Source organism: Ruegeria sp. ANG-S4 (assembly GCF_000814005.1).
Classification (GTDB): Bacteria; Pseudomonadota; Alphaproteobacteria; order Rhodobacterales; family Rhodobacteraceae; genus Ruegeria.
In genome coordinates this window covers 391958-449474 of the sequence record NZ_JWLK01000004.1, presented here as the reverse complement: position 1 = coordinate 449474, position 57517 = coordinate 391958, and the positions used below count along the sequence as shown (strand labels likewise).

At 56.9% G+C, this 57517-nt stretch carries 55 protein-coding genes and 1 tRNA gene (2 of these 56 cut by a window edge); 22 read left to right on the top strand and 34 right to left on the bottom strand.

The annotated features are described in order from the left end of the window. Positions 1 to 909, bottom strand: partial view of a D-alanyl-D-alanine carboxypeptidase family protein gene (locus tag RA28_RS13010; protein ID WP_052261457.1) — the 5' portion only. The gene continues 468 nt to the left of window position 1, outside the view; 909 of the gene's 1377 nt are visible here — the first part of the coding sequence; its start codon is at positions 907 to 909; its stop codon lies beyond the left edge, outside the window. A gap of 279 nt (positions 910 to 1188) precedes the next feature. Beyond that, entirely contained in the window at positions 1189 to 1890 is a 702-nt protein-coding gene (locus RA28_RS13005) for an HAD family hydrolase (protein ID WP_039529304.1), read from the bottom strand. Between the two features lie 92 nt (positions 1891 to 1982). On the opposite strand from RA28_RS13005, the gene clpS reads away from it, so the two are divergent. From clpS to hemF, 4 genes are read left to right on the top strand one after another with little or no spacing between them, the layout of a single operon-like run. Next, entirely contained in the window at positions 1983 to 2324 is a 342-nt protein-coding gene (gene clpS / locus RA28_RS13000) for an ATP-dependent Clp protease adapter ClpS (protein ID WP_039529299.1), read from the top strand. A gap of 48 nt (positions 2325 to 2372) precedes the next feature. Beyond that, positions 2373 to 3338, top strand: a complete 966-nt coding sequence (locus RA28_RS12995) for a class I SAM-dependent methyltransferase (RefSeq protein WP_039529295.1) — start codon at positions 2373 to 2375, stop codon at positions 3336 to 3338. Positions 3339 to 3375: 37 nt separating this feature from the next. Then, positions 3376 to 4176, top strand: a complete 801-nt coding sequence (locus tag RA28_RS12990; protein WP_039529292.1) for an SDR family NAD(P)-dependent oxidoreductase — start codon at positions 3376 to 3378, stop codon at positions 4174 to 4176. 5 nt (positions 4177 to 4181) lie between these two features. Then, complete coding sequence (gene hemF, locus RA28_RS12985) at positions 4182 to 5066, top strand: oxygen-dependent coproporphyrinogen oxidase (protein WP_039529512.1); 885 nt, start codon at positions 4182 to 4184, stop codon at positions 5064 to 5066. A 3-nt stretch (positions 5067 to 5069) separates the two neighbouring features. Here the strand turns inward: hemF and RA28_RS12980 are convergent, their stop codons facing one another. Continuing rightward, entirely contained in the window at positions 5070 to 5465 is a 396-nt protein-coding gene (locus RA28_RS12980; RefSeq protein ID WP_241481130.1) for a hypothetical protein, read from the bottom strand. Positions 5466 to 5674: 209 nt separating this feature from the next. On the opposite strand from RA28_RS12980, the gene RA28_RS12975 reads away from it, so the two are divergent. Both RA28_RS12975 and RA28_RS12970 read left to right on the top strand, forming a co-directional pair. After that, positions 5675 to 6187 (top strand): toxin-activating lysine-acyltransferase, encoded by a 513-nt coding sequence (locus tag RA28_RS12975; protein WP_039529286.1) that lies wholly within the window; start codon positions 5675 to 5677, stop codon positions 6185 to 6187. After that, positions 6188 to 7099, top strand: a complete 912-nt coding sequence (locus RA28_RS12970; protein WP_039529282.1) for a Hint domain-containing protein — start codon at positions 6188 to 6190, stop codon at positions 7097 to 7099. On the opposite strand, the gene modC is transcribed toward RA28_RS12970, so the two are convergent. Genes modC through modA form a run of 3 tightly spaced genes read right to left on the bottom strand, consistent with a single transcriptional unit; the run spans position 7096 to position 9654 of the window. After that, positions 7096 to 8190: a molybdenum ABC transporter ATP-binding protein gene (gene modC / locus RA28_RS12965; protein ID WP_039529278.1), complete on the bottom strand. Its 1095-nt coding sequence runs from the start codon at positions 8188 to 8190 to the stop codon at positions 7096 to 7098. The two genes, RA28_RS12970 and modC, sit on opposite strands and share 4 nt — an antisense overlap. Continuing rightward, positions 8187 to 8879 carry a molybdate ABC transporter permease subunit gene (modB, locus tag RA28_RS12960; RefSeq protein ID WP_039529274.1) on the bottom strand — a complete coding sequence of 231 codons (693 nt, stop codon included), beginning with the start codon at positions 8877 to 8879 and terminating at the stop codon, positions 8187 to 8189. Before modB ends, modC begins: the two co-directional genes overlap by 4 nt. Positions 8880 to 8883: 4 nt before the next feature. Next, on the bottom strand, positions 8884 to 9654 hold the full coding sequence (modA, locus tag RA28_RS12955; protein WP_039529510.1) for a molybdate ABC transporter substrate-binding protein: 771 nt from the start codon (positions 9652 to 9654) through the stop codon (positions 8884 to 8886). A 191-nt stretch (positions 9655 to 9845) separates the two neighbouring features. On the opposite strand from modA, the gene RA28_RS12950 reads away from it, so the two are divergent. From RA28_RS12950 to RA28_RS12930, 5 genes are all read left to right on the top strand, one after another. Then, positions 9846 to 11099: an aminotransferase class V-fold PLP-dependent enzyme gene (locus RA28_RS12950; protein WP_039529271.1), complete on the top strand. Its 1254-nt coding sequence runs from the start codon at positions 9846 to 9848 to the stop codon at positions 11097 to 11099. Positions 11100 to 11182: 83 nt separating this feature from the next. Continuing rightward, positions 11183 to 11258: transfer RNA gene (locus RA28_RS12945), tRNA-Val, on the top strand. A gap of 338 nt (positions 11259 to 11596) precedes the next feature. Beyond that, on the top strand, positions 11597 to 12151 hold the full coding sequence (locus RA28_RS12940; RefSeq protein WP_152612084.1) for a hypothetical protein: 555 nt from the start codon (positions 11597 to 11599) through the stop codon (positions 12149 to 12151). Then, complete coding sequence (locus RA28_RS12935; protein ID WP_039529266.1) at positions 12141 to 12548, top strand: hypothetical protein; 408 nt, start codon at positions 12141 to 12143, stop codon at positions 12546 to 12548. The genes RA28_RS12940 and RA28_RS12935 overlap by 11 nt, the downstream gene beginning before the upstream one ends. A gap of 257 nt (positions 12549 to 12805) precedes the next feature. Beyond that, positions 12806 to 13222, top strand: coding sequence for a hypothetical protein (locus RA28_RS12930; RefSeq protein WP_039529263.1), 417 nt, complete (start codon positions 12806 to 12808; stop codon positions 13220 to 13222). 228 nt (positions 13223 to 13450) lie between these two features. Here the strand turns inward: RA28_RS12930 and RA28_RS22515 are convergent, their stop codons facing one another. The 3 genes from RA28_RS22515 to dcm are packed head-to-tail and all read right to left on the bottom strand — an operon-like array spanning position 13451 to position 16390. Continuing rightward, on the bottom strand, positions 13451 to 14662 hold the full coding sequence (locus RA28_RS22515; RefSeq protein WP_082029820.1) for a type II restriction endonuclease: 1212 nt from the start codon (positions 14660 to 14662) through the stop codon (positions 13451 to 13453). A 10-nt stretch (positions 14663 to 14672) separates the two neighbouring features. Then, positions 14673 to 15131 carry a very short patch repair endonuclease gene (locus tag RA28_RS12920; RefSeq protein WP_039529260.1) on the bottom strand — a complete coding sequence of 153 codons (459 nt, stop codon included), beginning with the start codon at positions 15129 to 15131 and terminating at the stop codon, positions 14673 to 14675. Between the two features lie 5 nt (positions 15132 to 15136). Beyond that, positions 15137 to 16390, bottom strand: a complete 1254-nt coding sequence (gene dcm, locus RA28_RS12915; protein ID WP_039529258.1) for a DNA (cytosine-5-)-methyltransferase — start codon at positions 16388 to 16390, stop codon at positions 15137 to 15139. 307 nt (positions 16391 to 16697) lie between these two features. Here dcm and RA28_RS12910 point away from each other — a divergent pair, with 307 nt between their 5' ends. Beyond that, on the top strand, positions 16698 to 17333 hold the full coding sequence (locus tag RA28_RS12910) for a recombinase family protein (RefSeq protein ID WP_039529255.1): 636 nt from the start codon (positions 16698 to 16700) through the stop codon (positions 17331 to 17333). Positions 17334 to 18146: 813 nt separating this feature from the next. On the opposite strand, the gene tuf is transcribed toward RA28_RS12910, so the two are convergent. The 4 genes from tuf to rpsL form a co-directional block, all read right to left on the bottom strand. Next, a complete protein-coding gene (tuf, locus tag RA28_RS12900) occupies positions 18147 to 19322 on the bottom strand; it encodes an elongation factor Tu (protein WP_039529249.1) in 1176 nt (391 codons plus the stop codon). An 84-nt stretch (positions 19323 to 19406) separates the two neighbouring features. Next, entirely contained in the window at positions 19407 to 21524 is a 2118-nt protein-coding gene (fusA, locus tag RA28_RS12895; protein ID WP_039529245.1) for an elongation factor G, read from the bottom strand. Between the two features lie 18 nt (positions 21525 to 21542). Beyond that, positions 21543 to 22013, bottom strand: coding sequence for a 30S ribosomal protein S7 (gene rpsG, locus RA28_RS12890; RefSeq protein WP_039529242.1), 471 nt, complete (start codon positions 22011 to 22013; stop codon positions 21543 to 21545). Between the two features lie 15 nt (positions 22014 to 22028). Beyond that, the gene (gene rpsL / locus RA28_RS12885) at positions 22029 to 22400 is read right to left on the bottom strand and encodes a 30S ribosomal protein S12 (protein WP_005621086.1); all 372 of its coding nucleotides are present in this window, start codon (positions 22398 to 22400) and stop codon (positions 22029 to 22031) included. A 396-nt stretch (positions 22401 to 22796) separates the two neighbouring features. Between rpsL and RA28_RS12880 the strand changes: the two genes are divergently transcribed. Beyond that, positions 22797 to 23603, top strand: coding sequence for a putative rhamnosyl transferase (locus tag RA28_RS12880; RefSeq protein WP_039529239.1), 807 nt, complete (start codon positions 22797 to 22799; stop codon positions 23601 to 23603). Here RA28_RS12880 and RA28_RS12875 read toward each other — a convergent pair. Beyond that, the gene (locus RA28_RS12875; RefSeq protein ID WP_039529236.1) at positions 23588 to 24457 is read right to left on the bottom strand and encodes a DMT family transporter; all 870 of its coding nucleotides are present in this window, start codon (positions 24455 to 24457) and stop codon (positions 23588 to 23590) included. The two genes, RA28_RS12880 and RA28_RS12875, sit on opposite strands and share 16 nt — an antisense overlap. A 243-nt stretch (positions 24458 to 24700) precedes the next feature. Here RA28_RS12875 and RA28_RS12870 point away from each other — a divergent pair, with 243 nt between their 5' ends. From RA28_RS12870 to RA28_RS12860, 3 genes are all read left to right on the top strand, one after another. Continuing rightward, a complete protein-coding gene (locus tag RA28_RS12870; RefSeq protein WP_039529234.1) occupies positions 24701 to 25303 on the top strand; it encodes a GntR family transcriptional regulator in 603 nt (200 codons plus the stop codon). Between the two features lie 90 nt (positions 25304 to 25393). Next, complete coding sequence (locus RA28_RS12865; RefSeq protein WP_039529230.1) at positions 25394 to 25984, top strand: biotin transporter BioY; 591 nt, start codon at positions 25394 to 25396, stop codon at positions 25982 to 25984. Beyond that, positions 25981 to 26397, top strand: a complete 417-nt coding sequence (locus RA28_RS12860; protein ID WP_039529227.1) for a DUF1284 domain-containing protein — start codon at positions 25981 to 25983, stop codon at positions 26395 to 26397. Before RA28_RS12865 ends, RA28_RS12860 begins: the two co-directional genes overlap by 4 nt. Before the next feature lie 384 nt (positions 26398 to 26781). On the opposite strand, the gene RA28_RS12855 is transcribed toward RA28_RS12860, so the two are convergent. From RA28_RS12855 to rplJ, 5 genes are all read right to left on the bottom strand, one after another. Then, the gene (locus RA28_RS12855) at positions 26782 to 28038 is read right to left on the bottom strand and encodes a tetratricopeptide repeat protein (protein ID WP_039529223.1); all 1257 of its coding nucleotides are present in this window, start codon (positions 28036 to 28038) and stop codon (positions 26782 to 26784) included. A gap of 61 nt (positions 28039 to 28099) precedes the next feature. Further along, a complete protein-coding gene (gene rpoC, locus RA28_RS12850) occupies positions 28100 to 32341 on the bottom strand; it encodes a DNA-directed RNA polymerase subunit beta' (protein WP_039529219.1) in 4242 nt (1413 codons plus the stop codon). 106 nt (positions 32342 to 32447) lie between these two features. Continuing rightward, on the bottom strand, positions 32448 to 36584 hold the full coding sequence (gene rpoB / locus RA28_RS12845) for a DNA-directed RNA polymerase subunit beta (RefSeq protein WP_039529217.1): 4137 nt from the start codon (positions 36582 to 36584) through the stop codon (positions 32448 to 32450). Between the two features lie 250 nt (positions 36585 to 36834). Then, positions 36835 to 37212, bottom strand: a complete 378-nt coding sequence (gene rplL, locus RA28_RS12840) for a 50S ribosomal protein L7/L12 (protein ID WP_039529214.1) — start codon at positions 37210 to 37212, stop codon at positions 36835 to 36837. Between the two features lie 79 nt (positions 37213 to 37291). Continuing rightward, the gene (gene rplJ / locus RA28_RS12835; RefSeq protein ID WP_039529212.1) at positions 37292 to 37810 is read right to left on the bottom strand and encodes a 50S ribosomal protein L10; all 519 of its coding nucleotides are present in this window, start codon (positions 37808 to 37810) and stop codon (positions 37292 to 37294) included. A 438-nt stretch (positions 37811 to 38248) separates the two neighbouring features. Between rplJ and RA28_RS12830 the strand changes: the two genes are divergently transcribed. After that, entirely contained in the window at positions 38249 to 38713 is a 465-nt protein-coding gene (locus tag RA28_RS12830; RefSeq protein ID WP_039529209.1) for an NUDIX hydrolase, read from the top strand. Positions 38714 to 38977: 264 nt separating this feature from the next. Then, positions 38978 to 39445, top strand: coding sequence for a YegP family protein (locus tag RA28_RS12825; RefSeq protein WP_082029819.1), 468 nt, complete (start codon positions 38978 to 38980; stop codon positions 39443 to 39445). A gap of 560 nt (positions 39446 to 40005) precedes the next feature. On the opposite strand, the gene rplA is transcribed toward RA28_RS12825, so the two are convergent. Both rplA and rplK read right to left on the bottom strand, forming a co-directional pair. Next, positions 40006 to 40704 (bottom strand): 50S ribosomal protein L1, encoded by a 699-nt coding sequence (gene rplA / locus RA28_RS12820; protein WP_039529204.1) that lies wholly within the window; start codon positions 40702 to 40704, stop codon positions 40006 to 40008. Position 40705: 1 nt separating this feature from the next. After that, complete coding sequence (gene rplK / locus RA28_RS12815) at positions 40706 to 41155, bottom strand: 50S ribosomal protein L11 (RefSeq protein WP_010440985.1); 450 nt, start codon at positions 41153 to 41155, stop codon at positions 40706 to 40708. A 215-nt stretch (positions 41156 to 41370) separates the two neighbouring features. Between rplK and RA28_RS12810 the strand changes: the two genes are divergently transcribed. Further along, positions 41371 to 42303 (top strand): hypothetical protein, encoded by a 933-nt coding sequence (locus tag RA28_RS12810; protein WP_039529200.1) that lies wholly within the window; start codon positions 41371 to 41373, stop codon positions 42301 to 42303. Between the two features lie 96 nt (positions 42304 to 42399). Here the strand turns inward: RA28_RS12810 and nusG are convergent, their stop codons facing one another. The 10 genes from nusG to ccoN form a co-directional block, all read right to left on the bottom strand. Further along, entirely contained in the window at positions 42400 to 42933 is a 534-nt protein-coding gene (nusG, locus tag RA28_RS12805) for a transcription termination/antitermination protein NusG (protein ID WP_039529500.1), read from the bottom strand. Positions 42934 to 43133: 200 nt separating this feature from the next. Continuing rightward, entirely contained in the window at positions 43134 to 43331 is a 198-nt protein-coding gene (gene secE / locus RA28_RS12800; protein ID WP_010440974.1) for a preprotein translocase subunit SecE, read from the bottom strand. Positions 43332 to 43399: 68 nt separating this feature from the next. After that, positions 43400 to 43558 carry a cbb3-type cytochrome oxidase assembly protein CcoS gene (ccoS, locus tag RA28_RS12795; protein WP_039529197.1) on the bottom strand — a complete coding sequence of 53 codons (159 nt, stop codon included), beginning with the start codon at positions 43556 to 43558 and terminating at the stop codon, positions 43400 to 43402. 5 nt (positions 43559 to 43563) lie between these two features. Further along, a complete protein-coding gene (locus RA28_RS12790) occupies positions 43564 to 45675 on the bottom strand; it encodes a heavy metal translocating P-type ATPase (RefSeq protein ID WP_446737316.1) in 2112 nt (703 codons plus the stop codon). A 67-nt stretch (positions 45676 to 45742) separates the two neighbouring features. After that, on the bottom strand, positions 45743 to 46201 hold the full coding sequence (locus RA28_RS12785) for a FixH family protein (RefSeq protein WP_039529193.1): 459 nt from the start codon (positions 46199 to 46201) through the stop codon (positions 45743 to 45745). A 2-nt stretch (positions 46202 to 46203) separates the two neighbouring features. Continuing rightward, positions 46204 to 47631, bottom strand: a complete 1428-nt coding sequence (gene ccoG / locus RA28_RS12780) for a cytochrome c oxidase accessory protein CcoG (RefSeq protein WP_039529191.1) — start codon at positions 47629 to 47631, stop codon at positions 46204 to 46206. A 342-nt stretch (positions 47632 to 47973) separates the two neighbouring features. Then, entirely contained in the window at positions 47974 to 48837 is an 864-nt protein-coding gene (ccoP, locus tag RA28_RS12775) for a cytochrome-c oxidase, cbb3-type subunit III (protein ID WP_039529187.1), read from the bottom strand. Further along, complete coding sequence (locus RA28_RS12770; protein WP_039529184.1) at positions 48834 to 49070, bottom strand: CcoQ/FixQ family Cbb3-type cytochrome c oxidase assembly chaperone; 237 nt, start codon at positions 49068 to 49070, stop codon at positions 48834 to 48836. Before RA28_RS12770 ends, ccoP begins: the two co-directional genes overlap by 4 nt. 10 nt (positions 49071 to 49080) lie before the next feature. Continuing rightward, on the bottom strand, positions 49081 to 49809 hold the full coding sequence (gene ccoO, locus RA28_RS12765; RefSeq protein WP_039529180.1) for a cytochrome-c oxidase, cbb3-type subunit II: 729 nt from the start codon (positions 49807 to 49809) through the stop codon (positions 49081 to 49083). 16 nt (positions 49810 to 49825) lie between these two features. Then, on the bottom strand, positions 49826 to 51433 hold the full coding sequence (gene ccoN / locus RA28_RS12760) for a cytochrome-c oxidase, cbb3-type subunit I (protein WP_039529496.1): 1608 nt from the start codon (positions 51431 to 51433) through the stop codon (positions 49826 to 49828). Positions 51434 to 51629: 196 nt separating this feature from the next. On the opposite strand from ccoN, the gene RA28_RS12755 reads away from it, so the two are divergent. Next, entirely contained in the window at positions 51630 to 52469 is an 840-nt protein-coding gene (locus tag RA28_RS12755) for a universal stress protein (protein WP_039529493.1), read from the top strand. Between the two features lie 68 nt (positions 52470 to 52537). Here RA28_RS12755 and RA28_RS12750 read toward each other — a convergent pair whose 3' ends face one another. From RA28_RS12750 to fnrL, 3 genes are all read right to left on the bottom strand, one after another. Beyond that, on the bottom strand, positions 52538 to 52954 hold the full coding sequence (locus RA28_RS12750; RefSeq protein WP_039529177.1) for a VOC family protein: 417 nt from the start codon (positions 52952 to 52954) through the stop codon (positions 52538 to 52540). Positions 52955 to 53200: 246 nt separating this feature from the next. Further along, positions 53201 to 53455 (bottom strand): GlsB/YeaQ/YmgE family stress response membrane protein, encoded by a 255-nt coding sequence (locus tag RA28_RS12745; RefSeq protein ID WP_039529174.1) that lies wholly within the window; start codon positions 53453 to 53455, stop codon positions 53201 to 53203. A gap of 31 nt (positions 53456 to 53486) precedes the next feature. After that, positions 53487 to 54230: a transcriptional regulator FnrL gene (gene fnrL / locus RA28_RS12740; protein WP_039529490.1), complete on the bottom strand. Its 744-nt coding sequence runs from the start codon at positions 54228 to 54230 to the stop codon at positions 53487 to 53489. Between the two features lie 61 nt (positions 54231 to 54291). Between fnrL and hemN the strand changes: the two genes are divergently transcribed. Together hemN and RA28_RS12730 are read left to right on the top strand one after the other, a co-directional pair. Beyond that, positions 54292 to 55647, top strand: coding sequence for an oxygen-independent coproporphyrinogen III oxidase (gene hemN / locus RA28_RS12735; protein ID WP_039529171.1), 1356 nt, complete (start codon positions 54292 to 54294; stop codon positions 55645 to 55647). Between the two features lie 189 nt (positions 55648 to 55836). Beyond that, on the top strand, positions 55837 to 57517 hold the 5' portion of the coding sequence (locus RA28_RS12730; protein ID WP_039529169.1) for an elongation factor G. 248 nt of this gene lie beyond the right edge of the window; only the first 1681 of its 1929 coding nucleotides appear in the window; its start codon is at positions 55837 to 55839; its stop codon lies beyond the right edge, outside the window.

Genomic DNA, 57517 nt, shown 5'->3' with positions numbered 1-57517 from the left:
CACGGGGCGCAGGCTGGACTTCGGCGCAGCGGTCAGGCGGGCGACCTTCACGGCCCCTTCCAAACCGGCGTTGCCAGCGTAAGCCGGGCGCGAGGGCTTGCGGATCGGCGCACGCGACGGTGCCCGACGGAACCCCATATCCAACAGCTCAGCAACCCGCGCGTTGCGTGACGCGCCGGACTTGCCGCCGAAGACGGTTGCGATAATCCGTTCGTCCTTGCGCTTGGCAGACGCAACAAGGTTGAAGCCTGCAGCGCGGGTGTACCCCGTCTTGATACCGTCCGCGCCCTTGTAAGCCGCCAACAATCTACGATTGGTGTTGGGCACGGTCTTGATGCCGGCATCGGTCGATTTCCGCGAAAACAGATTGTAGTACTGTGGATAATCATAAAGCAGATGCCGCCCCAACGTGGTCATGTCGCGGGCCGTCGACATATGCCCGGACTCCGTCAATCCGTGAGCGTTCTTGAAGGTTGTCCGGCTCATCCCCATGGCCTTTGCGGTACGGGTCATACGGCGGGCAAATGCTGCCTCGGACCCGCTCAGCGCAATACCGATTGCCGTTGCCGCGTCATTTGCCGACTTCACCGCGGCGGCGCGAATCAAATAACGAAACGCAATCGTCTGCCCCGACCGAAGCCCCAGTTTCGACGGCGGTTCGGACGCAGCCTTCTTGGTGATGCGAACGGGCGTATCCAGCGTAATCTCGCCGTTCCGCACCGCTTCGAAAGCGATGTACAGCGTCATCATTTTTGTCAGAGAAGCCGGGTGCAACCGCGTGTCTGCGTTTCGCGAATGCAAAACCTCGCCGGTGCGCGCGTCGATAACCATAGCCGCATATGGCGCGGCGGTGACCTGCATGGGTGCGAATGAAAGCACCCACATCAACACAATGAGAAGGAAGCCCATCCGGGCCGGAACTGTCCGCCGAACCTGCACGATCTTTGCCTCTGTCTGCCTCGGGCCGCCGGGTTTTCCCGGTCAGCGTTTTTTATTTTATTGAAGATCAGGCTATCACAGTGTCGCCGTCAGATAAACCTAAAGGTGGCCAATGCGCTAATTCTCTGCGACTGCAAAATGTGCCCATATGTTGTTGCCACAGGCGCGCCGCATACAAGACCGGCTATCGCGGTCCGAATTCGGCCACATTTCGCGCGAAAAGTTGCGAACTGGGACTTAATGGCAACATTACGACAAGGTCTGGATCAGCCCGGCCAGTTCTCCAAGATCATTCAAGGCACGGTACCTTGGATTGTCGTCCGGCACCTCGGCTCGTTCGACTTCCCAAACCAGGCCGTGCGGTACGTAGACACCCCAACATCCGGCCTGAATCGGGGCGACAACGTCTGATCGCATCGAGTTGCCGACCATCATAGCAGACTGCGGCCCATCGCCGTGCTGTGCAAAGACCGAGTGGTAGGTCGCGGCCGTCTTTTCCGAAACGATTTCGACCGCGTCAAACAGCTCTCCCAAGCCCGACTGCGCCAGCTTCCGCTCCTGATCGATCAGGTCGCCTTTGGTTATCAGTACCACGCGATGGGTTGCTGCAACGGTTTCGATCGCCGACCGCGCATGGGGCAGCAACTCGATCGGATGGGCCAGCATTTCTTGACCGGCGTCGATCAACTGACGGATCACCGAAGCCGGAACCCGGTCTTCCGTCACTTCGATCGCTGTCTCGATCATCGACAGCGTAAACCCTTTGATCCCATACCCATAGTGTCGGATATTGCGTTTCTCTGCAGCCAACAGACGGTCCATCAGATGGCCCCGTTCCGCGTGATCGGCCAAAAGTTCCGCAAAATAATCCTGCGTCAGTTGAAAGAACCGTTCGTTGTGCCAAAGCGTATCATCGGCGTCAAAACCGATTGTCGTCAACTGACTGTGCATCCTGATTCCACCCAGTTCCTCTTTTCTCCGACGGTTCTGACGTTATATAAGCGCAGAAATAAACCGAAGCTTGAATCGGATTCTCACAAGACATGCTCGAAACCCCATGGATGATGTCTGACAAATCGGACGAGGACGACGACACGTCAGTCCTGGTACAAACGCGTCCGAAGACCAAGCGCCCGCCCCTGTATAAGGTGCTGCTGCTGAACGACGATTACACGCCCATGGAATTCGTTGTCCACGTGCTGGAACGTTTCTTTGGCATGACCCATGCGCAGGCGTTCGAAATCATGTTGACCGTGCACAAGAAGGGCGTCGCAGTTGTTGGCGTATTCAGCCATGAAATCGCTGAAACCAAGGTTGGACAGGTGATGGACTTTGCCCGCCGCCATCAACATCCCCTGCAATGCACAATGGAACGCGAAGAGTGAGGTGAAGCCGGGTCCGCCCGCCGCCCACTGTATTCGCAGGACGCAGTCATGTCCCCTCGCCTTAGCCTAGCCCTCGAAAATGGTCTGACCCTTGCGCCGCCGGTCTCGGTGATCGGCGCGACACCGGCGCACGATCTGTCCGCTGTTCCCGCCGGTTCACAAGTTGTGCAGCCGTTCAAACCCTTCCATGACCATTTCGCCTCTATGGGCTTTGAAGCGGTGCCGGAGGCGGACGACAAGTGCCACGATATCATAGTGTTTCTGCCACGCGCCAAGGCGCAGGCACGAGCTTTGATTCAATTGGCGTGCCAACGCGCAAGCGGAACAGTCGTAATTGACGGGGCCAAGACCGACGGCGTTGACAGCGTGCTGAAGGACATTCGCAAGAAAGTTGCCGTTCAAGGGCCGATTTCCAAGGCACATGGCAAAATTTTCTGGTTTCAGGCGGACCCCACTGCTTTCGACGATTGGGCCGCGCCCGTTACCCAGATCGCAGGCGGTTTCCGCACTGCGCCCGGTGTTTTTTCCGCTGATGGCATTGATCCCGCCTCGGACCTTTTGCGGAAGGCCCTGCCAGCAAAACTGGGCTCTCACGTGGCCGATCTGGGGGCTGGGTGGGGCTATCTGTCCGCGGGTTTGATTGCGGATGAAACGTTGACCAGCCTGCATTTGGTTGAGGCCGACCACACCGCCCTGACATGCGCCCGCGCCAATGTGCAGGACCCGCGTGCGCAGTTTCATTGGGCCGATGCAACTACTTGGCGCGTTGACGAACCCCTTGACGCCGTGGTTATGAACCCGCCTTTTCATACGTCGCGCAGCGCGGACCCAGCGTTAGGTCAGGGCTTTATAAGGTCCGCTGCACGCAATCTCGGCCGGTCGGGTGACTTGTGGATGGTCGCCAACCGGCATCTTCCTTACGAGGCAACCCTGGCCGAAAACTTTGCCCGCGTCGAAGAGGTTGCGGGCGATAATCGGTTCAAGGTGTTTCATGCCTCTCGCCCCCGCCGGTGATCCCGGCTAACCTGCGCCGCAATTCAGGAGGAAATACATGTCCTTTTCCATAGCTGGCAAAACCGCGATCGTCACCGGCGGCGCCAACGGCATAGGTCTTGCGATTGGCCGGCACTTCGCGGATGCCGGTGCGAACGTCATGTTTGCCGACATGGATGAGAAACGCCTGACCGAAGAATTGGGCGACGATCTGGACGACAGCAACATTCGATTTTTTGCGGGCGATCTGCGCGAAAGGCTGACGCTTGCCAATCTGCTGTCAGCGACGCTGGATGCCTTCGATCAGGTCGACATTCTGGTCAACGGAGCCCGCCAGGTCATCCCGTCTGATCCGTTGGACATGGAAGACGACTCGGTGCGCACCCTACTGAACCAGAACTTGATGCCCGCGCTGCGCCTCAGCCAATTGATCGCAAAGCGCATGATCAAACAGGCTGACGAAGACAGCGACAATCCGGCCGGATCCATCATAAATCTGTCTTCTATTGCGGCGCGGCGGACACACCCGGACCTGATGGCTTATTCTGTGGCTTCCGCGGCGCTGGATCAGATGACCCGGTCGCTGGCCGTCGCACTGGCCCCGAGCCGCATTCGCGTGAACTCTATCGCGCTTGGATCGGTGATGAGCGCATCTTTGCAATCAACTCTCAAGGAAAACCGCGATTTTCGCGACGATATCGAAAAGCATACACCTCTGTCCCGAATAGCCGCGCCGAACGAATTGGCGGAAACAGCGCAATTTCTGGCCTCGGATGCAGCTGGCTTCATGACTGGTCAGATCCTTACAATTGATGGAGGCCGCACCCTTTTGGATCCGGTCGCAGCACCCGCCCATTAATGCCCATGTTTGATACCGAAAAAGCAACCGCTTCCGCCTGGTTCCGACAGCTTCGCGACGAGATTGTCGCTGCGTTTGAGCGCCTTGAGGACAGTCACGACATCGGTCCACTTTCGGACGCCGCGCCGGGTCACTTCGAAGTCAGAGAGACCAAGCGCCATTCGGATGACGGATCGGATGCCGGTGGCGGACTGATGTCGGTGATGCGCGGCGGTCGGGTCTTCGAGAAGGTCGGCGTCAACGTCTCGACCGTATATGGAACGCTGGGCGAACGTGCGCAGCACGCCATGGCAGCGCGCAAGGGCATTCCCGGAATGACGGACGACCCGAGGTTCTGGGCTTCGGGGATCAGCCTTGTGGCGCATATGCAGAACCCGCATGTCCCGGCGGTTCATATGAACACGCGCATGTTCTGGACACCGCATGCCTGGTGGTTCGGAGGCGGGTCAGACCTGAACCCCTGCATAGAATATGACGATGACACCGCCCATTTTCATGCCACGCAAAAGGCGCATCTGGACCCGCACGGCCCGGCGCACTATCCGCGTCTGAAAGACTGGGCGGACGAGTATTTTCATATTCCCCATCGCAAAAGGGCCCGTGGCGTCGGCGGCATTTTCATGGACGACTATTGCAGCGGCGATTGGCAAGCCGACTTCAATCTGACGCAGGACATAGGCCGCGCATTCCTGCCTGCCTTTGTGCCGCTCGTCGAAAAACGGCGTATCCAGCGTTTTTCAGAAGCTGACAAGGACACGCAACTGATCCATCGCGGGCTTTATGCGGAGTACAACCTCGTCTACGACCGTGGCACGAAATTCGGACTGGAAACGGGCCACGATCCGGATGCCGTGCTCATGAGCTTGCCGCCGGTCGCCAAATGGGTCTGAGTATCAGATACCCATGTCGATAAAGTTGTCGAAACAGTAGTTCTGGGCCGACGCGGCAGACATGTTCGCGCCCACCTTGCGGACGGTGATGGAATAGCCCGAACTGGTCTCACCGCCGGGCGGCGGTGAAAACGAGAATTGCACCGTTCTGACCCCGGGCTCATAAGCACGATAGATGTAAATGCGCTGCGAATTGGAAAGGCCCAGCGTTCGGATCGCGTAATCGCCAATTCCGCACCAGTAATTCACGGGTGCAGACGACCCAAGTGCCTTGACCTCATATATGCCGTCGTTCAGCGGGGTGATCTGAGTTCTGAAACTGGGCCTCAGCTTGTAACCAAAACCAACGCCCTGGGCCCACGCGGACGTTGTAACGAAGGCTAACAAAGTGAAAATCATGCAAAACCGCATTGCCGCTCATCCCGCCATTTCAATTGTCGATTCAAATAGGTTTGCCCAAAGGCCCGTCAAACCTACGACATTCAAACCCTTGGGGAAACACCTGCCTTTTTCACCTTTGCTTCAGGATTGCGTCGCGCCGGACAAAAAGCTTTATTTGAATATGATACGGGGTATTATTTTGAAATGTCAGCCCAATCAGGTGTGATTTGAAAAAGCCCTTTCCAAAAGACTGGTTCGATTTGCCGCCGGATAAATATGCGGACTTTGGGGTTCTTTTTTACCTTGCATCACTAACGAAAACACACCGCAACCGGACTTTGGGGCAAGTGCTTTACGCTTTTGAAACGCCATTGCGGCTGGGCCAGTACCACATCTTTCGGCAAAACGGGTTCCCACGCGGATTCGTGACCTTCGCCGGGCTGAGTCCCGAGGCAGAACACCGCTACGCCGTGCAGGAGAAACCCCTGAAAGAGGCCGACTTCACATGCGGATCATCTTTTTGGATCATTGATCTGGTCGCCCCGTTTGGCCAGACCAACCAGATTGTTGAAATCCTGAAAACCGAAATCCCACATCCCAGAGTGCGCACCAACAGAATGGACAGCGACTTGACACGCAACCGAATTGTCGAGTGGACTCGGGACGACGCGGGCGAGGTTCATATGCGCCTTTATCGAAAAAAGGAATTCGCGCAGGCGTTGAAAGAAGGGAACACATAGTTGGTTTCAGTTACTGGCGATACCACGGGACTTGTCACAGGCGACCCGCCGAACCAGGCAATGGGCGATCTTGATGCCACCAGTATTGCGCCAATTCTGGATGAGTTCTGGCAGATCACCACTCCGCCAACGTTTGGCACAGCTTCCATCGACCCCGATACCGGCGAGTGGACATACACCGTGGACCCCACGGTTTTTGACAGTCTGGACAACGGGGAGATCCTGAACGACACGTTCGAGGTTCAGGTCACCGCGACAGTTGCCACCTTCCTGGGCCCGATCCCCGTAACACCCGACCCCATAACGATAAATATAACCCTCGAAGGCGTTTGTTTCACAGCCGGCACCCTGATCGACACCGACAGGGGGCCGCGTTTGATCGAAACCCTGTGCGCCGGGGATTTCGTACAGACGGCCGACCACGGGTTGCAGCCGATCCGTTGGATTGAAAGCAATCTGCTGGATGCGGCGCGATTACGTGAGAACGCCGCGTTGCGACCTGTTCGTATCTCAGCCGGAAGTCTCGGGCCCGGCGTACCTCGTCGCGATCTGCTGGTGTCCCAGCAGCACCGCATTCTGATCCGTGGGCCAAAAGTGGAAATTCTGTTCGGCGCACAGGACGTGCTGGTTGCCGCCAAATACCTGTGTTCCTGGCCCGGCATCCGGATCGACACATCCGACACGCCCATCGAATACCTTCATATCCTGATGGAACGGCATGAGATTCTGCTTGCCGAAGGTGCCTTTGCCGAAAGCCTGTTCTTGGGCGACGAGGCACTACACGCTCTCTCATCTGATGCATTGCAAGAACTGGCGGCAGTCTTTCCGGATCGCCCCAACGCCTCAAACCCAGGATTTGGGCGCGCTGCCCGTCTCATCCTGCGAGAGCACGAGGCGCTGGCGCTCGCCTAACCACTTAGCGCGCCGCCGACATCCTCGGGCGCCAGCGCGACGGTTTTTATGACGGCATAGCAATGACTGCCCGGTTGAAAACCCAAGGACGTAAGCGACCGCCGCGTGACCCGTGCCAGCACCACACCCGCCTGCGTCTTGACCGACACGATCGCCCCGGGCCCTTCGCCGGCCCGGATTGCCTCAATATGACCGTTCAGAACGTTCAAGGCCGACAGACCTTCGGGCTTTTTACTCGACAGGATGACCTCTTGCGCCGGAATGCGAATGCGAAGGTCCTGACCTATACGGTGCGCCACGCGCGGTAAGAACAACCGCGCCCCACCGGCATCCAGTTCGGACAAGCCATCCTCATGATGCTTGGCGACGCGCACCCGCAGAACCGCACCGACAGCCCGAATGCCCGCGGGCGCCACGGACGGGTCTGAAAGAACCTCGGACGCGGGGCCGTGACGCACGACCTTGCCATCCTGCAAAGCCACCACCGACGTGGCCAGACGCGCAACTTCTGCCGCCGAATGCGTGACGTACAGGATCGGAACCGAAATCTCATCCCGCAAGCGCTCAAAGTACGGCAGAATCTCGGTTTTTCGCGCCTCATCCAACGCGGCAAGCGGCTCGTCCGCAAGGATCAATCGCGGCGCGGCCAAAAGGGCGCGACCGATTGCGACGCGCTGTTTTTCTCCACCCGACAGCTTTGCAGGACGCCGGTTCAGCAGATGACCGATCCCCAACATCTCGATCACGCGATCCGGTTTCTCACGTTTCGCATCTCTTGGCGCAAACCAACGGCCATACGCCAGATTTTGGCGAACGGTCAGGTGCGGGAACAAGCGGCCTTCCTGAAAGATGTATCCCAGACGTCTGCGATGTGGTGGCAGCCAGATGCCTTTTGTCGTGTCGAACAGGACCCAATCATCAACCGACACACACCCGGCGCTTGGGCGCAACAACCCGGCCACGGCGTTCACCACGGTCGTTTTCCCAGAACCCGAACGCCCGAACAACACTGTCACGCCCGGCGGGGCGTCGAAATCCATGTCCAATGCCATCTCCGGCAACTGGTGTTGCAATCGCACGGACAAGCTCATGTTCCAGCCACCCGTTGCGCAACGCGCCGAGCAACAAATTCCGACAACAGCAACGCCAGCATGGCAACTGCGATGGAGATGATGACAAGGCGCGTCGCCGCTGCTTCACCGCCCGGAACCTGAAGGAAAGCGTACACCGCAGATGGCAGGGTTTGCGTTTGGCCCGGAATGTTCGAGACGAACGTAATCGTTGCCCCAAACTCTCCCATCGCTTTGGCAAAGGCCAGTATTGCACCGGCGATAACCCCCGGCAGGATCATCGGCAACGTGACCGTGGCAAAAACCAGCAGGCGCGATGCGCCGAGCGTCGCGCCCGCTTCCTCAAGCTTGGGGTCGACCGCTTCGATCGACAGTCGAATGGCCCGGACCATCAGGGGGAAGGCCATGATACCAGCCGCAAGCGCTGCACCCGTCCAGCGGAAAGCAACGACAATTCCAACTTCAGCCAACAGCCTGCCCAACGGGCCCTGCACCCCAAAAGTCAGCAAAAGAAGATAACCTGTCACGACCGGCGGCAGGATCAGTGGCAAATGGACCAGCCCGTTCAGAACCTGCCGACCCGGAAATCGCCAGCGTGCCAGCGCGTAGGCCACAAATATCCCGAACGGCAAAGCCACCAAAGTCGCCCAAAAGGACACGCGCAAGGAAAGGCGCAAGGCCTCCAACTCTGCTGGTCCCAACCATCCCATCCGGTTACCGGCCCGGCAGGGTGAACCCCTGCCTCAGAAATTCGGCGGTGGCGGCCTCCGATTGCAGATATGCAAGAAATGCCTCCGCCTCGGGCTTGGAGTCGAGGATCAAAGACGCAGGATAAACGATCGGAGCATGCGCCTCTGCCGGAAAAACGCCGACAAGGCTTACCCTGTCCTCGGCCAACGCGTCAGACCGATAGACAACACCCAAAGGAGCCGCCCCTGCGGCGACCAAAGCCAAGGCCGCGCGCACGTTATCTGCTTGCGCAATCTGTCCCTGGACCCCGTCCCAAAGGCCTAAAGACTGCAAGGCCGATTTGCCGTAAATCCCTGCGGGAACCGCGTCCACCAGGGCCATCGACAGATACCCGCCATGCAACCGCTCAGGCAAGTTAAAGTCCGGGCCGATCTCGGCACGCTCACTGCCCGCAGCCCCGATCAACGCAAGCTGGTTTCCAACAAGATCAACGCGAGAGACAGGGTCCAGCAAACCGTCCTGTTCCAAAACATCCATCCACTCCACATTGGCCGAGATAAATATGTCCGCAGGCGCACCCAGCTGGATCTGCCGGGCCAGAACCGACGATGCCGCATAAGACACCGTTACCGAATGACCACCCTGAGCCTCGAACGCCTCGGCGATTGAATCCAGGGCTGTTTTCAAGCTGGCGGCAGCAAAGACCAAAACGCCCTCGGCCCCGACCCGGGAGGGCGTCGCCAACGCGGCACAGATCGCAAGAGCAGCGATAAGGCAGCGAAACACGTTGGTCATCTTGTGCCTCCGGTTCAATGGGTTGCGGTCCCCTTCGGCATATCGGAGGCGGCATAGGGCAGGCAAGGCCCCATTGCCCGTACCGCAATTGCGTGACCCCGGTTGTTTTTGCCCGGGTTTTTGTCGCGAACGGGATTGATCGGTCCCTGAATTCAGGTTGATCTGCAAAAGCATACGATAGGAAGAATAGCATGCTCCAACAGTCCCCCGACCTGATCACGGAAATCCGCACCCGGTTCGCGCATGTAGACGAATGCCCGTTCCAGGGCCCGCGCATCTTCTTTGAGAACGCCGGCGGAGCATTGACGTTGAATTCAGTGATCGAGACCTCGGCAAAATTCGCAGCCATCCCGGACAATCAGGGGCGCGACAACGTGGCCAGTCACGCGCTGGTCAATATTATCAACAAAGCAAAAGCGGATATGTCCGTCTTCATGAATGCCCGCGGCGGGCAGTTCTTTGTCGGCGAAAGCGGCACCGAACTGCTGTTCCGAATGATCCGAACCGCCTGCGTCAACGCGCCCGCTGGCAGCAAAGTGATCGGCAGTTCCATCGAACACCCGGCCAGCCGCAGTGCCGCACGCCGCTGGGCCGGGATTGCCGGATTGGAATACGTCAACGTTCTGCATGACGACACTCGTGGCCTGGTGACCGCCGATGCCTATCGCGCGCATATGACCCCGGACGTGTCCGTTGCGACGATCCTGCATGCCTCGCCCGTAACGGGCATGGGCATGGACGTGGCCGCGATTGCCCGGGCGATACGCGAGGTCGCGCCCGCCTGTTTCATTATTGTGGATGGCATTCAACATGCAGCGCACGGGCAGATGGATCTGAACAGCTATGGGGTCGATGGCTATGCGATTTCGCCTTACAAGGTGTTCTCGCGCCACGGGTTCGGTGTGGCGTGGATATCCGACCGGCTGACCGCGCTGCCCCACGACCAGTTGATCAATGCGCCAGCCGAAGGATGGGAGTTCGGAACCCGCGACACAGGCGCTTATGCCACCATGTCTGATGTCGTCGGGTACTTTGATTGGCTGGGCTCGCAAATCTCGGACGCGACAGACCCGCGCGCCCGAATTGAGGCTGCAGGCCAAGCCATCCATGCCTACGAGACTCATCTGACGCAAGCGATGATCAACGGGACGGGTAACCTGCCGGGACTGCGGGACATGGACCACATCTCGATTCTTGCCGGGGCGGACAACCCGGCCCGCGAAGGGTTGGTTTCCATTGTGGTGCGCGACATGCCCTCCGCCGAGGTGGTCACAAAGCTGAACACGCAAGGCATCAGAACCCACACACGCAAGGCGGACCACTACAGCGGTAATGTCCTTGATCCGCTGGGTTTGAGCGATTGCATCCGGATTTCTCTGTGCCACTACAATACCGAACAGGAGGTAGCGCAGTTACTGGCCGCCCTGAAGGAATTGCAGGCCTAAAAGTCCTTGCGCGTCAGGGCACGAAAGAAATTCCTCAGAACCCTCTTGCAACCGCCCGCGCGCTTGGATAAATCCCCCCTCACGGGTGATTAGCTCAGTTGGTAGAGCGCTTCGTTTACACCGAAGATGTCGGGAGTTCGAGTCTCTCATCACCCACCATATCCATCCATTGAAATCAAACAATATTTTTGGCCTCACCGCGGATACTGTATGTGATTCATTGGCGACCTGTATGTGACTCGGCTTGGTGCCACCGCTTCCTTTGAAGGCCGATTCCGTACATCTTCTGTGGCTAGACACCCTATGTTACTCCGACAAGCAAGGTGTTCCGAACTGCCCAAGACCCGCTGTCAGATACCAGACCGTGACCCGTCTGATTTTTGACATTTGAACGATTTTGTGGTAGTTATATTCCATAAGACCGAGACACCGGGGGTGTCTCAAATGCGCCGGGGGCGCTGTCTGTTCATCTGAAAATTCAACTACTTGGAGGGCCAATGAGCTACGGACTCCATTCTATCAGCTCGGCTGCAATATGCCAATTGTATGCGGTAACGCCTCGTACGGTTCACCGCTGGCTGAATGAACCCAATCCTGCACCACGCCTCCGCGATGGTACTGAGCATTTCTACGCACTTGGCGACCTAATCTCGCGCGTATCTGATCCGATGCCCCTGCTTTTTTATCAGCGTCAGACGCATCTTACCACTCCACCCGACGTCGATCTGGGGTTGGAAGTAGCGGGGCGCGCAAGGCAATTGTGGGAGGCACTGGATGACGCCCAGCGCAACCGTGCGGCTAAGATACAGGTTAGCTTTCGCGAGACCATTGCGCGCGCTTTTTGGGAGAAGTTACAGTACCTTGATGGTCAACAGCTCGCCAATGCGTTGCTTCTCCATCCAGCAATCATCCAAGCAGTATTTGGTGATGATCTCCCTGAAAACTGGGAAGATTTCTGTATCTCGTTCACGATCAAGAACACTCCGACCAAGGCAATTTGGCGCTTGGCGATGACGCACACTTATCAAGAAGGAAAAAGAAATGTCGCATGAACCTAAATTTTCGATCACCGAAGAGATGATCTCATTTCACGAAGAGTCCTCCGGAGCGACCGAGGCGCTTCTGGAAAACTTGAATAGCGCAATTGCTGGTGCTCGACTGTCGTCAATTGTTGCGAAAGTCACTGCCATTGTCGCACGCGAATTCGGAGTAGAAATTGAGCCTGATCAGGCGTTGACGCTGCCCGGAGTAAAGGCGGCTGTAATTGGGGGTGGTTCTTTGGATCGCGATACGATCATTGCAAGTGCACGCAACAAGGTTCCTTCCGTGGCTTACGCTGCAGGAAATTGGGCCCAAGAAACGGATGATGACCACCAGAAGCCCGCAAACTGGAATGAACTCCCGCCCGCTGAAAGGATTAACTGGGCGCGCCGTCGCGGGCTTGCATGATGAACGCTAGTAGACGAGCTTTTGCACGTTATCAGCGTCGCTGTCAGCTTTGGCATGCACATCGATTGCTTTGTCGGGACTACGCAGAGTTCCGCCAACACCTTTCCAGAATTGAACTGGCGGTCGCCGCTCAATTGCGTACCGAATTCCCCGAGCTTGCGCAGGGTCGCTCCTAGCCCTGCGCAGCACCGCCCCCGGCGTGGTTGTTGCCAGACCACGCCGGGGCGCACCAAACATCCCAACAAGAAAGATAAGTAATGAGTATCGAGCTAACCCCCGTCGAAAAGCCACGTGTATATCTCGCGCAGATCGATGCACTCGGCATCGAGAATGACCCCAAGACTATCCGTGACCGCATGCTTGAGCGCCGCGCGTGGCTGTCTACGCACCTTGACCCGCAGGACTACGCTGACGCGCTCCTGCTGGCTGAGGCCATCGATACCAAGTTGGTCGAACTGGGCCACGGTCTTAACTTTGCAGTTTCTTTGCGCGCGGTCCGGGAGGCGGCAGAGACCGACCTGACGGAATGCGTGTGGGCGCTGGAATTGCTAGGCGCTCACGAGGTCCGCCCCGGCGTCTACGGCAATACTGATTCGCTTCCGGTTGTAGAAATCGGCAGTCTCGAGGACTGGCGTCTGTCCGGCCACCAGCGGGTTGCTGAGCAACTTAGTTGATTTGCTAAGAACCACAACCCTCCTACAATGCAACCCGGTTGCAGGGGACCCTGCTGCTTGAACCCACCCCATGTCTCAATTCACAATTCGGTCTCAAAAAATTTCAGATGCCGCCAAAAAGAGTTGCAATCGGCTTACCCTCTCACCGGCCTACTGGCATGGATTTCAACGGGAATTGAGGCCCAAAGACAATTTAACTCGGCGACCTAGTCCTAGTGCAAACTACCTTCAGACAGCACGTAGCTCAGCCATAAACGCTTCGACTGTCAGTATGTGTGGGCGAATGTCTTTTGCGTATCGCTCGATCCTTTTCTCCGGAACAACCAACCGAATCCCCGCGTCGGTAATCAGCTTGAACTGCGCCTCGGAAACACCTTCCTGCAGCGTCAGCAAATGCCGCGTCGGGAGGTCGGAACATTCCTCTGTGACCTGTCGCCAACGGTCTTTGAAAGTTGTCTTAACAGCAAGCATGTGTACCCGCTCACGCGGGCATGTAGCATCCAAATAAGCAGCTTCGTTTGGAAAAATAAAGTCGGGATTGTTTCCTGATTTCGGTTGATAGGTAAAGTCCTTACCTTCCTGAAATGCTTCCTCTATCAGGATTTCCCGCATGTGCAGTTCCAACGATTTCCCGGAGCGGGCCTTGCGACGTTGAAGAACGGTTTGAGCAGCGGCAAGGAATTCTGCAATCGTGGCAAATCCAGCCTGAGCACGGGGCAATTCCACTGCCTCTTCTAGAGACTGAAACAGTTCGAACTCACAATCGCGCCGCCTAAGCAGTCTTTTGTCGACCATCAGTACGCTGTCTGGCCGTAATTCAATCACTTTTTGGACGATCTCAGCTCCACTGGGAAACTTTTTGAGCCACTGCTGCGGCAGTTCGTGCTTTGCCAACCTGCAATCGGCGCGGACGGCGGTTTGAAGAAGTGCCAACAGCCCCCCGTCAGGGGGCCACGTTGTCCAGCGGCCCGGTTCTATCGGGCCAGTTTCGCGCTCGACCATATCTTCTTCGATTTCGTTCCGACATACCCAAACGTTACAAGCCTTGGCGTCTCCGTTACTACCAAAGGCAAAAGCAAAAACGACGAGTGCACCGGTGCTTTCAGGGTCAAGCAAGGCTGATGAAGCCCCACCAAAATTCGTGAGTCTTGTTTCGTCGCGCGGTCGGTTTGGCTTGGGGACCTTCCAATACTTATTGTTGTACCATGTTGCCGTGACGCGCCTGAAGTCCGGGTGTGAATCAATGGTAAGATCGATTTCAGCCTTAGCGTTAGCGTGTGTGTGTTCCTTTAGTGAAGGGAAGAGCCGAAAGAACACCCCCTTAGGAACGTAAGGTCCTGCCTGATGCGAACCGTTCGCTAGTGTGTCATTGCCAGACAGGCGTTTGACGTACCACAACCACCCTTCTGAATGTTCTTCTAACCAGTCTGACAGGTCCATCCAGCCGTCCTCAATCAAATTTGCCTGAAATCTCGCCCGTAGCTGCGTCGGATATTAGCCACTCGCCAATACTGCCCACAACCTCAGGTGGTTCAAGCCTTCCTCTACCCATAAGAGCACATTCCCACACGACAAATTGCCGCCAACCGGACGCCAGAAGTGCGCTGGTCACCTCGATGTCGCGTTCAGCATTGCGCCTGAGTTTTCTGCGCCAGAATTCCGAGTTTTCGCCGCCCGGCTGTTTGAAGCGGGGGCAGTCATGCATATGCCAGAAACAACCATGGACGAATAAGGCTGCCCTATACTTCTTCATTGCAAGATCAGGCTTTCCGGGAAGCGATGAACTCAACCGGAACCTAAATCCCGCTCGATGCAAGGCAGAGCGCAATAGCTTCTCGGGCTTGGTGTCCCGCCCCCTGATAGCCGCCATATTGCGGCTGCGAGTTTCCCGATCATGAACGTCCGTCAAGCTAACTAGAGCGCCTCCTGAGCGGCCTGTGCCACGCCTGCAACCTCTGCAATGTGCGGCAGCATCAATCGCGCCACATCTGTAGCCACAGGCGCGACAACCGCATTGCCAAATTGTTTATAAGCTTGCGTATCTGAAACTTTGATCTTGAAACTGCTTTCGCCCGGCTTGTCGAAGCCCATCAACCGCGCGCATTCGCGCGGTGTAAGGCGGCGAGGTGAGCCATTGGGACGACGTATCAAGATTTCTGATCCGTCTTTGTAGTAACGTGCGGAAAGGGTTCGGGCCACGTCTTCCGGGCCGTTCAATCCGAACCCGAACCCGTTACCCGCAGCTCGGTGCTTTTCCGCATAGCGTTGTAGATAGTTCCAAAGGTGTTCAGTAAGCACATATTTTTCAGACACTTTGGCCTTAGGGCCAGTGGTGAAATGCCCCTCGGCTTTTTCCGTCCCGTTTTCCGGGTGCAGGATTGTAGAAAGTTTTGGGCCGCTCAGTGGGTCGCGATCTTTTAGCGGTTGGAGGCTAAAGTCAGTGACTTTCCGCTCGCGGGGAAACCCCACTATGAATATGCGCTGCCGGTGCTGCGGCACCCAAGACTTGGCATCAAGGATCATAGGGAAGATGTCATACTCAAGTTCATCTTCAAGCGTTTGACGGATCACACGAAACGTGCGCCCCTTGTCGTGATTGGCAAGGTTGCGAACGTTCTCCAATAAAATGGCCTTCGGGCGGTGATGCTTGACGATGCGGGCTACATCAAAGAATAGGTTACCTTGGTCTTCGCACGCAAAGCCATGTGGTCGCTTCAATGCATTCTTCTTCGAAACACCAGCGATAGAAAACGGCTGGCATGGGAAACCGGCCAGCAATACTTCGTGTTGAGGGATTTCCGTTTCACTGACTTGAGTAATGTCGCCCGCGATTTCGTCGTCAGTTTCGCCGTAGTTCTGCGAATAAGTTATGCGCGCATATTTGTCCCACTCTGACGTGAAAACGCATTGGCCGCCGACGCCTGTCTCCATGTCGAAAGCACGGCGCAAGCCTCCAATCCCCGCAAACAGGTCTATGAATCTAAATGCCGGTTCGCCATTAGATTTCTTTGGTGTGATTTTAGCGGCAAGTAGCTTCTCGACTTCGGCAGGCTTAGGGCCACCTCTGCCTTCTTCCCAATTGTACACCGTGCGGTTTGGACGGCCAAGAAGTCCTGCGACTTCTGGAACACTCAGGCCGGTTTGCTCTCGAATTTCGGTGAAGTTCATGCCCCTGCTCCTTTTTTTGTTCTGGGAATCTCTGTGCCATATTGGCACAAGAACATCAAGAGAACATTAAAGGAACCTACGCAACATATCGGTACAGTGCGCAGCAAGTCCACCACCTATTGAAGCCCGCTGTGCAAGCATGAAGTTACAGTTGAAGAGTGAAACGTACTGTAAATCGTGATTTCTTTGGCCATAAGTCGGCCTATTCAATTGGAGTAAGCATCCAGTTTATTCCCGACGAACTACATTTTCATACGAGCATGAACGCGCCTCCATCTACCGACCGTATAAACGGACAGAAGGCAATATGTGCAAAACCATCCTGTACGCACGAGTTTCGACTGCTGACCAAACACTTGACCATCAGAAAACCCAAGCCGTGGCTGCAGGGTTCGAGATTGACGAGGTAGTGTCAGACCATGGGGTGTCTGGTGTCAGCACGACCCTACAGGAAAGACCAGAGGGCAAGCGATTGTACGACAAGCTGCGCCATGGAGATACGCTGGTCGTCCGCTGGGTGGATCGCTTAGGCCGCAATTACCAAGATGTAACTGACACGATCAGGCATTTCATGAGACAGGGTGTCGTTGTTCGGACAGTGATCAACAACCTCACCTTCGATGGCTCGACGGCAGATCCCATGCAGGAGGCCGTGAGAGACGCGCTAATAGCCTTTATGGCAGCAACGGCACAAGCACAGGCTGAAGCCACCAAGGAGGCTCAACGGGCTGGAATAGAGATAGCCCGTAAAGATGGATCAAAGTACCGGGGCAAAAAACCGAGCTATGACAGAGATAAACTACACGTTGTGTTGGAAATGTTGGACAACGGAAGTGGAGCAACTGAGATCGCCAAAGTCACTCAACTGACTCGTCAAACAGTTCTCCGCATCCGAAAAAGCCCATCAGCAGCGGAGGTGGCTTTAACACGTTGGGGAATGTGAAATGGTTTTAGTTTAACTGTCTGTGGTCATACCCCCCCCAAAAAACTGTCACGTAACAAGCGCAACCAACGCGCCGAAACATGCGACCTCGCAAAAACCAAAACAGACTCCATTGTCGACCGGGAACCAATGAAAGAAACACACACCAAAATAGAAGTTGAGTTGCAGCGCAGCGAAATGGAAGTTGACTATCGCTTGAGGGTCATAGCTGCTAACCTAATCCGCCTCGCCCGAGGTGGTGGCAAGGCATATGAATTGGAGGCCCAAATAAATCAAGCGCAACTTGCTTTCGAACGGTACCGTGAATTGGCTACGCACGGTGTTCCTCCTCATGTTATCGATAGGGCTTTAGCGAGCCCAAATGCCCCACGGAGGAAGCAATTTAAGTTGTGATGAAAATGCTTGAGGAAACTGGCTTCCGTCGATTGACATGTGCTGATGTCAGACTTCCTGCCATCGACAGACTCTTAGCCTTGTCGGGGTTTCTTTTACGGATCAATTCTGAGTGCAGTGAAAGATAACGTCACGCTAATAACTGAAACCATATTGCGCTATCAAAAATCCTGCGCGTTTAAATGGAGGCTTGAGAGTTTGTTTCTCTTGTCATCCTGCATAGCGATCCATCTAAGTTACGGTTCGCCTAATGTTCATCGAACTTTCCTTGGTAGAGCAAGAGAACAATCGGCGTCCACGCCGAAAGCTGTTCACCAAGCCGTATCATGGAAGGCGGCAACCCACCCTCTCACTCATTTCAGGCACAAAAAAGGGCGTCCCTTGGGACGCCCTTTCTGATTGATCATTCGCTTACGCGACTTACTCGATGATCTTCGACACAACGCCCGCGCCGACGGTGCGGCCGCCTTCGCGGATGGCGAAGCGCAGGCCGTCTTCCATCGCGATGGGCGCGATCAGTTCGACGGTGAAGCCGACATTGTCGCCGGGCATAACCATCTCGGTGCCGGCTGCCAGGGTCACGGTGCCGGTCACGTCCGTGGTCCGGAAGTAGAACTGCGGGCGGTAGTTCGCGAAGAACGGGGTGTGACGACCGCCTTCTTCCTTGGTCAGGATGTAGGCTTCGGCTTCAAACTTGGTGTGCGGGGTCACCGAGCCGGGCTTACACAGAACCTGGCCACGCTCAACTCCGTCACGGTCGATACCGCGCAGCAGGGCGCCGATGTTGTCGCCCGCTTCACCGCGGTCCAGCAGCTTGCGGAACATCTCAACACCGGTACAGGTGGTTTTCTGAGTGTCGCGGATGCCGACGATTTCAATCTCGTCGCCCACATTGATCACGCCACGCTCGACACGGCCGGTCACAACGGTACCACGGCCCGAGATCGAGAACACGTCTTCGACCGGCATCAGGAACGGCTTGTCAACTTCACGCTCAGGGGTGTCGATATACTCATCAACAGCCGCCATCAGTTCCTTGATCTTCTCTTCGCCGATTTCCGGGTTGTTGCCTTCCATCGCGGCCAGAGCCGAACCTGCAATGATCGGAACATCGTCGCCGGGGTAGTCGTAGCTGGACAGCAGCTCGCGCACTTCCATCTCAACCAGTTCCAGCAGCTCTTCGTCGTCGACCTGGTCAACCTTGTTCATGAACACGACCATCTTCGGGATGCCAACCTGGCGGCCCAGCAGGATGTGCTCGCGGGTCTGAGGCATCGGGCCGTCAGCGGCGTTCACAACCAGGATCGCGCCGTCCATCTGGGCGGCACCGGTGATCATGTTCTTGACGTAGTCGGCGTGACCGGGGCAGTCGACATGCGCATAGTGGCGGTTGTCGGTCTCGTATTCCACGTGGGCGGTCGAGATGGTGATGCCGCGCGCTTTCTCTTCCGGCGCACCGTCAATCTGATCATACGCTTTGAAGTCACCAAAATACTTGGTGATCGCTGCCGTCAGCGTCGTCTTGCCGTGGTCAACGTGGCCAATCGTGCCAATGTTGACGTGCGGTTTTGTACGCTCAAACTTTTCCTTTGCCATGATGGCCTCCTTGTTTTGCGGATGCCGGGCTGAAGCCCGGCCTACAATTGCCGGGCAGGCCGGGCGTGCGCCCGGCCTACCGTCTTATGCGAATTTCGCCTGAATCTCGTCCGAGATGTTCTGCGGAACCGGATCGTAGTGGTCGAACTGCATGGTGAACTGGGCACGGCCCGACGACATCGAACGCAGGGTGTTGATGTAGCCGAACATGTTCGCCAGCGGCACAAACGCGTCGATCGCGATTGCATTGCCGCGCGGTTCCTGACCAGACACCTGGCCCCGACGCGAGGTCAGGTCGCCGATGATACCGCCGGTGTATTCTTCCGGGGTGATCACTTCGACTTTCATGATCGGTTCCAGCAGTTTCGCGCCAGCTTTGCGCATGCCTTCACGCATACACATACGGGCCGCGATTTCGAACGCCAGAACGCTCGAGTCAACGTCGTGGAACTTACCGTCCAGCAGGGCAACCTTGAAGTCGATCACGGGGAAGCCAGCCAGCGGGCCGCTGTCCATGACCGAGTTGATGCCTTTTTCAACACCCGGAATGTATTCCTTCGGAACGGCACCACCAACGATGCGGCTCTCGAACGAATAGCCTTCGCCCGCTTCGGTCGGCTGAATCTCCAACTTGACTTCCGCGAACTGACCCGAACCACCCGACTGTTTCTTGTGGGTGTAGGTGTGTTCGACCGGCATCGAGATGGTTTCACGGTACGCCACCTGCGGTGCACCGATGTTCGCCTCGACCTTGAACTCGCGCTTCAGACGGTCCACCAGGATGTCCAGGTGAAGTTCGCCCATGCCCTTCATGATGGTCTGACCGGATTCCAGGTCAGTTTCCACACGGAAGGACGGGTCTTCGGCAGCCAGACGGGCCAAGCCTTGCGACATCTTTTCCTGGTCGCCCTTGGTTTTGGGCTCAACCGCGATCTCGATCACCGGATCGGGGAAGGTCATGGTTTCCAGAACCACCGGATCCTTCGCGTCACACAGGGTATCACCGGTGGTGGTGTCTTTCAGACCCGCCAGCGCGATGATGTCGCCTGCAAACGCTTCTTCGATCTCTTCCCGGTTGTTCGAGTGCATCATCATCATACGACCGATGCGCTCTTTCTTACCTTTGGTCGAGTTCAGGATCGAGTCGCCCTTGTTCATGACACCCGAATAGATCCGGGTGAAGGTCAGCGAACCAACAAAGGGGTCGTTCATGATTTTGAACGCCAGACCCGAGAAGGCCATGTTGTCATCGGCACGGCGTGCGATGTCACGAACTTCGTCCTCGTCGCCGGGCTTGAAGCCCATGTAATCGACAACGTCCAGCGGGCTGGGCAGATAGTCGATCACAGCGTTGAGCAGCGGCTGAACGCCCTTGTTCTTGAACGCGGACCCACCCAGAACCGGAACAAACGCGATGCCCAGGGTCCCTTTGCGCAGCAGGGCGCGCAGGGTTGGCACGTCGGGCTCATTGCCTTCCAGGTATTCCATCATTGCGTCGTCGTCCATTTCGACGGCCGCTTCGATCATCTTGCCGCGCCATTCGTCAGCCATGTCTTTCAGGCTGTCGCGGATGGGGGCCTTGACCCAGCTTGCGCCCAGGTCTTCGCCCTGCCACAGCCATTCTTCCATAGTGACGAGGTCGATCAGACCTTCGAGCTCGGACTCGGCGCCGATCGGAATACCAACCGGAACAGCGCGTGCGCCAGTGCGGTCTTCGATCATGCGAACGCAGTTGAAGAAGTCTGCGCCGATCTTGTCCATCTTGTTGACGAAGACCATACGCGGAACCTTGTAGCGGTCAGCCTGACGCCACACGGTTTCGGTCTGGGGTTCAACACCGGCGTTTGCGTCCAGAACGCAGACGGCACCGTCGAGAACCGCCAGCGAACGTTCAACTTCGATGGTGAAGTCAACGTGGCCGGGGGTGTCGATGATGTTCAGGCGGTGCTTGGGGGTATCGGCGGTCTGACCGTCTTCGGTGCGTTCCCAGAAAGTCGTGGTTGCAGCCGAAGTGATGGTGATGCCGCGTTCCTGCTCCTGCTCCATCCAGTCCATGGTGGCTGCACCATCGTGCACCTCACCGATGTTGTGGGATTTACCAGTGTAATACAGGATACGCTCCGAGCAGGTGGTCTTGCCTGCGTCGATGTGCGCCATGATACCGAAGTTACGGTACAGTTCGAGCGGATATTCGCGTGCCATTTTTGATAAGCCTCTGAATTACCAACGGTAGTGGCTGAAGGCTTTGTTCGCCTCGGCCATCTTGTGGGTGTCTTCGCGCTTCTTCACGGCGGTACCGCGGGACTGTACAGCGTCCAGCAGTTCACCGGCGAGGCGTTCTTCCATGGTGTTTTCGTTGCGGCCACGCGCAGCAGTGATCAGCCAGCGGATGGCCAGTGCTTCGCGGCGCTCGGGGCGCACTTCGACCGGAACCTGATAGGTTGCACCACCAACCCGGCGCGAGCGAACCTCGACCGACGGTTTGATGTTGTCGAGCGCTTCGTGGAACACTTCGACCGGTGCGCGCTTGATCTTGTTCTCAACGCGGTCAAAGGCGTTGTAAACGATGCGCTCTGCGACCGACTTCTTGCCGTCGATCATCAGGTTGTTCATGAATTTGGTCAGTACCTTGTCGCCAAATTTGGCGTCAGGCAGGACTTCGCGTTTTTCGGCGGCGTGACGACGTGACATATCAGCCTCTCCTTCTTACTTGGGACGCTTCGCGCCGTATTTCGAACGACGCTGCTTACGGTCTTTGACGCCCTGAGTATCCAGAACACCGCGCAGGATGTGGTAACGCACACCGGGAAGGTCTTTCACACGGCCGCCACGGATCAGAACAACCGAGTGTTCCTGCAGGTTGTGGCTTTCACCGGGGATGTACGAGATGACCTCGAACCCGTTGGTCAGGCGCACCTTGGCAACCTTACGCATAGCCGAGTTCGGCTTCTTCGGTGTGGTGGTGTACACACGGGTGCAAACGCCGCGCTTCTGCGGGCACTGCTCCAGGTGCATGGACTTCGAGCGTTTTACTTTGGGCTGCCGCGGCTTGCGGATCAGCTGTTGAATAGTTGGCATTCCGGTTTCTTCCCCGTTTTGCAACACACATGACATGCACGCGCGCTGCGTGCGGTTAAACTTTGCTGCACTTATGCGTCCACAAGCGCAAAACCCGCGAGCGTTCCCATTCCGAGGTGAACGTCGCGGTTGGTTATCAGAGGGCGCGAACGGCAAAAGTGTCCGGGCCTTGACCAGTTCATTACTGAAATCGGTTATGGGGCGGCCCCCGGTACCGAGATGGGCGCGTATTAAGGGGAGTCGGGCCGCGTGTCAACAGCACACCCGTCCGCTTGCCGCGCCGACCGATTTGTGCCGCGTTATCAAATCGCACGCGTGATATCCACAGGCCATTTGGATTGCCGAGAAACCCCGACGCAGGCATAGTCAGAAAATGCGCTGAACCCCAGGTGGACCATGCAAGTCATCGGCCTTTGCCGCTTTTCATACCCCGCGATCGGCGGCTTTCAGGTCGAACACGCGACGATCGAGGATCGCCGCCGCTATCTGTATGCCTCAAAACGTCTGGAGGAACGGTTCAGGCTGTTTGAAACGATCACGTTGCCCGGCTTGAAGGCCCAGACCGACGACCTGTTCAACTTTGTCGTCGTGGTGGGCGATTGCCTTCCGAAGTCTGCAAGCGACCGGCTTATCGATCTAACGTCGGGAATTAAGCAGGTTCAGATCGTGGCACGGCCGTCTGGTGAGCATCGAAATGTAATGAAGGCCCTTCTGAACCAGGCTCGCACGGATCCCGCCCGCCCGTGCCTGCAGTTCCGGCTGGATGACGATGATGGCGTGGCCATCGATTTTGTTGAACGCCTTCGCGCTGCTGCTGTCGATTGTAGAGGGCTTATCAGTGCCAACCCGACGGTCGCGATTGATTTCACTCATGGCTACATAGCAGAGGTCCGTGCCGGAGAGATAAACGCCATGCCGGTCCATAGATCGTTGGTCACTGCGGGATTAGGCATGTATGTCGGCGGCGGTTGCGATCTGACGATCATGAACTTCGCCCACCAAAGGATGGGCCGCTTCATGCCGGTCGTTTCATACCCGGACGGCCCTATGTGGGTACGCACACTGAACGGGTTCAATGACTCGCCCAAAGCGCGCAAAGGAAAACTGACGCTGGAGAGATTGACGCGCGAACAGGATCAATTGTTCTCGGAACGCTTCGCGATCACAGCCGACGACATCAGACAGTCTTATTCAGCCGCCTGAACCACACGTTCACGGAACAGCGTAAACAAGCCTGCCCCGACAACCAGCGTCGCGCCAATCATCGTGATGGAGTCCGGCCAATCTCCAAACACGAGCCATCCCAACGCCAATGCCCAGATCAGGCTGGAATAGCGGAACGGCGCTACGAATCCGACCTCCCCCACTCGCATGACCATGACGCTGAAAAGATAACCCATGAGAACAAACACCGCGGACGAACCCAGCATCAAGCCAGACGGGATTGGCACGGCGACCCAACCTTCGACCGCAGATGCAAATCCGGCAGTCAGCGTAATCGAAAGTGACGTGGCAAGTGTCACAACCATTGACGGAACTTCGGGCGACATGCGGCGCGTGATCAGATCGCGCAGGGTTACCGAAACTACGGCGATCAGCGCATAGATCGCATAGATGCTAAAACCTTCAGGACCGGGCCGGACAATCAGCAACATTCCGGCAAACCCCATTCCAATAGCCAGGATTCGACGCCAGCCGATATGCTCTCCAAAAAACAGGGCAGCGCCCAGTGTTACGGTGAGCGGCAGCACCTGAAGAACCGCTGTGACATTCGCCAGCGGCATATGCATCAGAGCCGTCAGGAAAAAGAAGGTAGCGGACAACTCTGAAAGGCAGCGCAGGGCGATCAGCCATCTGTCATGGTGAGAAAAATTGAGGTGAAGCGCACCCAGATTTCGGGCGAGAAGGTAGATCAACAGGGTGGCCAACGCCCCCCGCAAAGCAACCAGTTGAAACAGGGGCATATCCTGACCGACAACCTTGACCAGCGCGTCATTGACGGTAAATGCCGCCATGCTGCCCATCATAAGCAACGCGCCTTTTACATTTGGGGTCATTCTGATCCCGTCCGGTTTCTGGTTTTATAGGCATTGGCCTACTAGGTTGATGCAATGTCAACTCATGACAGGCAAATCAGAAGTTTTGGGTGGGTGCTCTACCAGCCAGCTTTAGTAGGCTCCGACGATAGTCGATTTTTGGAATTGGCGCGCAGACGCATCGTCTTTCAATGCTGTGTGTTGGTCGCCGACCTTCCGAAACAAAGACTTTTCCAAGTGATCCGCCAAAGTTAAACCATCATCATGTCTGATTTATCTAAGAAACCTGCAGCAATTGCCGACGTCCTCGCGGAAGAAATCATTAGAGGCGAAATCGCTCAGGGTGCGCGGCTCGCGCAAGAGCAGATCGCCACACGATTCAAGTGCAGTCACGTCCCTGCCCGGGAGGCGCTTCAGCGCCTTGTGCAGATGGAACTCGCCACCTTTATCCCAAAGCGCGGTGTCAGAGCGTTTTCTTTGAATGCAGAAGACCTGGACGACATCCTGGAGATGAGACTTGCCTTGGAACCACTGGCGTTGGCGAAAGCTGTGGCCAATGCGACGCCAGCGGACATGCGGGAAATGGAAGTCTATCGGCTTGCTTGCGATGTTGCCAGAGATCCCATTTCCTGGGAAAAAGCCAACCGCCAGTTTCACTTGGAAATCCTGAAGCCCTGTGGGCGGCCACTTTTGTTGGGACGTATCGAGCAGCTTCAGCGCCTTTCCGCGCAGAAATTTCATGCCAAATGGCGCGAAACATGGCTCAGCACCTCGGACAACGATCATGTCGCAATTCTCCACGCCATGGAACGAAAAGACGCAAAAACCGCATGCACCATCTTACGACGGCACCTCGCGCGCGGATGACTATGGGATTGCCTTTACAAATTATCTATACTTTAAATCTGCGAGGATTCGAATCCCGATTTTAATAGATAAAATGTAAGGTATGTCGAAATGACCCCATCCAAAACCGCACTCGCTGGCAATGTTTTCAAAGCATTCGATGTGCAGGGCTTAACCCTACCATGGAAAATTGCCGCCGTTTTCATAGGCACTCTTTTCCTCACCCTGTCGTCATACATCGAAGTTCCAATGATACCTGTTCCGATCACGATGCAGACATTTGCGGTTACGCTCGTGGGTGCTCTCTACGGATGGCGTTTAGGCGGTATCACAATCGCAACGTGGTTGATGGAGGGTGCCCTTGGGCTGCCTGTTCTGGCCGGAGGAGCTGCAGGAGCTCACCACTTTCTAGGCGCGACCGGCGGTTATCTCTTTGCGTTCCCGGTCGCCGGCATGGTCGTCGGTTGGCTGACAGAGCGTGGCTGGGACGGGTCGCGCGTTTGGCTATCGTTTAGCGCTATGCTTATTGGCAATGCGATCTGCCTGATCCTTGGCGCAGCTTGGCTTGCTGTGCTGATCGGGGTGGAACAAGCGATTATGGTTGGCGTCGTTCCCTTTGTGTTTGGTGGCATCCTGAAATCCGGCCTCGGGGCGATGACGCTCAATCTGCTGACACGTGGCATCAAACGTACCCCGGTATGACAGTCCGCCTGCGTGCCCACCATCTGCTTTGCATTCTTACTTATGTAGGCAAGGGGTACAGCCCCGCATTCACCAACAACATGACGGCGATTGCGGGGCGAATATCTGCGGGAGAGAGTATCGTAATTGTAGAGGGGCCAGATGATATCTGTGCCCCTCTCCTCGCCGAAGATAACGCCCACTGTCGAGACGAACACGTTCACAATCGAGACCTGCAAGCTGCGAAGGATGTCAACAGGGTTCTGCAGGTTCAGACGCATGCCGGCGCAAAGATCAAATTGGATAAAGGTTCGTTGCTTCGGCTTCGGACAACTTTCACACAAAATCAGCTTCGACCCGCCTGTATCGGCTGCAAGTGGGGAGACTTGTGTACCAGCATTTCTTTGAATGATTACAAAGGTACATTCGTTTAACCGCCCTTGCGTTAGCGGTGATAGACGGGCTGCTCTCAGGTTTCGGTCGTGACAGAGGATGAAACGATCGCGCGGAACATTGATCTAAAACTTCGCACCAAAAAACGGTACTTGGTGATCCTGCATTCAGGCTCACGTACAAGAATGAGCTTTCGCGGTCAGGTAAGCAGTATTTTCCCAGTCTAGATTCCGCCGCGAAAACGCGAGCCGGAGAAGTTTCTTGTGATTTGCGATCAAGGACCTCAACGCGGACATTGCCGCCGTCCAGTTTCTCTAAACCGATTCTGGCATTCCGAAGAATACGAAGTGCTTTACACCAAAGTTACGACTCCGACTGCGGCGGGACATCTTAATGCTTTCTCGTCGTTCGAAATTATATTGATCTCATTTCCAGGGCATTTGGGGATAGAGACGCGCCCAGTTGCACTCGGCATCAGCAAGGCAAGACCGAACGGCGGTTTTGGTTTCTTCATCATAGATTTTGGTTTGATCACCTTTGTAGTGACCCCCGATTCCCATCATTTCCTGTGCGTAGCCGATCACACTTTTGTGGGCTACGGAGAGAGATTTGTCCCAAACGACGAGCGCCTCAGCAGATCGGTCCTGCACTTCGTAAATGGATGCTACACGAAATAGGGCCTGTAAAAGCTCTGGCGAGTAGCCTCTTGCGGCATTCCAATTCTCAGGTCTGGCTATGCGGATAGCTTCCAGATAGCTAGCCAAGGCCTCGTCCTCGCGACCGAGCCGGTCGAGAACCTCACCCCGACGGGTCCAAGGCACGTGCGTGTAAGGTTTAACTGTAATAAGCTCGTCCAGAGAAGCCAATGCGTGTGTCCACTTCTCTAGGTCCATTTGCAATTGGATTTTTAGTCGTAAGGCATCGCGATAGACCGAAGAGAATTGAGCATTGCGGGTACTAAACTCATCCGCAGCGCAGGAGTTCCCCGCCGCCCTTAACTCTCGTATCTGCGCTCTGAGTTGTTTTCCGACCCGTTCATAAAGTTCCCGATCCGCTGTCAGTGAGTCCAGGTCGTCAATCGCGTCTTCATGTTGACCCATCTGGGCACTTATCCAAGCGCGTCGCAATATCAGATGTTCAGGTCGATCTGTTGAACTTATCAACTGGTCCAGAACATCTTGCGCCCCGCGATATGGTCCATCCCTGAAGTTCGCCAAATGATTGACAAAGGCGAGGTACTGGTCGTGTTGCGCGGTACATTGTCTGGTCTCAATTATTTCATCCAACGCGGACTGACCATTTTTTCCAATTTTATACGTTACGTGAGTAATATCGCCCAATATGCGATGTGTCCGGCAGTACAGTGGGTCTGCAACCAAAGACATGTGATAGTCGGAAATAGCTGCTTCCACATCCCCGGCAAGCATGTTCAAGCGCCCGCGCCAATACCAGGCCCAGGCAAAATTTGGATCAAGTTTCACCGCCTCGGTGGTGTCGGACAGTGATCCTTCAAGATCATCCAGCACGTATTTCACCCATGCCCTTTTTCTCAAAAGAACTGGTTTCTGATCAGCGTTGTCATAACCCGAAATTACCTTGTCAAGCACGGCAAGCGCTTCGCCGCATACCTCGGTTTTATAAGCCGATTGAACGAATACATCACTCGCCGTCGCACCAGACAATCTCCACAACAAAAAAGGCCCCGCAAAACTGCGGGGCCTTGATTTGTTTATGAGGCGATGATTACTCGCGGCTTTCCGGGGTTTCGACCAGAACGTCCAGCTCGTCACCGACCATATCGTCGTCCATCATCGGCGCTGCCAGGGCAGCGGCGGCTTCGGCCTCTTCCCGGCGGGCTTCGATCACCACGTTGTCGCGCGATTGCGCGACCTGGCGGACTGCCTGAGTGGCCCCACCGGTACCGGCGGGGATCAGGCGACCGACGATGACGTTCTCTTTCAGGCCAACCAGCTTGTCCTTCTTGCCCTGAACCGAGGCCTCGGTCAGAACGCGAGTGGTTTCCTGGAACGAGGCCGCCGAGATGAACGAACGCGTCTGCAGCGAGGCCTTGGTGATCCCCAGGAGGATCGGCTCGCCCTGAGCTGGGCGACCGCCGCGATCGATGGTCTTCTCGTTGGCCGCGTCGAACTCCTGCTTGTCGACATGCTCGCCTTTCAGCAGGGTGGTGTCGCCTGAATCCAGGATCTCCCACTTCTGCAGCATCTGGCGCACGATGACCTCGATGTGCTTGTCGTTGATCTTCACGCCCTGCAGGCGATAGACATCCTGCACCTCGTCGATCATGTAATCCGCCAGCGCTTCGACACCCATGATGGACAGGATGTCATGCGGGGCCGGGTTACCGTCCATGATATAGTCCCCCTTCTGCACGAAGTCGCCTTCCTGCACCGGGATATGCTTGCCCTTGGGCACCATGTACTCGATCGTTTCCATCGACTCGTCAGCCGGTTCGATGCTGATGCGGCGCTTGTTCTTGTAGTCGCGGCCAAAGCGCACGTAACCATCGGCCTCTGCGATGATCGCGTGATCTTTCGGACGGCGCGCTTCGAACAGTTCGGCCACACGCGGCAGACCACCGGTGATGTCCTTGGTCTTGGCACCTTCGCGCGGAATACGCGCGACAACGTCACCGGCTTCGACCGTCTGACCGTCTTCGACCGAGAGGATCGCATCCACCGACATCGGATAGTGAACCGGGTTGCCCGCATCGTTGCGGACCGGTTCGCCATCTTCACCGACCAGAATGATCTCGGGCTTGAGGTCGCTGCCTTTTGGGGCCGCGCGCCAGTCGATCACGATCTTCTGGGTCATGCCGGTTGCGTCGTCGGTCTCGTCACGGACGGCGAGGCCCGAAACCAGATCAACGTATTTTGCAGTACCGGCTTTTTCGGCGATGATCGGCAGGGTGTAGGGATCCCATTCGAACAGCTTGTCGCCACGCGCCACCTTGGTGCCGTCCTTGACGAACAGCTTGGAGCCGTAGCCCAGCTTGAAGCTGGCACGTTCTTCGCCGTGCTCGTCGTTGATCACCAGCTTCATGTTCCGGCCCATGACCAGGCTCTCGCCTGCGGCATTGACCAGGATCTGCGGGTTCTCGAACGCGATGACACCGTCCTGGTTGGCTTCCTGGAACGACTGCTGACCACCTTGGGCAACGCCGCCGATGTGGAAGGTCCGCATCGTCAGCTGCGTACCGGGTTCACCGATGGACTGGGCGGCGATGATGCCGACAGCCTCACCCGTGTTCACCATGGTGCCGCGTGCAAGGTCACGACCGTAGCACATTGCGCAGACGCCTTCCTCGGACTCGCAAGTCAGAGGCGAGCGGATGCGGGCAGACTGAACGCCAGCCTCGTCAATGGTGTCGGCCATACGCTCGTCGATCAGCTGACCGGTTGCCACGATCACCTCGTCCGAACCCGGACGCAGGATGTCGCTGGCGGCGACACGGCCCAGCACACGTTCAGCCAGCGACGCGACAACTTCACCGTCGTTGACCGCTGCTTCGGCGGTGATGCCGCGATCGGTGCCACAGTCGATCTCGCGCACGATACAGTCTTGCGCCACGTCCACCAGACGGCGGGTCAGGTAACCCGAGTTCGCCGTCTTCAGAGCGGTATCAGACAGACCCTTACGGGCACCGTGGGTCGAGTTGAAGTACTCGAGAACGGTCAGACCTTCCTTGAAGTTCGAGATGATCGGCGTTTCGATGATGTCACCGTTCGGCTTGGCCATCAGGCCGCGCATACCGCCCAGCTGTTTCATCTGAGTGACCGAGCCACGCGCACCCGAGTGGGCCATCATGTAGACCGAGTTCGGTTCCTGATCCGACCCGTCGTCGGCTTTGGCGACATCCGAGATGGTGCTCATCATCGCCTCGGTAACGCGGTCGTTACACTTCGACCAGGCATCGACAACCTTGTTGTACTTTTCGCCCTGAGTGATCAGACCGTCCATGTACTGCTGTTCAAAGTCTTTCACCTGATTGCGGGTGTCATCGACGATGCCCCACTTGTCGCCCGGAATGACCATGTCGTCCTTGCCGAACGAGATGCCCGCCTTGAACGCCTCTTTGAAACCCATCGACATGATCTGGTCACAGAAGATGACCGACTCTTTCTGACCACAATAGCGGTAGACAGTATCGATCACCTGCTGCACTTCTTTCTTCCGCAGCAGGCGGTTGACCAGTTCGAACGGCGCTTTGTTGTTCAGCGGCAGCAGCGCTCCAAGGCGCAGACGGCCCGGAGTGGTTTCGTAACGCTTCTGAACCTCGTTGCCTTCGTCGTCGATCTGCGTAATCCGCGCGGTGATTTTCGAGTGCAGATGCACCTCACCCGCGTCCAGCGCGTGCTGAACTTCTTCGATCGATCCAAAGATTTTGCCTTCGCCGGGCATGCCTTCACGTTCCAGGGTCACATAGTAGAGACCCAGGATCATGTCCTGCGACGGAACAATGATCGGCGCGCCGTTTGCAGGCGACAGAACGTTGTTTGTTGACATCATCAGAACACGCGCTTCCAGCTGGGCCTCAAGGCTCAGCGGGACGTGAACGGCCATCTGGTCCCCGTCGAAGTCGGCGTTGAAGGCCGAACAGACCAGCGGGTGCAGCTGGATGGCTTTACCTTCGATCAAGACCGGCTCGAACGCCTGAATGCCCAGACGGTGCAGCGTCGGCGCACGGTTCAGCATGACAGGGTGTTCGCGGATCACCTCGTCGAGGATATCCCACACTTCGGGACGCTCTTTCTCGACCAGTTTCTTCGCCTGTTTCACGGTCGAAGACAGACCCTTGGCTTCAAGGCGCGAATAGATGAACGGCTTGAACAGCTCCAGCGCCATCTTCTTGGGCAGGCCACACTGGTGCAGCTTCAACTCGGGGCCGGTCACAATGACCGAACGGCCCGAGAAGTCGACGCGCTTACCCAGAAGGTTCTGACGGAAGCGGCCCTGCTTACCCTTCAGCATGTCCGACAGCGATTTCAGCGGACGCTTGTTGGCGCCAGTGATCACACGGCCACGACGGCCGTTGTCGAACAGAGCGTCAACGGATTCCTGCAGCATCCGCTTTTCGTTGCGGACGATGATGTCAGGCGCGCGCAGCTCGATCAGACGCTTCAGACGGTTGTTCCGGTTGATGACGCGGCGATACAGATCGTTCAGATCAGACGTCGCGAAACGGCCACCATCCAGCGGAACCAGCGGACGCAGTTCCGGCGGAATGACCGGGATCACGGTCATCACCATCCATTCGGGACGGTTGCCCGACTCGAGGAAGGATTCAACGACCTTCAAACGCTTGATGATCTTCTTGGGCTTCAGTTCGCCAGTTGCTTCGGCCAGATCAGCGCGCAGCTGCTCGGCTTCAGCTTCCAGATCGATCTGGGCCAGCATCTCACGGATGGCTTCGGCACCGATATTGGCGGTGAACGCGTCCATGCCATAGGCATCCTGCGCATCCATGTACTCTTCTTCGGTCAGCATCTGGCCGTAGGTCAGGTCGGTCAGACCGGGCTCGATGACGACGTAGTTTTCAAAGTACAGAACGCGTTCCAGATCGCGCAGAGTCATATCCAGCATCAGACCGATGCGGGACGGCAGCGACTTCAGGAACCAGATATGTGCGACGGGTGCGGCCAGTTCGATGTGGCCCATACGCTCGCGGCGGACTTTCTGCAGGGTGACTTCCACACCGCATTTCTCGCAGACAACGCCGCGATACTTCATCCGCTTATATTTGCCGCACAGACATTCGTAATCTTTGATCGGGCCAAAGATACGCGCGCAGAACAGGCCGTCACGCTCGGGCTTGAACGTCCGGTAGTTGATGGTTTCGGGTTTCTTGATCTCGCCATAGGACCAAGACAGGATCCGCTCGGGCGACGCCAACGAGACCTTGATCTCGTCGAAAACCTTTGGGGGCGTCAGCGGGTTGAACGGGTTGTTGGTGATTTCCTGGTTCATTTTTCTACCTCAGAGTTAGAGGGTGCGGGGGTCACGCAGTGCCGGGCTGAAGCCCGGCCTACGCCGGATCGGATGGTAGGCCGGGCTTCAGCCCGGCATCCCTTCGTCACTCATCGACCTCCGCATCCAGGAGTTCCATATTCAGGCCGAGGCCACGGACTTCTTTCACCAGAACGTTGAACGATTCTGGTACGCCCGCTTCAAAGTTATCCTCGCCCTTGACGATCGACTCATAGACCTTGGTCCGGCCGGCGACGTCATCCGATTTAACGGTGAGCATCTCCTGCAGGGTGTAGGCGGCGCCGTAAGCTTCCAGAGCCCAGACCTCCATCTCACCAAAGCGCTGACCACCGAACTGCGCCTTACCACCCAGCGGCTGCTGGGTCACCAGGCTGTACGGCCCGGTAGACCGCGCGTGGATTTTGTCGTCCACCAGGTGATGCAGTTTCAGCAGGTACTTGATGCCCACGGTCACCGGACGTGCAAATTGCTCACCGGTGCGACCGTCGAACAGAACCGACTGACCGCTTTCCGAGAAGCCTGCACGCACCAGTGCGTCGTTGACGTCAGCCTCTTTGGCACCGTCAAAGACCGGGGTTGCGATCGGAACACCGCGGGTTACGTTGCCCGCGGCTTCGACCAGGCCATCCTCGTCCAGACCGGTGATGCCCTCTTCGTAGACATCCTCGCCATAGGCCAGCTTCATCGCTTCGCGCACCGGGGTCAGATCGCCGGAACGGCGGTATTCACCCAGAGCATCATCAATGTTCAGACCCAGACCGCGTGCGGCCCAACCCATATGGGTTTCAAGGATCTGACCAACGTTCATACGCGAAGGCACACCCAGCGGGTTCAGACAGAAGTCGACCGGCGTACCATCGGCCAGGAACGGCATGTCTTCCATCGGAACGACCTTGGAGATCACACCTTTGTTCCCGTGACGACCGGCCATCTTGTCGCCCGGCTGCAGCTTACGCTTCACGGCGATGAAGACTTTGACCATCTTCATCACACCCGGCGGCAGGTCGTCGCCACGGCGGACTTTCTCGACCTTGTCCTCGAAACGGGCGTCCAGAGCACGCTTTTGCACTTCGTACTGCTCGTTCAGAGCCTCAACGATCTGTGCGTCCTGCTCACCTTCCAGTGCCAGCTGCCACCACTGACCACGGGTCAGGGTTTCCAGCAGGTCTTCGGTGATCACCGACCCTGCCTTGACGCCTTTCGGGCCTTTGACAGCGGTTTTGCCAAGGATCAGGCCTTGCAGACGCGCATAGATGTTGCGGTCAAGGATCGCCAGCTCGTCGTCCCGGTCACGGGCCAGACGTTCGACTTCCTCACGCTCGATCTGCAGCGCACGCTCGTCTTTCTCGACGCCGTGACGGTTGAAGACGCGCACCTCGACGACCGTACCGTAGTCGCCCGGCTTCACGCGCAGCGAGGTGTCGCGCACGTCAGATGCTTTTTCACCAAAGATGGCGCGCAGCAGCTTTTCTTCCGGGGTCATCGGGCTTTCGCCCTTCGGAGTGATCTTGCCGACCAGAATATCGCCCGGCTCAACATCCGCACCGATGTAAACGATGCCCGCCTCGTCGAGGTTGCGCAGCGCTTCTTCACCGACGTTCGGGATGTCGCGGGTGATCTCTTCCGGACCCAGTTTGGTGTCACGGGCGGCGACTTCAAACTCCTCGATATGGACCGAGGTAAAGACGTCATCGCGCGCGATACGTTCCGAGATCAGGATCGAGTCTTCGTAGTTGTAACCGTTCCACGGCATGAACGCGACGACCACGTTCTTACCCAGAGCCAGTTCACCCATATCGGTCGACGGACCGTCGGCAATGACCTCGCCCTTCTGGACGGTGTCACCCACCTTGATCAGCGGACGCTGGTTGATGCAGGTGTTCTGGTTCGACCGCTGGAACTTGCGCAGACGATAGATGTCAACGCCAGCGTCGCCCAGTTCCAGATCCTCGGTCGCGCGAATAACGATACGCTGAGCATCGACCTGGTCGATGATACCAGCGCGTTTCGCCTGAATCGCAGCACCCGAGTCGATCGCAACCTTTTCCTCGATCCCGGTACCGACCAGCGGCGCCTCAGCCCGCAGCAGCGGAACCGCCTGACGTTGCATGTTCGAGCCCATAAGAGCGCGGTTGGCGTCGTCATTTTCAAGGAACGGGATCAGCGATGCAGCTACTGATACCAGCTGCTTCGGCGACACGTCGATCAGGTCCACATTTTCGCGCGGGGCAAGCGTGTAATCGCCGGCCTGACGGGTCGAAACCAGATCGTTGATGAACTTGCCATCCGCATCCAGCGTCGCGTTCGCCTGCGCCACGGTGTGACGCATTTCCTCGGTCGCGGACATGTAGTGAACCTCATCGGTCACCTCGGCGTCTTTCACGACGCGGTACGGTGTTTCGATGAAGCCATACTTGTTCACGCGGGCAAAGGTGGCCAGCGAGTTGATCAGACCGATGTTCGGACCTTCGGGCGTTTCAATCGGGCACATCCGGCCATAGTGGGTCGGGTGCACGTCGCGCACCTCAAAACCCGCACGCTCACGCGTCAGACCACCGGGGCCAAGCGCCGAGAGACGGCGTTTGTGGGTAACTTCCGACAGCGGGTTGGTCTGGTCCATGAACTGCGACAGCTGCGACGAGCCAAAGAATTCGCGGACCGCTGCCGCAGCCGGTTTCGCGTTGATCAGGTCCTGCGGCATGACGGTGTCGATCTCGACCGACGACATACGCTCTTTGATCGCGCGCTCCATGCGCAGCAGGCCAACGCGGTACTGGTTTTCCATCAGTTCGCCGACCGAACGGACACGGCGGTTGCCGAGGTGGTCGATATCGTCCACGTCGCCTTTGCCGTCGCGCAGTTCCACCAGCGCCTTGATGCAGGCCACGATGTCTTCGCGGTCCAGCGTGCGCTGAGTGTCGGGCTTGTCCAGCGCCAGACGCATGTTCATTTTCACGCGGCCAACGGCGGACAGGTCATAACGCTCGCTGTCAAAGAACAGCGTGTCGAACAGGGCCGACGCAGCCTCGACGGTGGGCGGTTCACCCGGACGCATGACGCGGTAGATGTCCATGAGCGCGCTTTCGCGGTTCATGTTCTTGTCCTGCGCCATCGTGTTGCGCATGTAGGGGCCGACATTGACATTATCGATGTCCAAAACCGGAATATCGGTGATGCCCGCGTCGATCAGCTCTTTCGCTGTGCCGCCGATCAGTTCGCCGTCCTTGTCGTATTCCAGAGTCAGCTCATCACCGGCCTCGACATAAATCGCACCGGTTTCTTCATTGATGATGTCTTTGGCGACATACTTACCAACGATATGATCGAACGGTACCAGCAGGTCTGTCACCGCACCTTCGTCGATCAGCTTCTTGACCGCGCGCGGGGTAACTTTCTTGCCCGCTTCGGCAATCACTTCGCCGGATTTGGCGTCAACCAGATCATAGGTCGGGCGGGTGCCGCGCACACGCTCGGGGAAGAACGGCGTGACCCAGCCCTTCTTCTTGTCCAGCTTGTAGGACACGGTGTTGTAATACGCGTCCATGATCGCTTCCTGATCCAGACCCAGAGCATAGAGCAGGGTCGTCACAGGCAGTTTGCGGCGACGGTCGATACGGGCGAAGACGATGTCTTTGGCGTCGAACTCAAAGTCCAGCCAGCTGCCGCGATACGGGATGATGCGGCAGGCAAACAGCAGCTTGCCCGAGGAATGGGTCTTGCCCTTGTCGTGGTCAAAGAACACACCGGGCGAGCGGTGCATCTGGGACACGATCACACGCTCGGTACCGTTCACGATGAACGTTCCGTTTGGTGTCATCAGGGGCATGTCGCCCATAAAGACGTCCTGTTCCTTGATGTCCTTCACCGACTTGGCGCCGGTATCCTCATCGACATCAAAGACGATCAGACGCAGAGTGACCTTGAGCGGCGCGCTGTAGGTCATGTCGCGCTGCATGCACTCTTCGACGTCATATTTGGGCTTTTCCAGATCGTATTTCACGAACTCCAGAACGGAGGTTTCGTTGAAATCCTTGATCGGGAAAACCGACTGGAACACGCCTTTGATGCCTTCGCCGTCTGTGGGCTGTTCTGCATCGCCGGAGCGCAGGAAAAGATCATAAGAAGATTTTTGCACCTCGATGAGGTTCGGCATTTCCAAAACTTCGCGGATTTTGCCGTAATATTTACGAAGACGTTTCTGGCCAAGGAACGTTTGAGCCATGTCAGATGTCACCTTTCGATGTTCTCAGCGGGCAAAGACGCCGTCGGGCCCCGGCATCTTGCACATTCGAGACGACACGTCCGGATCAATTCGTGGCCACCGTCCCGAAGGCGGCCTCCCGATCCGAAAACCGTGTCTTAGAAAACGCCCCGCATCTCGAGGCCCTTTCTAAGACAGGTTCGGCTGGACCCGGATTTCTCCGGACCCAGCCAAAATTTTCGGCACATCAGCGATGCACCGGAGACTGGACTTAGGCCAGTTCGACCTCGGCGCCAGCTGCTTCCAGCTTGGCTTTGACTTCTTCGGCTTCCGCCTTGTCAACGCCTTCTTTGATCTTGCCGCCAGCTTCAACCAGTTCCTTGGCTTCTTTCAGGCCAAGACCGGTGATGCCGCGAACTTCTTTGATCACGTTGATTTTCGAAGCGCCGGCGTTCTTCAGAACGACGTCGAATTCGGTCTTCTCTTCCTCGGCTGCACCGCCGGCATCGCCAGCTGCACCTGCGACCATTACGGCGCCGCCTGCTGCGGGCTCGATGCCGTACTCGTCCTTGAGGATGGTTTTCAGTTCTTGTGCTTCCAGCAGGGTCAGACCAACGATCTCTTCTGCCAGTTTCTTCAGATCAGCCATTTTATCAGCTCTTTCCGTTTACAGTGTGTGTTCCAACGTCAGGGTGTTCACCCTACGCAGATCATTCAGTGCCAACCGCTTACGCAGCTTCCGCCTTCTCTTCGATGGTGGAAAGGATGCTTGCGATGTTGCTTGCAGGTGCGCCAATTGCACCGGCGATGTTCGCAGCAGGCGCGCCGATGCAGCCCACGATCGAAGCAATAAGCTCCTCGCGCGACGGCATTTTCGACACGGCTGTAACACCAGCCCGGTCCAGAGCGTTCTCGCCCATTGCACCACCAAGGATTTCGAACTTCTGGTTCTCCTTGGCGTAGTCCTCGGCCACCTTGGCTGCTGCCACAGGGTCCTCGGAATAGGTCAGAACGGTCATCCCTGTCAGCAGGTCGGCCATGCTTTCACACGGCTTACCCTCAAGGGCGATTTTGGCGAGCCTGTTCTTGGCAACACGCACGGAACCGCCCGCGTCACGAGCACGTGCGCGAAGGTCCTGCATCTCGGCAACTGTCAGACCGGCATAGTGTGCAACCACTACGACGCCAGAGCTTTCGAAGATTTGGCCGAGTTCCTCGACCACTTTCTCTTTCTGGGCTCTATCCACAGTTCTCTCCAAGTTAGGGATGTTGGACATCCCGGCTCATATTTGCCGCAGCTTTCGCTTCGGCGTTCAGGTCCGTTGTTACGGGGTTTGGCCAAAATGCGCCCGAGGGCGGGACCCTCGAAATTCTTTGGTCTTACCCGTCTCAGGCAGGGAATTAAGGGGCCGGATGGCACCACCCACCGTCTTGGACGAAACGAAATAAAGCGCACGACGAATCGCACGCTTTATTCCGCAGGTCTACTTAGGACAGATAGTCGGGGTTTCCAAGAGGTAAATTGGGGCAAATCGTAGAGTCATTCCGAGGTATCTTGATTGCGAGTTTCCCAGATCGCGCGGACATACGGACGAATGTCTGCTATGCGGACGAAGTGACACTTTGTCAGTCTAAGCATTCTGACTTATTTAGGGCCCAAAACTGTTGAGCGAGAGGACTGTGTCGTGGCAGAAATTCCTATCAGGTCGTTCCTTGCATCGCTCGTTGCAGTTCGGAAAATCGAAATGCGGCATGAGGTGCTGCTCCTGAAAAGAACACAGACCTTGATAGGGGAGTGGTGTCAGGTTGCGGGAAGTATTGAAGAAGGTGAAACCGCTTGGCAAACAGCCTTGCGCGAGCTTGATGAAGAGACTGGGTTACGGCCTAACGCTCTGTATTCGGCTGATACTTGCGAGCAGTTCTACGAGGCAGATCGTGACGCAATTACGATAGCGCCGGTATTTGTCGCATTCATCGACAACTCCGCAAAAATCACACTGAATCACGAACACAGCGAATACAGATGGGTTAGTTTTGAGGATGCCATTGAGATGGTGGCATTTGGCGGGCAACGACGCGTTCTCCGTTGGATCGAAAACGAGTTCGTCAAAAGAGCTCCAAGCAAGCATCTTTTGATCGAAAACATCTAATTCTAATTTTGTGCGGTGAAAAAGGGGCTCGATGCGGCCATTCTCTGCGACTACCCCGATTTACCGAACGAGCCCGTACCGGACGTTCACTTGTGCCCTTCGTTCTACGAGTACTTTTTTGCTTTTCAAACAGCGCACGCAAGCTTCGATCAGCAAGTTGGACGGTAAGAGAAGTTCGCATACTATAGCTCGGCCACTTGCATCCCTTTTCGTCTTCAGCCAGCATCTTAGGGAACTTTTTCTTTTGTTGGTTGTTGGAGCAGTATGACCGGGAAATTTGAAGTCTACGAGGACAAAGCTGGCGAATACCGTTTCAGACTCAAAGCCGGAAATGGCGAAATCATCTTGGCAAGCGAAGGCTACGTGCAAAAGGCCAGCGCCGAAAATGGCATAGCGTCCGTTCAGAAGAATGCCCCGAATGACGACCGGTATGAGCGCAAAGAAACCAAGTCCGGCGGCCATATGTTCAACCTAAAGGCCAGCAACGGGCAGGTCATCGGCACCAGCGAAAGCTACACCAGCTCGTCCGGACGGGACAACGGTATCGAATCCGTCAAGCGCAATGCCCCGGATGCGCGAGTCGAAGACCTAGCCATTGAAGATTCGAAAGAGGACGAGCTCCGTGAACTGGGTATTGATCGCCGTCGTGTTGCCTGGGCACTGAACGAAGCAGCAGAAGATTCCTACGCATTTCTAGCTTCCGCCCAAAACTGTCTAAAGTACATCCTTTAGGCAACCGAGCGCCAAATACCTAACGATCCCAAAAGACGCCAGGCTTGGGAAGACGAAATTGCGTTCCTACGCAAAGCCCAAGACCACATAGAAAAGCTTAAAGGGTTGGTGCCAAACGAAGAGAATTCCGATGAAGATTCAAGAATCAGAGTCGCTGAAACTCGTGAGGCTTTACAGGGATATTTGGATCATTTTAAGTCTTGGCCAAAAGAACACGTCAAAGAGGTTACTGACAGTGTTTGGAGGGCCGGACTAATCGGAATATTCACCGGAGTAGGCTTGATATTTGGTATCCCGGGAATTGCAGCTACAATTGGAACCGCGATGTTTGGCGGTGAAAAAATATCAAAGGCGGTGAACACACTCATCAAAGGCGGGGGGCTTAGTCATCCTGGGCCTGAAAGTGGCTTTCGCCGAGAAATAGTCCAGCACAAGTAGCCATTCGTGCACCGCGCAGGATCCGTCACTATGCGCTCCCAGCCGACATCCAACCAGAGAACAAAAAATCCCGGGTAGTTCACACCACCCGGGATCAAATCTTTAAAGCTTAGCGCCTCGGCTTACTCGCCGGCCGCAGCCGCGACATCCAGCGTTACGCCAGGGCCCATGGTCGAGCTCAACGCGATTTTCTTCATGTAGGTGCCTTTGGCGCCCGACGGTTTGGCCTTGGCCACCGCCGAGATGAAGGCACGGACGTTTTCGACCAGTTTGGCTTCGTCGAACGAGGCTTTGCCAACACCGGCGTGCACAACGCCGCCTTTTTCCGCCTTGAACTGAACTTCGCCACCCTTGGCTGCTTCCACGGCCGCTTTCACGTCCATGGTCACGGTACCGACCTTGGGGTTCGGCATCAGGTTGCGGGGGCCCAGAACTTTACCCAGACGGCCAACAATCGGCATCATGTCCGGGGTGGCAATGCAGCGGTCGAATTCGATGGTGCCGCCCTGAATGGTTTCCATCAGGTCCTCTGCGCCAACGATATCTGCGCCTGCTTCTTTTGCTTCGTCAGCCTTGGGGCCGCGCGCAAAAACAGCAACGCGCATCGCTTTACCGGTGCCGTTCGGCAGACCGATAACACCACGCACCATCTGGTCCGCGTGACGCGTGTCAACCCCCAGGTTCAGTGCGATTTCGATGGTTTCGTCGAATTTCGAAGTTGCGTTGGATTTAACCAGAGCAACGGCTTCTTCGACCGACAGGTTTTCCTTGCCAGCGATAGCTTCGCGCGCAGCGCGGGTACGTTTACCAAGTTTTGCCATCTTACTTCACCTCGATGCCCATAGAGCGGGCCGAGCCCAGGATGATCTGCATTGCGCCTTCGACGTCGTTGGCGTTCAGATCTTTCATTTTGGCTTCGGCGATTTCGCGAACCTGCTTCGAGGTCACGGTGGCCACGGTCTCACGACCGGGGTTTTCCGCGCCACGGGGGCGGTTCCGCTTTCCGACCGGCTTCAGACCAGCCGCTTTTTTCAGGTAGTAAGACGCGGGCGGCGTCTTGATGTCCATGGTGAAGGACTTGTCCTGATAGTAGGTGATCACGGTCGGGCACGGAGCGCCGGGCTCCATGTCTGCGGTCTTGGCGTTGAACGCCTTGCAGAATTCCATGATGTTGATGCCGCGCTGACCCAGCGCCGGACCAACTGGCGGCGACGGGTTCGCCTGACCTGCAGGAACCTGCAGTTTCATTGTACCAGCAAGCTTCTTGGCCATTTGGTTTTCCTTTCAACTAAGGTGAAACGCGTTTCACCCAGACTATGTTGCGTGGTCCGGTCCGGGATCGCGATCCCAGCAACCTCCCACAAGAGATTCTCGCCCGAAGACGATAGAGGCGGCATTTATAGGGGAATGGCGGGGTTGGCAAGGGCATTGCATCGCAGCGTGCTGGAATTACAGTGTGTGAAAGTCGAATTAAAAACAACATCCAAATGAACATTACGCAGCGCATTCTGAAACTCATAGGCGGGCTTTTATTGCTGTGGCTTGTCCTGCTTGGGGCAAGCATACATTTTGGCCTTAAAGCGAGATCAGAAGAGGAGGAGGCTGCGAAAGAACAGAGAGTTCAGAAACTCCGACATGAATGGCAAGAGTTATGCGCCATCAAAGACTGCGATCAATTTCCTGTCGGTTACATTACTCACAAGTTTGGACCCAACCTGTACTACTTTCCAACAACACGCTCGATGACCGAAAAACCACCCGGTTTCACTGGTGGCCTTTTGCCCGGCAGGTATGTCGAACTGAACGAAGAGAACAAAACCAGACGCTCCTTTTCAGACAGCGGTAGTTTCAAAGTCTCTGCTTGCTGTCACTACCTCTTATCATTCTATGGGCTCGCCGAAGGCGTTCCAGAGATACTTCGCGATAGTAGAGGCACTAAAATGCTTCCAACCGTAACAAACTTCAATTCCCATGATCGCCCTAGTGGTCACAACCAAATCGGCCACTGGATCGATTTTGAGGTCGAGGAAACACCCTCAATCCAAGCGGTCATCCGCGCTGACCAACGGTCTTTCAACAACGACTTTTGGCTTCTTTATTCTGGCGAGCCAAATGAGAAAGGCGGAAGAGACTTGCGGCTGTTGTCAAAACAACCACTGATCAATGAAAGGCATATTTTGGCTGTATGCGATTCATTGTGCACATTTTCTTCAGTTTCATTGAAGGAAGCGACTGGTGGTACGCAGCCGCATATCGCTCTCAATCGGATGACAATACCGAGAGTGGAATCTTGTAATCCGGGCGGCTCTCGGTATCGATGCCCCCTCTCTATGGAAGCCTTCGAAGAGGTTCCGAAATTACTGGCAGTGATCGACGATATGTTTGAGGCTGCGAGAAAGAGACCATCAGTTGAGCACTGATGTTCGAGCTGCGAATTCTCCCCAAGCAAGACGCCAAAAACAAAAACGCCGCGCTGCTAAATGCAACGCGGCGTCAAAGTCCGTACAAGGCTCTCATTAGCCCTGCTTGGTCACCTGCGTAAAGTCCAGCTCCACCGGTGTTTCGCGACCAAAAATCGAAACCGAGACCTTCAGCTTCTGCGCCTCGTCGTCCACACCTTCGACCATGCCGTCGAAATCTTCGAACGGACCGTCGTTGACCTTGACCTTCTCGCCGACCTCGAAGGTGATCATCAGCTTGGGCGCTTCTTCACCTTCCTGAACGCGGTTGAGGATCTGGTTCACCTCGGCGTCGCGCATCGGCATCGGGCGACCTTGCGGGCCCAGAAAACCGGTGACGCGGTTGATCGAGTTCACAAGGTGATAACCCTGATCGGACATTTCCATATGCACCAGTACGTAACCCGGCATGAAACGGCGTTCGGTCGTAACCTTCTTGCCCCGGCGCACTTCGATCACCTCTTCGGTGGGCACCAGAACCTCGTCGATATCGTCCTCAAGGCCCTGTTCGGCCACCGACGTGCGGATCTGCTCTGCGATCTTCTTTTCGAAATTCGAAAGAACGCTGACCGAGTACCACCGTTTCGCCATGAACCTGTCGTCCTTGTTTGCCTTCGGCTGCATCCGGATCGCCGGACGCACCGTTATTGAAATTCTGTCACGTCACCCGGAATAAAAAGCGGCGCACAGCCCGAATCGCCGTACGCCCATTCCGAATAGTTCCGCGTCACCTACTCTGACACGACGCGCTGTGCAAGGGGGCAGCCGTGTTTCAGCCTGCCAAAGCTGCGTTAACTGAAGGCGCCGAGGACCAGTTGCAGACCGCCGCGAATACCCAGATCGACCAGCGCAAAGAACACAGCGGTCAAAGCCGCCATGATGAACACCATAACCGTTGTCAGCAGCACTTCGCGTCGGGTCGGCCAAACAACCTTGGCAACTTCGGCACGGACTTGCTGAATAAACTGGATCGGGTTTGTGGTGGCCATTTGGCTTTTGTCTCTCTGCTAGCGGATGGATCGCACATAACCGGGCAATGCGGCAATTTCAAGGGCTCTCAGGGTTTGGGGCGGTCGTCCCACTCGTCGCTCAGAATCCGACGCGCATCGCCTTCGGGGTCTTCGTACTGATTGGATCGGACAGTGTATACGAAGGCAACAAGCCCAACCCCGCCCAGAAACAGGGAAATCGGGATAAGATAAGCCAGAACTTCCATCTGTGTTACCTCAATCGCAGCGCATTCAAAGACACGGTGATCGACGACGTCGACATGGCGAGCGCGGCAATCAACGGGGTGGCAAGCCCCGCCACGGCCAACGGCACGGCGATCACGTTGTACACCGTCGCAATGCGAAAATTCTCGCGAATACGCCGAGTCGCCTTCACCGCAGTATCGCACGCATCCGCAATCGGCGACAGATCATTGCCCAGCAAAACGATGTCCGAGGCAACCCGCGCCGCATCCAGCGCCGAGGCCGGAGAGATGGACACATGTGCAGCGGCCAATGCCGCCGTGTCATTCAGACCATCGCCAACCATCAGAACTTTGCGACCCTGATTGCTCAATTCGGTTACGCGGGCCGCTTTGTCCTGCGGCAGCGCTTGCGCCATCCAGGACTGGATTCCCAGCCTTCCGGCAAGATCCTCAACGGCGCCCTCGGTATCGCCCGAGATCAACACAACATCTTTACCCGCATCACGAAAGGCCTGAACGGCCTTGGCGGCGCCGGGTCTCAGACTGTCGGAAAAGAGGAACGCCACAGGCGCTTGATCACCGACCGACAACCATGCAGAGGTCTGGCTGCGTTCATCGCCGCCGGTCCACGCTGCGCGACCCAACCGAACACGCTGACCGTGATATTCGCCTTCGGTGCCGTATCCCGGTACCTCGGTCACGTTCCTGACGTCGGCGGCTTTGATCCCTGCACCAGTTGCCGACTTGGTCAATGCCACTGACAATGGATGAGAGGACGCTGCGGCCAGCGCAAGCGCAATCTCAAGATCGGCGTGGGCGTGATCTGCCAGATTGGTCAGCTCTGGCGTGCCCGACGTCAAAGTGCCGGTCTTGTCAAAGACGACCATGTCGATTTCTGCCAGCCGCTCCAGCGCCGTGGCGTCTTTGATCAACATCCCGTTTCTGAACAATCGCCCCGAGGCCGCAGTCGTCACCGCGGGAACAGCCAAACCCAGTGCACAGGGGCAAGTGATAATCAGAACCGCTGCCGCGATGTTCAGGGCCGTGCGGATATCGCCGGAATAGATGTACCAGCCCACAAAGCTGAGAGCGGCCAGAATATGAACGCCCGGCGCATAAAGCTTGGCGGCCTTGTCAGCCAGCGAGGTATAGCGGGAACGCCCGGATTCGGCGATCGCGACCAGATCGGCCATGCGGTGCAGCGAGGTGTCTTCACCCACCGCGGTTGCGCGAATGGTCAAAGGACCGGTCAGGTTCACTTCACCAGCGCTGACGTTCAGACCCTCAGGCGCAAAAACTGGCAGGGTTTCCCCGGTCAACAGCGAACGATCCAGTTCGGATTGACCCGAGACAATCTGTCCGTCCACCGGCATGCGCCCGCCGGGTCGAACCAGGATCAAATCGCCAACGCTGAGTTCGGAAACGGCGACCTCTTCTTCGCCTGCGTTGCCGAGCCGAACCGCGCGGGGAACCTCAAGCGCAGTCAGTTCTTCGGCAGCAGAGCGTGCAACCGCGCGTGTGCGGTAATCCAGATAACGCCCGGCCAGCAGGAAGAAAGTCAGCGTCAATGCAGCGTCAAAATAGGCATGCTCGCCGCTGAGCGCGGTTTCCCAGAGCGACGTGACCAGCGCCAGCAGTATTGCCAGAACGATGGGCACATCCATGTTCAGCCGACGCACGCGCAGCGCACTCCAGGCATTTGCAAAGAACGGCTGCGCAGAAAAGGCGATGGCTGGCAGTGCGATCGCGGCCGAGATCCAGTGGAACATGTCACGCGTCGCGTCCGTGGCGCCCGACCAGACCGAAACCGACAACAACATGACGTTCATTGATGCAAAACCTGCGACTGCCAACCGCATCAGCAGGTCGCGGCCCGCCTTGTCCGACTGTGTGGCCGACAGCGCACCGGGGTCCAACTCGTGCGCCTCATAACCCGCACCCTCCAGCACCGGGATCAGGTCTGCGGCCCGTATGTCCGGGGCCGCTTTGATCATGGCGCGTTTGAGCGTCAGGTTCACCCGTGCATCAAAGACGCCGGGATAGGCGTTCAATTCTCGCTCGACGGTCGAGATGCAGGCCGAGCAATGGATGCCGGGCAAGGACAACGCAATTTGCGCATCCTTGGGGGCTGGTCGCATTGGCTCTGCCGGAGATGCGATACAGCCGGGACAAGCGGCGGTATTGGTAATCTCTGCCGTCACCCCATCAACCTTTTACGTAAAGCGGGATGCGCTGCGCGAATTCTGACCCATCCATGTCTTTCGCCAACAAGCGTATGTTCCAGTTCCCTTCCCCCAGCGAAGCCGGGGCCGCATACGCGATCCCGTCAAAGGTAAAATCAGGCGAGAAATCCTCTTTCACATGGGTTGCCCGCCCGACGACGGCCTGCAACTCGGAAACCTGAACCGGGGCGCCGGTTTGATCGGTGATATGCAGGATCAACAGCCCGCCTGAAAGCTCGGCCTGAATGTCCCAACCAAGCGCCTGTTGTTCTTTCAGTCGTTCATTGAACTCCTGACTTGCGACATACGAGTTTTTGACCTCAAGCCCCGGAAAGGTCTGCACTGCTTTGTAAGCCAGCAAAAGGTTGACCGCGATAATAACACCGAAGGCCGCGACAAAGATGGCCAAGGCGTGTTTCCCGGTGAATTGCCGTTCTGCCATGTTCAGTCCCCTCGTCCGTTGAACGTCGTATCCTTGTAAGCACGCTCACCGTTTTCGACATCCTCGACCCAAATTCTGACGGAGGTCGAATCCGCACTGGCCGGGCGCGTGTCCTTCGCAGAGAGAATGTAGACGCGCGTCAATTGTGCCGTATCGGCGGCCACGTTTACAACAGTGCCGTCAACGCCTTCGATTTCGATCTGCATCGCCGGATCACCGACAAGAGACAGACGGAAGGGCCGCTCTTCACCGTGTTTATTGCGCAGACGCACATCATAGGTGTTTCGGATTGTTCCGTCTGACATAGTCACGAATGTCGGATTGCGTACCGGGGCCACCGTCAAGTCGATGTCCGAGCGGATGAACAAAGCAAACAGCAGCGCGAAGCCGACCAGTGACCACAATGCAGTGTACATAATTGTGCGCGGTCTCAGGATATGCTTCCACACACTTTTTGGGGGTTTACCCTCGCGCTCGCCGGTCTCATCGCTCAGCGCCATATAGTCGATCAGCCCGCGTGGCTTGCCGATCTTGGCCATCATGTCATCGCAGGCATCAATACAAAGCGCGCAGGTGATACACTCCAATTGCTGCCCATCCCGAATGTCGATGCCGACGGGGCAGACATTGACGCAGGCCATGCAATCGATGCAATCGCCCAGCTCAGAGTCCGCTGTGCGTTTGCCCTTGCCCCGCGGTTCGCCGCGCCACTCGCGGTAGCCGACAACCAGCGTATCTTCATCCATCATTGCAGCCTGAATGCGCGGCCATGGGCAGGCGTAGATACAGATTTGTTCGCGCGCAAATCCACCGAAGAAGAATGTCGTGCCCGTAAGGATCAGCATGGTTGTATAGGCAACCGGGTGTGCATTGCCGGTAACCAGATCGCGCGCCAGCGTTGGCGCATCCGCAAAGTAAAAGACCCAGGCCCCGCCGGTGGCCAGACCTATGAGAAACCAAACCGCCCATTTGGTCACGCGCAGCCGTGCTTTGCGAAAATCCAGCTTCTTTTGTCTGTGCAGGCGCAGCCGGGCGTTCCGATCGCCTTCGATCCAACGTTCCACCAGAATATAAAGATCGGTCCAAACGGTCTGCGGGCAGGCATAGCCGCACCAAACGCGCCCAAGGGCCGAAGTGAACAGAAACAACCCCAAACCCGCCATGATCAGCAGGCCGGCGACAAAATAGAATTCGTGCGGCCAGATTTCGATCCAGAAAAAATAAAAACGTCGGTTTGCCAGATCCAGCAGGACCGCCTGATCGGGCAGGCTTGGGCCGCGGTCCCATCTGATCCAGGGCGTGATGTAGTAGATGCCCAACGTGACAGCCATGATGATCCATTTCAGGTTTCGAAACGGACCTGAAACCCGTCTGGGAAATATCGGCTCCCTGGCAGCGTAAAGGCTTGGGGCGGGGTTGGAATCGCTCACGGGTTGGCTCCGGAATCTGGCTTTTGTTCAGGCGACTTCTTCCAGATCATATACGTAACGACTTTGATTTGGGTCAAAAGCGTATCGTACAGACACCTTTTGTCACACCTGACGCCGCGTTGGCCTGGTCAAAGCGGCAGGATACCTTAGGCCTGCAACGATCAGGCAAGCTGCTGCCACCGGGATCGCCAATAGCAAGGCTTCACACATCTCTGGACCAAAACCAGACTTGGTTCTAATTTCTGAAAATCGACACCGGCTGTTCAGGAAACGCGCGAACAGATGGAACAGCCGGTGCCGCAGCCTTCGGGCGGTATACCGCCCGGAGGTTTCCCGTGACTGTTACTGACCGCCGCCCAACTGGTGAACATAGGCCGTCACAGCGCGGATTTGCGCTTCGGTCAGGCGGTTTTCCCAAGGCGGCATCACACCAAACCGGCTATAGACAACCGTTTCGGTCAAAGCCTCTTCGCTGCCGCCATAAAGCCAGATCGCGTCGGTCAGGTTGGGCGCACCCTGCGTGACATCACCTTTGCCGTCCTCGCCGTGGCAGACCGAGCAATTGTCAGCAAAGACCACCTGGCCCGCTTTTGCGGCTGCGTCATCGGTCTGCGCATTGGTCAGCGACATTACATATTGAACGACCTGAGTGATCTCGTCAGGTTCCAGGATTTCGCCGAAAGCAGGCATCTCGGAATAACGCGCATCATCGCTTTCCTCGTTGCGAATACCATAGGCGACCGAGTACTCGATATCCTCCATCGTGCCGCCCCAAAGCCACGCATCATCCAAAAGATTGGGAAAGCCGGCCGCACCCTGAGCACCCGATCCGTGGCACTGCGCGCACCATGTTCGGAACACGGCACTGCCAGAGTTAACGGCGTATTGCTGCAGTTCCGCATCGTTGGCTATGTCGTTCAGAGGCGTCTCGACCAGTTTGGCGTTCCAGGGTGCGTTGGCCTCCTCAAAGGCAACCATGTCCTCTTGCACCAGTTCCCGCGATGACCAGCCCAGCACACCGGCTGTCGCCGATTGCACCAGCGGCCACGCCGGATACATGATCGTATAGATCACACCCCAGAAAATCGTGGCGTAAAAGGTCCAGAGCCACCACCGCGGCATTGGGTTGTCAAATTCTTCGATGCCGTCCCAGCTGTGGCCCGTTGTATTTGGATCGCCCGGCTGTTTTTCAGGTGTCTTGCTCATTGCCGCGCCTCCTTGGATTCGGCGGGATTGTCGTCGCCCCCATGGGACGATTTGGCGGGGTCCCGCGTGGGTGCAGGCGCATCGGTATGCCGGAAGGGAATATTGGCTGTGTCTTTGTATTCCTTGCTGGCACCAGGGCGGAAAACCCAGATCACGATGCCAATGAAAAAGACAAAGAGAAGCAACAGCATCCAACTATCCGCGAACTGTCGAAGAAGAGTGTATTCTTCCATGAAACCCTCCTCAGCGGCTCGGATCCGGGGTGAAGGTCGAGAAATCGACCAGAGTACCCAGCATCTGCAGATACGCGATGAGCGCATCGGCTTCCGTCAGCTCGGGCTGCCCGTCAAAGTTCCGGATATTGACCTTGTCGCCATAGCGTTCCAGCAGACCGTCGTAGTCGCTGTCCGGATCAGCCTGCGCCCGGAAATCAGCCTGAGCATTTGCAAGCATCTCTTCAGTGTAAGGCGTACCGACCACTGCGTTCGCGGCCATAATGTCGCCGATGTATTCGCCATCCAGTTTGCGGTTTTCGAGGAAGCCGTATTTCGGCATCACGGATTCCGGTACAACCGACTGCGCGTCACGCAGGTGGCGCACATGCCAGTCATCCGAATAACGGCCACCGACGCGGGCAAGGTCAGGCCCGGTCCGCTTGGAGCCCCATTGGAACGGGTGATCATACATCGATTCAGCCGCCAGCGAGTAGTGGCCGTACCGTTCAACCTCGTCCCGCATGGGTCGGATCATCTGGCTGTGGCAGACATAGCAGCCTTCGCGCAGATAGATTTCGCGCCCTGCCATTTCGAGAGGGGTGTAGGGGCGCATACCCTCTACCTTCTCGATGGTGTTCTCAAGATAGAACAACGGTGTGATCTGAACGATGCCCCCGATGGTGACGACCAGAAAGCTGAAGATCAGCAGGAGGGTCGCGTTGGTCTCGAGGATCTTATGTTTGTCGAGAATTGCCATTGCTCCGGCCCTCCCTCTATTCAGCCGGGACCGCGACGGTCAGGCTGGCCTCTTTGGCCGGCGCTTTCCGCACAGTCATCCACAGGTTGTAGCACATGATCACCGAGCCAGCGAGGAACAGGACCCCACCCAGACCGCGAACCACATACATCGGGAACTTGGCGGCCACTGTGTCGGCGAACGAGTTCACCAGGAAGCCGTTGGCATCCACTTCACGCCACATCAGGCCTTCCATGATACCGGTGACCCACATCGACGCGGCGTAGAGCACGATGCCGATGGTGGCGAGCCAGAAGTGCCAGCTGACCATTTGCAGCGAGTAGAGACGCTCGCGCTTCCACAGGACAGGTACCAGGAAGTAAAGAGCGCCGAAGGTGATCATGCCGTTCCAGCCCAGCGCGCCCGAATGCACGTGCCCAATGGTCCAGTCGGTATAGTGGCTGAGGCTGTTCACGGCGCGGATCGACATCATCGGACCCTCGAACGTGGACATGCCGTAGAAACCCACCGAGATCACCATCATGCGGATGATCGGGTCGGTGCGCAGCTTGTCCCAGGCGCCCGACAGGGTCATCAGACCGTTGATCATACCGCCCCAGGACGGCATCCACAGCACGACCGAGAACACCATGCCAAGCGTCGAGGCCCAGTCCGGCAGCGCTGTATAGTGCAGGTGGTGCGGACCCGCCCAGATATACAGGAAGATCAGCGCCCAGAAATGGATGATCGACAGTTTGTAGCTGAAGACCGGACGCTCGGCCTGTTTCGGGATGAAATAGTACATCATGCCCAGGAAGCCTGCGGTCAGGAAGAAGCCCACGGCGTTGTGGCCGTACCACCACTGGATCATGGCGTCTTGTACGCCTGACCAGACGATGACTGATTTCGAGCCCCAGATGCTGACCGGAATGGTCATGTTGTTGACCAAGTGCAGCATGGCAACGGTCACGATAAACGCCAGATAGAACCAGTTCGCCACGTAGATGTGGGGTTCTTTCCGTCTGACGATCGTACCCAGGAATACGGCCAGATAGGCCACCCACACGATGGTCAGCCAAAGGTCAACATACCATTCAGGCTCGGCATATTCCTTGGACTGAGTGCCGCCCAGAATATAGCCCGTCGCGGCCAGCACGATGAACAGTTGATAACCCCAGAATACAAACCACGCCAGATTGCCGCCCCACAAGCGCGCGGCGCTGGTGCGCTGCACCACATAGAAAGACGTCGCAATCAACGCATTGCCTCCAAAGGCAAAAATCACGGCCGAGGTGTGCAGGGGGCGAAGACGCCCGAAATTCAGATAGCCTTGTGCCCATTCGAAATTCAGTCCCGGAAAGGCAAGCTGGAACGCAATGAAGGTCCCCGCCAGAAACCCGACAACACCCCAGAACGCAGTCGCGATGACGCCGTATCGGATCACGTCATCCATGTACTCCGCGGATCGGTCGGTTAGAATATCTGGCTCATCGGTGTTTCTCAGCGTCCAGATGAACAATCCGGCGGCGATGACCATCACCAGAATCGCATGCACCTGATACGCCAAATCCCGTGCGTAATTGGATCCTATGGCGGCAAACAACACCACAAGACCAAGCACGATCAGCTTGATGTAATTCGACATATTGCGTCCCTTTGCCATGCCTCGTGCGATTCTTGTGTCGCACAAAGCCCTTTTTGACTGGCTGCTGTTTTGTCGAACGGCGGCCAATGCTGCTTTGATCTGTGTCAAGACAATAGCCGGTTTTCTGTGACACGCATAAGGAATTGAATATGTTACACGGTTGGGCAGCTCCAATCGTCAAGAATATGAGGCCGACATGGCGTATAAAACTCTGCTCACAGTCATGACCGAAACTGAGAAAGCGAAGGCGGCGCTGGCACAAATGGCGATGCTTGCGGATGCACAGGATGCACATGCCGAAGCTTTGTGTCTGGGCGTCGACCGCAGTCAGACCGGGTATTATTACGCCGGTGCAAACGCCCTGATCCTGCAGGAGACGTTGGCCCGCGCCAATGCCGAAGCCGACGATTTGCTGAGCTTCGCGAAGGATTATTTGGGAAAGTCGGGCGTTCGCTGGTCCGCCGAAAACGGTGTTGCGCAGATTGCGGATATCAACCGCCACGTGGCCCATCGCGCCCGGTTTTCGGACCTAGTCGTTCTGCCCCAACCCTACGGTCAGGATCGTACCGCCGAGGCGGAACCCATAATCGAGGCCGCAATGTTTGACGGCCACGCCCCTGCCCTTGTGGTGCCCGAAGACGTTGAGCCATTCTCGGTCCCTCACACCGTTTTGGTTGGTTGGAACGAAAGCGTCGAGGCGATGCGCGCCATTCGCCGCGCCCTGCCTTTCCTGAAGCAGGCTGAACTTGTGCGGATCGTGGTTATTGATCCACCGCGGCACGGGCCGGATCGGTCCGACCCCGGCGGAATGCTGTCACAGATGTTGTCGCGCCACGGCGTCAAATGCGAAATTGACGTCCTCAGCAAAACCATGACCCGAGTCTCCGATATCCTGAACAGGCACGCAGCAGACACAGAGGCCGATATGATCGTCATGGGTGCTTACGGGCATTCCCGCTTTCGCGAGGCGATTTTGGGCGGTGCAACCCGCAACATGCTGGAACAGGCAACGGTACCGGTTTTTCTGGCCCACTGATCGCGCAGGCAGTTTCGGATCAAATCAGATTGCATTAACCCGAAAGGGCAGTGTTGAGATCGATTACGCTACCCATCGCGTCCGGGTTCACTGGGGTCGCTGGAAAAAAGTGCGATTTTGTTGCCCTGAGGATCGCGCAAGTAGCCAACGTAGAATTGAGGTCCATAAGAGGCGCGGAAACCCGGCGCCCCTTCATCCGAGCCGCCGGCTGCAAGCGCAGCTGCGTGAAGGTCGCGGACCTGCGCTTGATTGCGCGCCTCGAATGCAACCATGGTTCCGTTGCCGACCGAAGCCGATTGTCCGTCAAAGGGTGACTTTACATAGAACTCCGGCGGTTGGTTCGTCTGGTCGGGCTGTGTGGGCAGCGCGTAGCTCAGGTCTCCGTGGTATCTTTCCAATTCGTAACCAAGGGCGGGAAGGAACGCAGAATAAAACCGCTCGGCACGTGCGATGTCATCAACACCAACGGTGACGTAAGCAATCATTCGGTGTTCCCTTTCGAGATTTCCTAATTTGGCGCGAGGTTACACAATTCCAACGTGCCAATACATAGCTTCAGCCAAACGACGTCGCCGAGCTTTCTGAAATACAGAACGCCCGGCATTTGTTAGACGCGATCTGGCGCACCGGGTCTTGGCCAGGTGTTGGCTTTACAAATCAAGCCGGGGTTTGGGTCCATTCAAGGGCAAAGGACTGTCAGGTTGAACGTGGTAACTGCGCGGCCTCAGGCCTTACGCTTTGCGCACGAGCCCGATCAGGAACAACAAGATCACTGCCCCCACCGTTGCAAAGAAAATTGACGAAAACAGTCCACCGCCAACCGCAAACCCAAGCGCTGGAAAGATCGTGCCGGACAAAAATGCACCGACGACCCCGACGATGATATTGCCGATCAGGCCAAATCCCCGGCCTTCCATGATTTTGCCAGACAGCCAACCCGCGATTGCGCCAATGAACAGCATGGCAAGGATGCTTGAAAATTCCATTGTTCCCTCCTGATCGCTAATCGGTCACTGCTCAGACCAGAAAACCGCCATCGGTATCATCGCCCGCCTCTTCCATCAGACGGCCCATATCGGGGATGGTGACATGCCGCTTGCCTTCCAGCGTGATGACACCGTCCCTTTTCAGAGCCGAGATTTGGCGGCTGACCGTTTCCAGTGTCAGCCCCAGATAATCTGCCATTGCCTCACGCGTCAGCGGCAGATCGAACACAATTGGTCCGGCCATCCCGGCCTTGTTGATAGAGGCATCGCGACGCGCAATGATCGACAACAGACTGGCAATTTTTTCCCGCGCGGTTTTGCGTCCCAAAACCAGCATCCATTCCCGCGCGGCGTCCAACTCGTCCAGTGTCATCTGCAACAGCCGGTGCGCGATATGCGGTGTCGTTGCCATCAGTTGTTCAAACGGTTTTTTTCGAAAACAACACATCACCAGATCGGTGGTTGCTTGAACATCGTAGGGGGCTACTTCGCGCCCAGGGCGACCGACAAAATCACTGGGCAGCAACAGGCCGACCATTTGGGTGCGCCCGTCCTCCATCGTTTGTGTCAGGGACGCGATTCCAGATACGACCGAACCGACAAAACTCATTTGATCGCCGGACCAGATAAGGGTCTGACCTGCCTCGAAGCTGCGGTAATATTTGATCTCTTCCAGCTGTTCGAGTTCATCTTTCTCGCAATGCGCACAGACTGCCCGGTGCCTGATCGGGCAATCGTCACAGTTTGAGTGCTCATACAGTGCTTTGAGTGTCATCCGCCTGTCCATTTGATCTCGGTCAAGGTTTCCGAGCGTCCCCCGGTATAGCCGTATCGATATGATAGCAAAACAGCAATTGGCACAGCTTGGACTATTTGACGCGAAAGTCCCGCGTTACACAAGCTATCCAACCGCCCCCCATTTCAGCAATGACGTGGGGTCAGATGTATTCGGTGACTGGATTTCCGGCATCGCGCCGGGCAGCGCGGTTTCGCTTTATGTCCATGTGCCCTTCTGTCGAAGACTATGCTGGTTTTGCGCCTGTCGCACCCAAGGGACGCAGACCGACAACCCGGTCGTTGCCTATGTGGATGTCCTGAAGGCCGAGCTGGACCTGCTGGCGGACCGCCTGCCGGAGGGCGTGACACTGTCGCGCCTGCATTGGGGCGGCGGCACGCCGACGCTGCTGAACCCACAACTGATGCGGGATCTGGCAACCCGTATCTTTGAGACGGTGCCCTTGGGCCGCGACGCTGAATTTTCGGTCGAGATTGATCCGAACGAAGTGGACGAGGCGCGTTTGGATGTGCTGGCCGAGGCCGGAATGAACCGCGCCTCAATAGGGGTTCAGGACTTCGACAGCGACATTCAAAAGACCATCGGTCGAATTCAAAGCTATGACACGACCCGCGACGCTGTCGAAATGATCCGTGCGCGTGGGATTGCCAGTCTGAACGCCGATATTCTCTATGGCTTGCCGCACCAAACACGTTCCCGGATGACGGAAAGCGTTCAAAAACTGCTGTCGCTGTCACCGGATCGCGTCGCACTATACGGCTATGCCCACGTGCCCTGGATGGCAAAGCGGCAGCAGATGATCCCCTCGGACGTGTTGCCCACGCCCGAGCAACGCTTGACGCTGTTCGAGACCGCGCGACGGCTGTTCATGTGGGACAACTATGCTGAAATCGGCATTGATCACTTTGCAACTCAGAACGACGGGTTGACCCATGCGCAGCGCACCGGTCGTTTGAAGCGGAACTTTCAGGGCTATACTGACGATCAGGCCCCGGTTCTGATTGGCCTGGGGGCCAGCTCGATCTCGCGTTTCCCGCAGGGCTATGCGCAAAACGCACCCGCGACATCGGCCCACACCAAGGCGATCAGGGACGGGCATTTTTCTACGGCGCGTGGGCATCTCTTCAAAGATCAGGACATACTACGCGCCCGATTGATCGAGGCGCTGATGTGCGACTTTCGTATCAGTTCCGCCGAGATTTTGCGGGATCACGCGATCTCATCAAGCGACCTGCGCCGCATGTTCGATGCCGCCAATCTTGCTTTCGACGGGCTGCTGCACGTCAGCGACGACGGTTTGTTCATCCCGCCCGAGGCCCGCGCCCTGACCCGGATGATTGCGCGCAGCTTTGACGCCTACGACCTCAGCAAGGCCGGCCACAGTTCGGCAATCTGAGCGCCCTTTCGCATTGCCCGGCACAGGGGCTTGACGGGGACCCGCCGTTTTTTCCAAACTCGAAGGGTGAGCTGGCATCGCCGCTCATGGCCTGAGGCAGGCTAACTTGCAGACAATCCTCTCCGACGCCACGGCGTTGGGCAGCCCCTTTCGCGCAGCCAATTGCAACCTGAAAGAGGGACAGCACTCATGCGCGTTTTCACCGTCCTTGGCCCGACCCAATCGGGCAAATCCACTCTGGTCGAGGCTATCAGCCGCCTCGACGGGCGGCCCACCACATTCGATGTTTCCGGAACCGTGCATTTGCACGGTTTTTCTTACTTGGACGAGCCCTGGTGCGCGATCGACGTAGACGGAGGAGGCGACGCGCTGGCCTACGTTGGACCAGCTATGGCCATTTCGGATGCCGCAGTCGTCGTTGTTCCACCGGACCCGGACGCGGCGGTCTTGTGTGCGCCCTACCTGCGATTGGTGGAAGAGGCCGGAATTCCCTGTTTCCTGTTTATTAATCGTATGGACAATCCTAACGGGCGCATCCGTGACATTATCGCGGCGCTACAAACCTATTGTTCGCATCACATCGCGCTGCGACAGGTCCCGATCCGCGAAGGCGATACGATCATTGGTGCGGTCGACCTGATCTCGGAACGAGCATGGAAGTACCAGGAAGGCCAGCCTTCGGCTCTGATCGAGCTGCCCAAGTCGGTGGAAGACCGTGAACAAGAAGCCCGGACCGAGCTTTTGGAGACGCTTTCGGACTTTGACGACCACCTGCTTGAACAGCTGATCGAGGACAAACAGCCCCCCAGCGCAGAGGTTTACGACCTTGCCGCGCAAGTGTTGCAGAACCATCAACTGATCCCGGCCTGCCTGGGCGCGGCCTGCCACGGCAACGGACTGACACGGCTGATGAAAGCGCTGCGCCACGAAGCGCCGGAATTCGACATTGCCGCTGGGCGGGATGAGGCCGAAGGAAACGCTCGCGCCATAGCCGGATTTGCAGATGTGAAAAAGCATATCGGCAAGATCATCGTGCTGCGGGGTTTGGGCGATGGCATCAAAGCGCATGAATTGCTGGGGGGCGAGACCGTCGGCAACCTGACCGGATTGGATGCCAAGACCCAGATCGCCGAGTTGCAGGCGGGTCAGATCGGGCTGGCGGTAAAGTCCGACCATTTGAACCCCGGCAACATCTATGACAGCAACAAGGCGACGCCACTGCCGGAATGGGCCTCTTCGCATCCTGTTGCACATCGTCAGATCGTCTCACCAGCCCATGAACGCGACGACGTGCGGCTGTCCAACGCACTAAGCCGGATGGGTGAGATCGACCCGGGGCTGCATCTGGCACAGGATGAGTTGAGCGGGCATGCGATCCTGGGATCGCAGGGTCCGCAACATATGCGACGGGTCACCGCGAAACTGGCCGAGGATTTCGGGATCGAAATCGTGGCCGACCCCGTTGAGACCGCTTATCGCGAAACCATCCGCGCGCCCGTTGAACATCGCCACCGCCATCGCAAGCAATCCGGCGGTGCAGGACAGTTTGCCGATGTCGTCATTTCGGTCGCGCCGATGCCGCGCGGGTCCGGTTTTCAGTTCGAGGAAGTCGTAAAAGGCGGCGCGGTTCCCAAGAACTATATCCCGTCGGTCGAACACGGCGCCAAGGACGCGCTGGCACAAGGGCCCGAGGGCTTTCCCGTCGTTGACGTCAAAGTCACGCTGAGCGATGGCAAGCATCACAACGTCGACAGTTCGGACTTTGCCTTCCGCACAGCGGGCAAGAACGCTGTACGCGAGGCCCTGCCGCAAGCAAAACCCGTGGTTCTGCAACCGATCCTGAGCGCCGAGATCCATCTGCCTTCGGACT

Coding starts and splice junctions, on each gene's coding strand:
- RA28_RS12870 (WP_039529234.1), top strand. CDS start 24,701: ATGTCTGATTTATCTAAGAAACCTGCAGCAATTGCCGACGTCCTCGCG.
- hemF (WP_039529512.1), top strand. CDS start 4,182: ATGTTTGATACCGAAAAAGCAACCGCTTCCGCCTGGTTCCGACAGCTT.
- RA28_RS12950 (WP_039529271.1), top strand. CDS start 9,846: ATGCTCCAACAGTCCCCCGACCTGATCACGGAAATCCGCACCCGGTTC.
- ccoS (WP_039529197.1), bottom strand. CDS start 43,558: ATGGAAGTTCTGGCTTATCTTATCCCGATTTCCCTGTTTCTGGGCGGG.
- RA28_RS12910 (WP_039529255.1), top strand. CDS start 16,698: ATGTGCAAAACCATCCTGTACGCACGAGTTTCGACTGCTGACCAAACA.
- modB (WP_039529274.1), bottom strand. CDS start 8,879: ATGGGATGGTTGGGACCAGCAGAGTTGGAGGCCTTGCGCCTTTCCTTG.
- rplK (WP_010440985.1), bottom strand. CDS start 41,155: ATGGCCAAGAAGCTTGCTGGTACAATGAAACTGCAGGTTCCTGCAGGT.
- RA28_RS13005 (WP_039529304.1), bottom strand. CDS start 1,890: ATGCACAGTCAGTTGACGACAATCGGTTTTGACGCCGATGATACGCTT.
- RA28_RS12875 (WP_039529236.1), bottom strand. CDS start 24,457: ATGACCCCAAATGTAAAAGGCGCGTTGCTTATGATGGGCAGCATGGCG.
- RA28_RS12880 (WP_039529239.1), top strand. CDS start 22,797: ATGCAAGTCATCGGCCTTTGCCGCTTTTCATACCCCGCGATCGGCGGC.
- RA28_RS12745 (WP_039529174.1), bottom strand. CDS start 53,455: ATGGAATTTTCAAGCATCCTTGCCATGCTGTTCATTGGCGCAATCGCG.
- ccoO (WP_039529180.1), bottom strand. CDS start 49,809: ATGGCAATTCTCGACAAACATAAGATCCTCGAGACCAACGCGACCCTC.
- rpsG (WP_039529242.1), bottom strand. CDS start 22,013: ATGTCACGTCGTCACGCCGCCGAAAAACGCGAAGTCCTGCCTGACGCC.
- tuf (WP_039529249.1), bottom strand. CDS start 19,322: ATGGCAAAGGAAAAGTTTGAGCGTACAAAACCGCACGTCAACATTGGC.
- modA (WP_039529510.1), bottom strand. CDS start 9,654: ATGACCAACGTGTTTCGCTGCCTTATCGCTGCTCTTGCGATCTGTGCC.
- RA28_RS12810 (WP_039529200.1), top strand. CDS start 41,371: ATGAACATTACGCAGCGCATTCTGAAACTCATAGGCGGGCTTTTATTG.
- ccoP (WP_039529187.1), bottom strand. CDS start 48,837: ATGAGCAAGACACCTGAAAAACAGCCGGGCGATCCAAATACAACGGGC.
- nusG (WP_039529500.1), bottom strand. CDS start 42,933: ATGGCGAAACGGTGGTACTCGGTCAGCGTTCTTTCGAATTTCGAAAAG.
- RA28_RS12785 (WP_039529193.1), bottom strand. CDS start 46,201: ATGGCAGAACGGCAATTCACCGGGAAACACGCCTTGGCCATCTTTGTC.
- RA28_RS12930 (WP_039529263.1), top strand. CDS start 12,806: ATGAGTATCGAGCTAACCCCCGTCGAAAAGCCACGTGTATATCTCGCG.
- secE (WP_010440974.1), bottom strand. CDS start 43,331: ATGGCCACCACAAACCCGATCCAGTTTATTCAGCAAGTCCGTGCCGAA.
- rplA (WP_039529204.1), bottom strand. CDS start 40,704: ATGGCAAAACTTGGTAAACGTACCCGCGCTGCGCGCGAAGCTATCGCT.
- rplL (WP_039529214.1), bottom strand. CDS start 37,212: ATGGCTGATCTGAAGAAACTGGCAGAAGAGATCGTTGGTCTGACCCTG.
- fusA (WP_039529245.1), bottom strand. CDS start 21,524: ATGGCACGCGAATATCCGCTCGAACTGTACCGTAACTTCGGTATCATG.
- RA28_RS12995 (WP_039529295.1), top strand. CDS start 2,373: ATGTCCCCTCGCCTTAGCCTAGCCCTCGAAAATGGTCTGACCCTTGCG.
- fnrL (WP_039529490.1), bottom strand. CDS start 54,230: ATGACACTCAAAGCACTGTATGAGCACTCAAACTGTGACGATTGCCCG.
- RA28_RS12790 (WP_446737316.1), bottom strand. CDS start 45,675: ATGCGACCAGCCCCCAAGGATGCGCAAATTGCGTTGTCCTTGCCCGGC.
- rpoB (WP_039529217.1), bottom strand. CDS start 36,584: ATGGCTCAAACGTTCCTTGGCCAGAAACGTCTTCGTAAATATTACGGC.
- RA28_RS22515 (WP_082029820.1), bottom strand. CDS start 14,662: ATGGACCTGTCAGACTGGTTAGAAGAACATTCAGAAGGGTGGTTGTGG.
- RA28_RS12990 (WP_039529292.1), top strand. CDS start 3,376: ATGTCCTTTTCCATAGCTGGCAAAACCGCGATCGTCACCGGCGGCGCC.
- RA28_RS12825 (WP_082029819.1), top strand. CDS start 38,978: ATGACCGGGAAATTTGAAGTCTACGAGGACAAAGCTGGCGAATACCGT.
- rpoC (WP_039529219.1), bottom strand. CDS start 32,341: ATGAACCAGGAAATCACCAACAACCCGTTCAACCCGCTGACGCCCCCA.
- rpsL (WP_005621086.1), bottom strand. CDS start 22,400: ATGCCAACTATTCAACAGCTGATCCGCAAGCCGCGGCAGCCCAAAGTA.
- ccoN (WP_039529496.1), bottom strand. CDS start 51,433: ATGTCGAATTACATCAAGCTGATCGTGCTTGGTCTTGTGGTGTTGTTT.
- dcm (WP_039529258.1), bottom strand. CDS start 16,390: ATGAACTTCACCGAAATTCGAGAGCAAACCGGCCTGAGTGTTCCAGAA.
- RA28_RS12865 (WP_039529230.1), top strand. CDS start 25,394: ATGACCCCATCCAAAACCGCACTCGCTGGCAATGTTTTCAAAGCATTC.
- RA28_RS12935 (WP_039529266.1), top strand. CDS start 12,141: ATGTCGCATGAACCTAAATTTTCGATCACCGAAGAGATGATCTCATTT.
- RA28_RS12980 (WP_241481130.1), bottom strand. CDS start 5,465: ATGATTTTCACTTTGTTAGCCTTCGTTACAACGTCCGCGTGGGCCCAG.
- RA28_RS12750 (WP_039529177.1), bottom strand. CDS start 52,954: ATGATTGCTTACGTCACCGTTGGTGTTGATGACATCGCACGTGCCGAG.
- modC (WP_039529278.1), bottom strand. CDS start 8,190: ATGAGCTTGTCCGTGCGATTGCAACACCAGTTGCCGGAGATGGCATTG.
- clpS (WP_039529299.1), top strand. CDS start 1,983: ATGCTCGAAACCCCATGGATGATGTCTGACAAATCGGACGAGGACGAC.
- RA28_RS12860 (WP_039529227.1), top strand. CDS start 25,981: ATGACAGTCCGCCTGCGTGCCCACCATCTGCTTTGCATTCTTACTTAT.
- RA28_RS12755 (WP_039529493.1), top strand. CDS start 51,630: ATGGCGTATAAAACTCTGCTCACAGTCATGACCGAAACTGAGAAAGCG.
- RA28_RS12940 (WP_152612084.1), top strand. CDS start 11,597: ATGAGCTACGGACTCCATTCTATCAGCTCGGCTGCAATATGCCAATTG.
- RA28_RS12770 (WP_039529184.1), bottom strand. CDS start 49,070: ATGGAAGAATACACTCTTCTTCGACAGTTCGCGGATAGTTGGATGCTG.
- hemN (WP_039529171.1), top strand. CDS start 54,292: ATGATAGCAAAACAGCAATTGGCACAGCTTGGACTATTTGACGCGAAA.